This is a genomic window from Ruminococcus sp. Marseille-P328, assembly GCF_964249465.1.
GTDB classification, from domain to species: domain Bacteria; phylum Bacillota; class Clostridia; order Lachnospirales; family Lachnospiraceae; genus Blautia_A; species Blautia_A faecis.
Map to the genome: position 1 here is coordinate 57,672 of NZ_CAXUBQ010000008.1, position 57,671 is coordinate 115,342.

Consider the following 57,671-nt stretch of genomic DNA (forward strand, 5'->3'; position numbering starts at 1 on the left):
AAATTCCGTGGAGACAAAACCATTCTGGATCCTGGGGTGGAAATGCTGGAGGAGAGAAGCGGCATTCCGGTTGTAGGCGTAGCTCCTTATCTGAATATTCAGGTGGAGGATGAGGACAGCCTGACGGAACGTTTTGAGACAAAACGGACAGTAGACATGATTGACATTGCGGTGATCCGAGTGCCCAGAATTTCTAATTTCACAGATTTTAATCCGCTGGAGAGTATTCAGGGAGTTTCCCTTCGCTATGTAAAAAATCCATCAGAGCTTGGCAATCCGGATATGATCATTCTGCCGGGAACCAAAAATACAATGGAAGATCTTCTGTGGATGAGAGAAAATGGCCTGGAAGCGTTGATCCTGAAGGAGGCTGCGAAAGGAAAGCTGATTTTTGGAATCTGCGGCGGCTATCAGATGATGGGCGAAACTTTAAGCGATCCTCATGGAGTGGAAGCTGGCGGAACGATCAAAGGTATGGGACTTCTTCCAATGGATACCGTTTTTGCCAGGAAAAAGACCAGAACCAGAGTGGAAGGCTCCTTTAGCCAGCTGACTGGTGCGTTTGCAAAGCTTAGTGATACTGCTCTGGAAGGATATGAGATCCATATGGGCGAGACTGCCCTGAAAGGAGATGCAAAGCCATCTACAAATATTCAGGATAGCGTAACCGGAGAGAGAAAGGCGGATGGTGCATATCTTGACAATGTGTGCGGAACCTATGTACATGGTGTCTTTGATAAAGAGGCAGTAGCTGAGGCAATCGTACAGATCATTGGAGAAAAGAAAGGACTGGATGTATCTGGAATGACTGGTATGGATTTCCAGGCGTTTAAGGAAACCCAGTATGATATCCTGGCAGCAGAGCTACGGAAACATCTGGATATGAAGAAAATATATGAAATCCTGGAAGAGGGGGTATAAATATGAAGGTAGAACTGGAAAATGTAAAACCAATGGACATAGAGAAAAGAAGCTTTGAGATCATCACAGAGGAGCTTGGTGATACCCCTCTGATTCCGGGAACAGAGCTGGTGGTAAAGAGATGTATTCACACAAGCGCTGATTTCGATTATGCGAAAAATCTTTGTTTTTCCGAAAACGCAGTGGAAAAAGCGATTCAGGCAATTAAAGATGGCGCCTGTATTGTAACCGACACCCAGATGGCAAAAGCAGGAATCAATAAACGCGCCCTTGCAAGGTATGGCGGTGAGGTTTACTGTTTTATGTCAGATGAGGATGTGGCGAAGATTGCGAAAGAAAATGGTTCCACCCGTGCCACAGCCAGCATGGACAAGGCGGCCGGGTTGGATAAAAAGCTGATCTTTGCCATTGGAAATGCACCTACAGCACTGGTTCGCCTTTATGAGCTGATCGAGGAGAAAAAGCTGGATCCGGAGCTGATCATCGGTGTGCCTGTGGGGTTTGTGAATGTGGTGCAGTCCAAGGAACTGATTATGCATACAGAGGTACCGTACATTGTAGCCCGCGGGCGTAAGGGTGGATCAAATATCGCAGCGTGCATCTGTAATGCCTTGCTGTATATGATTGACAACAACCGGGGATAAAAAAACGGCGTATACTCTGTCTGTGGTAAATGGCAAAGTATACGCTGCTTTTACTATAAAAGTCCCGGACGGCAGCTGTGGGAGCGCCATAGGCGCGGAACAGCTGACTTTCATATATGGTGATGTCGCCGAATAGGCGACATATTCGTTTAGTCCAAAACTACAGACTTCAGCAGTTCACAGGCCGGGATGAAATCCTGTACTGGCATGGAAGAACAGGACATAAGTACCGTCACATCTTTTTCACTTTCTTTTAAAATTTGTAAATGCAGGCTTTTTTCAGAAGCCTGTTTTTTTAATTCATCCCCGCTTTTTTCATAAGGCAAAGTAAGAGCCAGACTGGTACCGGCTGCGCCCACCTGAATCTGACAGCCAGTGCCAAATACCTGACGGACTGAGCTGCGAAGCTGTTTTAATTTGGAAGAATAAAGTCGTTTCAGCCTTCTGGTCTGTGCAGCAAGATGACCGTCCCGGATAAATTGACACAGAGCAATCTGTTCTGCCTTGGAAGCAGTCTGGTTATAAAATCCGGCTTTCTTTTTATAAGCATTGAGAAGCTCAGGAGGCAGGATCATAAAGCTGATACGGATAGAAGGCAGCAGCAATCTGGAAAATGAACCAATGTAAACTACGCCCTGTCCTCCGGAGAGTCCGAAAAGGGAGGGTGTAGGCTTCTGGAAATAGACAAATTCGTTTTCGAAATCATCTTCGATTACCAGATGATGGCGTTCATTTGCATATTTCAAAAGCTCCAGACGGCGCTTTACCGGCATGATTTCGCCCCACTTTGTCATGTGTGCAGGAGAAACATAGACCACATCACAGTCTTTGTTACGGTAACAGATCTCATATCCATAGTCCCCGAAAACTGTGCTTCCGTGAACGAAAGAAGGGGTTGGAAAGGATACCCGGTGAAATTCCGGATATACTTCATGGATAAGAGGACAGAGAATCTGCAGCAGGCTTTGGAAACTGGCACCTACTACAATGTCATCCGGTGAACAAAGAATGTTTCGCCTCTCACGGATATAATCGGACAAAGTTTCCCGGAAATCCGCTTCCCCCTGGGGTTCGCCGTAGGTCAGCATGCGTTCATTCTGTCGGAGGGCGCTTTTCATGTAACGGCTCCACAGGTCAAAACGAAAGCTTTCTTTATCCACGCCTGAAGATGCCAGGTCATAGCGGTAATGAGTTTCTTTGTGAGTACCCGGCTGGTTGTTTTTATGCTGGTGGGAGGCAATCTCTGTGACATAATAGCCGCTTTGGGCTTTTGCCATAATGTAGCCGTCTGCGGCAAGCTGAAGATAGGCAGTTTCAATAGTAGTGCGGGAAAGCTTCAGCTCCTGGGAACACTTGCGAAGAGAAGGCATTTTGCTTCCGGGTGTCATTTTCCCATCCAGGATCAGTTTCCGGTAGTATTCGTAAACTTCCATATAAAGATGCGTAGTGCGGTTTTGATTCTTTTCAATGTCTAACATAAAACTGTCCCTTCTAAAAAAGTTGAATTTGGATATTTCTGTACATACACTTAGATGATATTTTATAATATAAACGAAAAATTTACAATAAAAATCAGGAGTGATATATTTGAAAAAAATAGCGGTAATTCAGGATCTGTCAGGGCTTGGAAAATGTTCCCTGACAGCGGCAATTCCGGTGATCTCGGTGATGGGCGTGCAGGCGGTACCGCTGCCAACAGCAGTACTCAGCAACCAGACTGGTTATCCTTCCTATTACTGTGACAATTATACAGAGCACATGGAACAGATCATGGATGAATGGGAGAAACGGGGATTTTCCCCGGATGGAATCTATACAGGATTTCTGGCTGACGAGGAGCAGGCTGATAAGATCCTGGATTTTCTCAGAAGGTTCCGGAAAGAGAAGACCATGGTACTGGTGGATCCGGTTATGGGAGATAATGGCAGTGCTTATGGAATTTATACAGAAGGTCTGCGGGAAAAGATGCTTCAGCTGGTGGGAAACGCCCATGTGATTACGCCCAATCTTACGGAAGCGCTGCTTCTTTTATATGGGAAAGAAGGGATGGAAAAAAGATATGCCAGCCTTTTGGAACTGGATGGAAGGAAAAGGCTGGAACAGATCGGAAAGATTGGGGAGCAGCTGAAAAAAGAATATGGCTTACAGGCAGCTGTGATTACAGGCGTGGAATCCAAGAGGAATGTTTTGGCAGTTCTTCAAGAGGTATCTGTAATTTCAACTCAGAAGTTAAGTAGAACTTCTGAGCAGACAGAAAATCTGGCAGGAAAACCAAATTCAAAGGAAACAAGTCTGCCGCAGATGGGAAACCTTGTGGTGGAAAATGGTCATTTGTCCTGGTGTTTTGCCCCAAAAATAGGCGGCAGTTATTCTGGAACAGGAGACCTGTTTGCCTCGGTGCTTAGTGCCGGTCTGGTGAAAGAGATGTCCATGATGCACTGCGTAGAACTGGCGGTGAATTTTCTGTCCAAGGCAATTGCCCAGACGGTACAGGAAGGAACAGACCGGAATGACGGAGTCTGCTTCGAGGCGTATCTTGGGGAATTATGTAAAAGTTGATAAGAGAATAACAATTGCTGTAAAAGGATAATATCCACTGGCAATGTTACGCAAGGTGCTTTGAGATAGCGAATGATTTCGGAAAAGAAAGTTATAGTGCCGCAAAGTAATGTCTGCGAACCGCAATATAGATGAGAAGGAGAGTGTAATAATGGCAGATATCGTATATTGTTATAATGATGAGGTATATTTTAATCTGACAAATAAGTGTCCTTGCAACTGTACCTTTTGCATCCGCAACAATGGGAATTCGGTAGGAGAGGCAAAAACTTTATGGTTTGACAAGGAACCCACAATGGAGGAGATTTATAAAGCAATTGATGATTTTGATTTTTCAGGATACAAGGAAGCGGTTTTCTGTGGCTATGGAGAGCCTACTATGGCGCTGGATAAGCTGATCGCCGTCAGTGAGTATATGAGAAGCAAATATCCGGCACATTTGGACCGCGATGGGAAGCCCTGTCCGGGAATCAAGCTTCGTCTGAACACCAACGGTCTTGGAGATTTGATCAATAAGCGCTCTATAGCGAAAGAGGTCTGTCAGGCAGTTGATATTGTTTCCATCAGTTTAAATATGCCAGATGCCAAGTCCTACAACGAAGTGGTACGCCCGGCTTACGGCGAGAAAGCCTTTGATGCCATGCTGAAATTTGCGCAGGATTGCAAAAAATATACAGAAAATGTGAAATTCACGGTTGTAGACTGTATCGGGGAAGAAAACGTTGAGAAAAGCCGTAAAGTGGCAGAGAAGCTTGGAATTCCGCTGAGAGTACGGGAGTATACGGCGGAATAAAATTGAGGAAAAAAAGACATCAATGCAGATGCATCATAAAATCAGTTGGAGACACTTTCAAATGTGCGCTGGATTTATCTATGAGATTTTATGAAAAATGGAAAAATCTGCATTGGTGTCTTTTGATATCTGTAGGTTATTTTTCTGCATTTGCAAAGCATTTGAACGCAGATAAGCAAGTAGCGAAGCGGACCTGGAATGTCCGCTTTACATGCCAGACCTGTTTTATATTAGGCGTCGCAAAATTTCCCGGAACTGGGGTACACAGGCCAGTATATCCGAATTCTCAAGATAAGGCGGCTCTTTATTTTCCCAGTCCGTGATGGTACCGCCAGCTTCTCTTAAAATAACGGTAGCCCCGCTGTAATCCCAGGGCTTCAGATTTTGTTCCAGATAAGCGTGCTGCCTGCCGCAGGCTACATAGCAAAGGTCGAGGGCAGCAGAGCCGGTGCGCCTGAAATCTGCACAGTTCATAAAAATATTGTAAAATATCGGGAACAGTTTCTTTGCCCTGTCTTTTTCATAAGGAGAGGAGCCGAAAGACACCACAGCATCTTTGAATTCCGGCTGGTCGGACACATGGATAGGAGTTCCGTTCAGATAGGCACCTTCCCCTTTGGCACCGTAGAAGAGTTCCTCTGTAAAGGGATTATAGACCACTCCGAAAGTGATTTCCCCGTTTTCATAAAGTCCCAGAGAAACTGCACTTAAATGATAATCCCGGATTAAATTGGTGGTTCCGTCAATGGGATCCAGAATCCAGTAAGATTTCCGGGAATTCAGTCCAAGGTTTTCTTTCTCCTCAGCAATCAGTGCAATGTCCGGAAATTCTTTTCCAAGAGCCTCCTTCAGGTAATTTTGTACGGCAACATCTACATTGGTAACGTAATCGGCAGCCCCTTTTTCGGTAACCTTTTCGTGAGCCATTTCCTGGAGAATCAAGGGCTTGGCCTGCTTGACCAGTTCTATGATTCTGGCTTGGTTTTCTTTATTCATATCAGTATACCTCCTAACGTATGTCAAAAAATTTCAACAATTTGTGTGGCCTAGAGAAAATTTACCATAAACGGAAAGAAAGGGCAAATGAAAAATTAAGCTGTAAAAAACGAAGAATAGTTGTTGTTACTGTTCACTGGTAACATTTCGCGAGGTGCTTTTTGTGAACAAAGTTCACAGAAAACCCGAGAGTTGCGGCGCGAAATCATGCAAAGCATGATTTCTGTGCATCGCGAAGCGTGTTACTGTGAACGGAGTGAACAGTAACTAGTTGTCTATCGCTGGTTAAGTATGCCGATAGCTACATAATCTGCTATGGGAAGAAGATATAAGAAAAAATGAAACTGAGAAGTACAAATTTTATAAAAAGGACTAAATAAAAATGGAGAGACGAAATGTCTCTCCTGAATGTCCAATCGATTTGAGCATCGAAGAGAGGCTGGATTGGTTCTATCATTTATAGTATATGCGGATATCTGAAAACTATGAATTGCATTAAAAGTGGCTTTCCCAATCGGATGGGAAATTAAGTCTGCGAATATCACATACATCAGAATAGTTATTCAGAAGCTGTTTGAAATCAGTTATAAAAGCCGTCCACGAATCTTCGGTTGGACGAAGATATTTCATTGAAAGCATAATCTGATATAGCCCATTGTACCGAGGATGCGGATGGATGACATCTGAATAAATAAGCTGTGGTCTTGTACTGATGCTGCGATTATAAATACGGCTGTTGTGAGCACAAATATTTCTCATGATGGAAACAGCCTGAATCCAGGATGTAAACATATCTTTTGATGGATTGATATCACGTCCATTGCTGTTTTTAAACTTATAATTTTTAATCAGCTCAGAAAAAGCAGTGTTGCTGCCGGTTTTCATATTTTTAATAGTTTTTGATATAGTGCCGAAAGACATAACCTCGACAGCAGCCCATATAGGAATGGCTCCATCGTGATTATCAAAGTTATGTTCTATAAAAACATCATTGGAACGGCTGATTTCAGATGCAATGGTGCTCTGATTCTTCCAGAATGTTTTTTTATCTTTAAATACGGAAGGATCATTTAAAACAAGTGCATCGTGAGTAATCTGGAATGCATTGACAAGTTGTGACTTTAATGCAACTTCAATTTGTGATAAATAGCTAAACAGCAGGTCTGACAGCTCTGAATCAAAACGGTACAGTCTTAAAATATCTGATAAGGATATTCCTTCTATGTACTTTTTGGTGGAAGGATCAATAAGATGAAAACTATAACCTTTTAAACGGTAATATCCAATTGTTGTTAACGCTATTTCAGCGGTGTCATTCGAATCGATAGTCATTCCAGTGTCTTTGAGTTTCTGAATTAATTGTGTAATGGATAAAAAATTCTTAGGATATGTATACATGGCTCACCTCTGGATATAAAAAGTCCCGCCGGGTTGCGCATTCTTGCCGAAACAAGACTAAGCGTGGCGGGTTCTGTTACACATATTTTACTTGGAACGAACCAATCTGTCAATACTTTGAGATAGGTTTGCTAAGATATTTTTGGGACTACTATATAGAATGCGAATTAAAAAAAGATTAAATATCGGCTCTTAAAGTCAGAGTTACTTTGCAGAATATTGCAAAAATCACTGAGCCCACATCCGGACTTAAAGCAATGAGTGCGATATGCTAAAACGCATTGAGATTGGAATGTCGGCAAAGTAGTTCAGGCTTGTCAACGGTATTGAAAAGAGAAAAACCATCTGGTCATATCTGAATAAGGAGCAGATTGATATGGTGGAAACACTGCAGAAAGTAGAAGTTGTCTTGGATATTCAGTTTTCTGCGGTAAACTGCAAAAATCTTTTGCTACACAGATTGATTTTATTTGCACTTTAGCGTATGATAAATTTGATTATTTGTGTCCTACTTAGAGAGCAATTTAACATGAAAAATTCAAACACTGTGTTCGACAGAGGGAGTTCCTGATGCTAAAAAGTAGGATATTCATGGGGTATTTCTGAAGATGCAGAAAAGAAGATAAATAAACAGATGGAAACGAATGTAGAGCTGAAAAGAAATCTTTCTATATATTTAACAGGCTTATTTGGAAAGTGATTTTCCTCAACAAATCTGATGTAGATGTGAAAATTCTACCTTGCTTATGCAAATACCCCAATTAGTCAGACACAGTCTGACCAATTTGAAACGCTTCCGACTATCAGCACTGGAAGAAAATACGACTGATTTATAAAAATAACAATCATCAATCAATAGATGGAGGAAAACAAATGGCGGGTAAAACAAATGCCAACATTGGCTTTGAAAAACAGTTGTGGGATGCAGCTTGTGTATTGTGGGGGCATATCCCGGCGGCGGAATATAGAAAGGTTATTATTGGATTGATTTTCCTGCGGTACATTTCTGCTGCGTTTGATAAACGGTATCAGGAACTTATAGCAGAAGGTGACGGTTTCGAGGATGACCGTGATGCTTACGAGATGGACAATGTGTTTTTCGTTCCGGAGGAAGCTCGCTGGAGCAACATTGCATCCAAGGCACACACACCGGAAATCGGCACAATCATTGATAATGCAATGAGAGCCATTGAAGCAGAAAACAAAAAGCTGAAAAATGTACTGCCGAAGAATTATGCGAGTCCAGACTTAGATAAGCGAATCTTGGGTGATGTGGTAGATATTTTTACAAATAACATCGACATGAGCGATACGACTGCAAGTGAAGACTTGCTCGGTCGTACTTATGAATACTGTATTGCACAGTTTGCAGAAAAAGAAGGTGTTGGCGGCGGTGAATTTTATACACCGTCCAGCGTGGTAAAAACTCTGGTTTCTATTTTGCGTCCGTTTGATAACTGCCGAGTGTACGATTGCTGCTGCGGTTCCGGCGGTATGTTTGTACAGAGTGAAAAGTTCATTGAAGCACATGGTCATAAGCGTGGAGCAATTTCAGTGTATGGGCAGGAAGCAAACCCGGATACTTGGAAGATGGCGAAAATGAATATGGCAATCCGAGGTATTGATGCTGATCTGGGACCATACAATGCGGATACATTTACAAGTGACTTGCATCCGACACTGAAAGCAGACTTTATTCTCGCTAATCCCCCATTCAATTATCATCCGTGGGGACAGGAAAAACTGAAAGAAGACAAGCGTTGGAAATACGGTCTGCCGCCTGCAGGTAATGCCAACTACGCATGGATTCAACATATGATTCATCACCTTGCTCCGAATGGGAAAATCGGTCTGGTACTGGCGAATGGTGCGTTGTCTACGCAGAGCAGCGGCGAAGGTGAAATCCGAAAGAAAATCATCGAGGATGATCTGATTGAAGGCATTATCGCAATGCCTACCCAGCTTTTTTATAGCGTGACAATTCCTGTTACTCTGTGGTTCATTACAAAAGGTAAGAAACAGCCCGGCAAAACGCTGTTCATTGATGCCCGCAAGATGGGACATATGGTTGACCGTAAACATCGTGATTTTACAGATGAAGATATTCAGAAACTTGCAGATACCTTTGAAGCATTTCAGAATGGCACTTTGGAAGATGTTCAGGGATTCTGCAGGGAGGCAACACTTGTGGACATTGCAAAGCAGGATTATATTTTGACTCCTGGACGATACGTCGGCATTGAAGAACAGGAAGATGACGGAGAACCGTTTGAGGATAAAATGAATCGTCTGACTTCTGAGTTGTCGGAGATGTTCGCAAAATCCCATGAACTGGAGGATGAAATCAGAAAGAAGCTGGGGGCGATTGGGTATGAAATTTGATACAATAAAATTATCTGAACTTGCAGCAATTCAGACAGGACCATTCGGTAGCCAACTACACAAGGAGGATTACGTAGTTCATGGAACGCCTATCGTTACAGTAGAACATCTCGGAAGCAGAAAGTTTACAGAACAAAATCTTCCTTGTGTTTCAGACAAGGATAAAGAAAGGCTAAAAAAATACGTACTGAAAACAGGAGATATTGTTTTCAGCCGCGTAGGATCAGTTGATCGTTGCTCATATGTTAGTGCAGAATATGAAGGATGGATGTTTTCGGGGCGATGCCTTAGAGTACGACCTTGTGAAAAATTGAATCCAGAATATTTGTATTATTTCTTTTTATTGGAAAAAACAAAACAGTTTGTTCGTAATATTGCTACCGGTGCAACGATGCCATCTATTAATACGAAATTTATGGGAGAGATTCCAATAAGAGTCCCATCTCTGGATGCACAGAATAAGATCGCCAGTATTCTATGGATGATAGACGATAAAATTGAGTTAAATAAAAAGATAAACAAGAATTTAGCGACTTAAAGGTTAATGTCTGAGACATCCAATTCGCCAGACATCAACATAGGTAACAATGCATCTCGGATATCAGAAAGTCGTGAGTTTTCTGCTTCAAGCACTTCCTGCTGTTGGAAAATTGGAGTGCAAAAGGCATTGAACTTTTCGATAGTTTCGTTATCAGGAATTACAACAGGGACAGATTTCATACCTGCACCTGATATTTCCTTAAAAGTTGAACCCGAAGCCATCCCCTCGATGGTCGGCAATAAAAATTTCAGAAGATAATACATAAAGGATGTACCAACATTTTCATTTGGAACTACCGATTTGAATCCCTGATTAGTTGTTACTTCATTGGCAGCAATGGCAATGTATCCAATAGGTGCTCTGGAACTAAACAGAACTGTTCCGGTTGGCATTTTGGTTGCACTGCTCTTGTAAAATCCTAATTCTGAAATATCAATTTCACCGTGAGAGATAAATTTTGACTTATTAAGAGATAAATCCTTTGGAGTGATCCATGCTATGCCTTGCTCGGAGTAATATTCTGGCTTTGTTTTGGATGGGGTTCCACCTGCAACAACAGTTCCAAGGTCCGAAAGCATACCATCTTTCCATGTTGGATTAGCATTCTCAACAAATAATGAATGAAAAAGAGCTTCTGCTTGTTGCTCTAAATTCTTGTTTAACCTAAATACTCCTACCAACGGCAGGAGCTAAAGCCAATGGAACTGCCGTTGAGTCGTTCTCTGGAAAATAAATTTGAAGGAGAATGACCTATGAAACAACAGATTATTTCAGAGGTGGTGCAGCAAATGCTGCCACACCTCGACAACGCACAAATGCAGCAGTTGCAAAAAGTGCTTGAAAACACACTGTTTGGCTGTGAAATTACAGCACAGACAGAAAAGAAAGATATGAACGATAACCAAAAACTGATAGACGCTTTTGTTTCGGCAAAACGAATTGAAGGCTGTTCAGAGAAAACGCTGAAATATTACCGCACAACCATTGAAATGATGGTAGCTTCGACAGATAAAGGTATTCGCCATATACAGACGGAGGATTTGCGTTCCTATCTGACGGATTATCAGAGCAAGAACCAGTCCAGCCGTGTGACGATAGATAATATCCGCAGAATTCTGTCCAGTTTTTTCTCTTGGTTGGAGGATGAGGACTATATTTTGAAAAGCCCTGTTCGCCGCATCCATAAGGTGAAAACGGCAACCAACATCAAAGAAACCTACACAGATGAGGACTTGGAAAAAATGCGCGACAACTGCACAGAACTTCGTGATTTGGCAATGATTGATATGCTGGCCTCTACCGGAATGCGTATCGGTGAAATGGTTTTGCTGAATAAAGCGGACATCAATTTTAATGAGCGTGAATGTGTCGTTTTCGGTAAAGGCGATAAGGAACGCATTGTATACTTTGATGCTCGGACGAAGATTCATCTGCAAAACTACATTGATAGCAGAATGGATGATAATCCGGCATTGTTTGTTACTCTGCGTTCTCCGCATGAGAGAATCAAGATCGGCGGCATAGAATCCCGCCTGCGTGAAATGGGAAAACAGCTGGATATTCCCAAAGTTCATCCGCATAAGTTCCGAAGGACGCTTGCAACGATGGCAATTGACAAAGGAATGCCTATTGAGCAGTTACAGAAACTCTTGGGACATAAAAGAATAGATACGACCTTACAGTATGCAATGGTTAAGCAGAGCAATGTTAAGTTGGCTCATAAGAAATATATAGGCTAGAGGAGAAAAGGTATTGTGATTATTGAATTAGAGGAACTTGTTAAGAATGGAGAAATTGAAATAAAAACAGGACCATTTGGCACCCAACTAAAAGCGGCAGAATATGTTGAAAGTGGAACTCCAGTTCTAAATGTGAAAAATTTAGGATATTCAACAGTTGTAACAACAAAAGTAGATTATGTTGGTGAGAAGACACTTGAACGGTTATCTATGCACATACTTAAAGAGGGAGATATTGTATTTGGAAGAAAGGGGGCTGTTGATCGTCATGCCTACATAGGAGCAAATGAAGCGGGATGGATGCAGGGATCAGATTGTATCAGATTAAGAGTAAAAACAAACAAAATCAATCCACGATATTTATCATATTATTTTCTTACGCCTAAGCATAAAGCTTTCATGATAAGCATGTGCTCACATGGAACGACAATGGCATCCTTAAATCAAGGCATTTTGTCGAAAATAGAGATAGACTTGCCAGAACGGTGCATACAAGACCGTATAGTATCAATTATTGCAGTTTTGGATAAAAAAAGAAAAACAAATGAGAAGTTAAACAAGAATTTAGAGCAACAAGCTCAGGCAATTTACAGCCGTATGTTTATTGAGCACCGACAAGAAAGTTGGAGCACAGGGCAGCTGTCTGACCTAATCTCAGTTAAGTATGGAAAAGATCATAAAAAACTGGCTGACGGAAACTATCCAGTATATGGATCAGGCGGAATAATGCGATATGTAGAAAAGCCTCTCTATACTGGCGAATCTGTTCTAATTCCCCGTAAAGGAACTCTCAACAATATCATGTATGTCAATGAAGCGTTCTGGTCGGTAGACACCATGTTCTATACCGAGATGCTGCGTCCTAATATTGCAAAATTTGTGTACCATTTTGTAAAAAGCAAAGATCTGGCTTCACTGAATGCTGGCTCTGCTGTACCGAGCATGACAACCAATATTCTTAACGCAATGCAACTATATATTCCTGACGAAAAAACATTAGAAAAGTTTGAGAATATAGTTTCGCCAATGTATAGTGCAATGCAGGAAAACACAAAAGAATCCAAGATTCTTGCCAATACTCGTGATGCACTTCTGCCAAAACTTATGTCCGGCGAGCTTGATGTCTCTGACATCGATCTTTAAGCCGCTAAATTCTTGTTTACCACGAAAAATGTAACGAAAAAAGGAGTGATTAACCTATGGCTGGCTTTTATACCGAAGCAGACTATGAAAATTCTGTTATAGAGCTATTTCAGAATATGGGGTATCGGCATGTCTATGCTCCTGATTTGGAGCGGGACTTCAAAAGCCCCCTGTATGAAGATAAATTAGACGAAACACTGCATCGTTTGAATCCGGATATGCCGGAGGACGCAATTCACGATGCTTTGTATAAGCTGAGAAATTTTGAAAATGCGGAAATTGTGCAGAAAAACGCTCTTTTTATGGATTACATTCAGCACGGTGTAGAAGTGCGTTATTTTGTCAAGGGTGAGGAACGCTCCGGCTTGGTATATCTTGTTGATTACAAGAATCCGGACAACAACTCCTTTATTGTGGCGAACCAGTGGACATTTATTGAGAACAGCACCAAACGCCCTGACGTACTGCTATTTTTGAATGGTATGCCGGTAGTCCTTGTGGAACTGAAATCTCCCTCTCGTGAGGAAACGGATGCATCCGAAGCATACACACAGATTCGCAACTATATGCATGAGATTCCTTCCATGTTTATTTATAACTGTATCTGTGTTATGAGTGACCTTATGACATCGAAAGCTGGTACAATTACTTCTGGCGAAGATCGCTTCATGGAATGGAAAACGAAGGACGGCGGCTATGAAAATACACAGTATGCTCAGTTCGATACATTTTTTGAGGGTATTTTTGAAAAAGAACGTTTACTGGATATTATCAAGAACTTTATCTGTTTCTCCAATGAAGGAACCAAACAGTTCAAGATATTAGCAGGTTATCACCAGTATTTTGCTGTCAATAAGGCAGTACTTTCCACGAAACACGCAACGGAGACAGACGGCAAGGGTGGTGTATTCTGGCATACACAAGGCAGCGGCAAATCGCTGTCGATGGTGTTTTATGCCCATTGTCTGCAAGATGCTTTGGATAGCCCGACCATCGTAGTTATCACAGATCGCAACGACCTGGATGACCAGCTTTACAGGCAATTTGCCAAGTGCAAGGATTTTCTGCGTCAAGACCCAGTTCATGCCGAAAGCCGGGTGCATTTGAAAGAATTACTGGACGGTAGAAAAGCAAACGGCATTATTTTTACCACGATGCAGAAATTTGAGGAATCCTTTGATTGCCTTTCTGAGCGCAGAAATATTGTGGTTATGGCGGATGAAGCTCATCGTGGGCAGTACGGTTTGAAAGAAAAGGTCGATGTCAAGACAGGTGAAATCAAAATCGGTTCTGCTCGTATTATCCGCAATGCTCTGCCGAATGCAACTTTTATCGGATTTACCGGAACACCGATTTCTATGAAAGACCGCAATACTCGTGAAGTGTTTGGTGACTACATAGATATTTACGACATGACACAGGCAGTTGAAGATGGTGCTACTCGTCCAGTATATTACGAAAGCCGTGTTATCAAGCTGAAACTGGATGAGCAGACTTTGAAGCTCATTGACCAAGAATATGACATTATGGCAAAAAATGCTGATCCAGAGGTTATCGAAAGGAGCAAAAAAGAACTGGGGAAGATGGAAGCCATTCTTGGCAATGAGAAAACTATCAACTCCCTTGTGGACGATATTTTGAATCATTATGAAAATTATCGTGCGAATCTGCTCACAGGTAAGGCAATGATCGTAGCATACTCACGCCCTATTGCCATGAAGATATATGAGCGTATCTTGCAACTTCGTCCCGGATGGACGGATAAGGTTGCTGTTGTTATGACAGGTAGTAACAAAGATCCAGAAGAATGGAATAAAATCATCGGCAATAAACACCATAAGGATGAGCTGGCAAAGGAGTTTAAGGATAATGATAGTCCGCTGAAGATTGCCATTGTCGTGGATATGTGGCTTACAGGATTTGATGTGCCATCTCTTGCAACCATGTATGTGTACAAGCCGATGCAGGGGTATAATCTGATGCAGGCTATTGCCAGAGTAAACCGTGTATTTGGAGATAAGGAAGGCGGTCTGATTGTCGATTATGTTGGCATTGCGTCTGCATTGAAGCAGGCAATGAATGACTACACTACTCGCGATAGGAAGAATTACGGTGATACCGATGTTGCCAAGGTTGCATATCCGAAGTTCCTTGAGAAACTGTCTATCTGTCGGGATTTGTTCCACGGTTATGATTATTCCAAGTTTATGACAGGTACGGATTTGGAACGTTCCAAGGCAATCAGCGGTGCGGTCAACTTTATTGTCGCTGTGAATAAAGAACAGGAACGAGAGGATTTCCTGAAAGAGGCATTGCTGCTCAGGCAAGCATTGTCGCTGTGTTCCTCTCTGGCAGAAAAAGAGCTGCGTGTGGAAGCGGCATTCTTTGAATCCGTTCGTGTGCTTGTTACAAGATTGATGAATCAGGGAGAGGGGAAGAAAATTTCTCTGCCAGAAATGAATGCTCGCATTAACGAGCTTCTGAAAGCCAGTGTTCAGAGCGAAGGCGTCATTAACCTTTTCTCAGATATAAATCAGGAATTTTCGCTCTTTGATCCAAAGTTCCTTGAGGAAATCTCTAAAATGAAGGAGAAAAACCTTGCTGTAGAGCTGTTAAAAAGGCTGATTGCGGAACAGGTGCAGATTTACCGTCATACAAATGTGGTAAAATCGCAGAAATTCAGTGAAATTATACAGCGTGCTATGAATGCGTATCTGAATGGAATGTTGACCAATGAACAGGTTATTGAAGAATTGCTGAATCTGGCAAAACAGATTGCGACAGCTCATAAAGAGGGAGACAAGCTTGGACTGACTGCTGATGAACTGGCATTTTATGATGCGCTGACAAAGCCGGAGGCCATTAAGGATTTCTATGAAAACGAAGAACTGATTGCCATTACAAAGGAACTGGCAGATACACTGCGTAAGAACAGAACAATAGATTGGCAGAAACGGGATTCTGCCAGAGCGAAAATGCGTATGATGATTAAGCGGTTGCTCAAAAAGCATCGCTATCCGCCGGAAGGAATGGATGATGCAGTGCAGACCGTGATGACACAGTGTGAGCTATGGACAGATAATAATGATATGGAGAATTACGCTGAGAATAGCAAGGTGTATACCTATTCTCCGAAAACGGAATTGGGTATGGTTGCTGAAGACACGGCACCGTATGGGAAATAGATGTATAAGTAAGTAAGGGGATGCCTATATTATATTCAAAATCAAAAACATTGTTAAAGAAATATCTTTACTTTATTTAAGGGGTAAGTTATAATAATTCTGCTTAAAAGAATAAATGTGCCAAGTGCTGAAAAATATATAAAATTTATACTATTTTCAGAAGAGGGAATCAGGTGAGAATCCTGAACGATCCGGTCACTGTATTCAGTTATGCCACATTCATATCCATTGCATTTTTATGTGAGAAGGGAATGGGGATTTAAGCTGTAAGCCAGGAAACCTGCTTGGTTCATAGAAAGAAACTTCCGTGTAAAGTGCTGTCTTTCGTATCATGTTTTTTTGTGATGCCCGCTTTTTCATGGAAGCGGACTTTTTTCTTTTAAAAACAAAAAAACAAAAGAAAAAATAAGGAGAAAAAGCATGAAAAACATGAAAACAGCAGCAGGAATGTTATGTCTGGCAGGAATTCTCAGCCTGGGAATGGGAACAACTGTATTTGCGGAGGATGGAGACAGCCATTATCCCGTAACAATCACAACCTACAATTATGAGAACGAACCGGTTGAAATGACTTTTGAGAAAGCTCCGGAGAAAGTATTTGCATATGCAAACTCCAATATCGAAGAGCTTCTGGCACTTGGTCTCGGTGATAAGATCGTAGCTGCTTACGGTCTGGACGGTGATGTGCGTGAGGATTTAAAAGATGAATTTGACAAGATTCAGTATATGGATACCAAGCCATCCAAAGAGGAAGTTGTTGCAATGGAGCCTGATTTTATTGCGGCATGGTATTCTTCTTTCAGTGATGACTGGCTTTCGGATGTAAGCTTCTGGCAGGAGAGAGATGTAAATACATACATGTCCCTGAACAGTGCTGCAAAGGGACCGGCTTCTGAGTTCCCACGTACAATTGAAGACGAATATGAGGATATCCTGAACCTTGGCAAGATCTTTGATTGCGAAGACAAGGCAGAGGAAATCGTTGATCAGATGAAGGGTGAGATTGATAAAGTAAAAGAGCATGTAGAAGGAACAGACCCGTTATCCGTAGCAGTTCTTGAGGATGAGGGAGATTCCTTCCGCGTATATGGAACAGAGACACTTGGCGGAAATATTCCGGAGACACTTGGTGCAGAGCTGAAGCTTGGTGCAGAGAACTCTGAAAACGTTGGTGCAGAGGATCTGATTGCAGCTGATCCGGATGTATTATTCATGATTAATTATGATGGATTTATGACAGCTGATGAGGCAATCGCTGATATTACAGATAACCCTGCATATGCAAGCCTTTCTGCAGTTAAGAACAACAAAGTATTTTCTGTAAATCTGAACGAGGTATACTGCAGCGGTGTCAGAACCTATGATGGAATTATGACATTTGCAAAAGCATTATATCCGGATCTGTACGAATAAAATGAAAAGAAAACCGGATTTTAAAAATGGAATTTTTCATGGAAAGCCGATCTATGTGCTGGCGGTGATATTACTGACTGTGCTTCTGGTGATATCCATTCTGACTGCAGTTACCATTGGTTCTGTAGATCTTTCTGTGAAAGATGTGTATAGTGTAATTTTGTATAAAGTATTTGGAATCGGGGATCCGGAGATTTATGGTGTAGGAGCCATGTCTGATATTGTGTGGTTTATCCGCCTTCCCCGTATTCTTCTTGCAACAGCCGTTGGCATGGGTCTGGCAGTTGCAGGTGTGGTAATGCAGGCCATTGTGAAAAATCCGATCGCAGATCCGTATATTCTTGGTATTTCCTCTGGTGCATCTCTTGGTGCAACAGTGGCAATCTTTCTTGGAGTTGGAGCCGTATTTGGCTCCAACTCTATTGGAATCTGTGCATTTATCGGAGCCTTCCTTATTTCTGTACTGGTACAGATCACTGCAAATATAGGAGGCCGGGCAAATTCGGTCCGACTTCTGCTTGCAGGTACAGCACTTGGAAGTGTGTGCAGTGCATTTTCAAACTTTGTTGTCTATATTGCGGGCGACAGAGATGGAATCCAGACAGTTACTTTCTGGCTGATGGGAAGTCTGGCAGGCGCGAAATGGGAAAATCTGGCTGTGATTATTCCCTGCGTTTTTATAGCAACCCTGTTTTTCTGCACCCAGAGCCGTATTCTCAATATGATGCTGCTTGGAGATGAGGTATCCATCACATTAGGCACTGACCTGCACAGATATCGTCAGGTGTATCTTGTGGTGACAGCATTGCTGATTGGTTTTGTGGTATATTCCGCAGGTATCATTGGATTTGTAGGACTCATTATTCCTCATGTGGTAAGAATGTTCTTTGGAACAGATCATAAGAAAATGCTTCCACTGTCAGCACTTAGCGGTTCCATTTTCCTGATTTGGGCAGATGTTGCTTCCAGGATCATTATTCCAAAGAGCGAAGTTCCCATCGGAATCCTGGTATCCATGATCGGAGCACCTTGCTTTATTTATCTGCTGGTACGCAGATCTTATGGATTCGGAGGTGAGAAATCATGAAACTGACAGCTTCTGATATCCATGTAGAGCTTGGCGGAAATGAGATCCTTAAGGGAATTGACGCAGCCATAAAGGAAAAGGAATTTGTAGGAATCATAGGACCAAACGGAAGTGGAAAAAGTACACTGCTGAAATGTATTTACCGTGTACTTAAGCCTGATACCGGCGTGATCATGCTGGATGGAAAACCGCTGAACGAATATAAGGTAAAGGATTCTGCAAAAGCACTGGCAGTGGTGTCCCAGCACAACTACTATAATTTTGAATTTTCCGTACAGGAAATTGTAATGATGGGAAGGGCTCCTCATAAGAAAACTATGGAACGGGATAATGCCGAGGATTATAAGATCGTGGAAGAGTGTCTGGAAAAAGTGGGAATGCTTCCCTATCGGCACCGTGTTTTTTCCAGTCTGTCTGGCGGTGAGCAGCAGCGAATCATTCTGGCAAGAGCTCTGGCGCAGAAAACGGACTGTCTGATCCTGGATGAGCCTACCAACCATCTTGACATCAAATACCAGCTTCAGCTTCTGGATATTGTAAAAAGTCTCGGGATTACTGTGATCGGTGCTTTGCATGATCTGAATATTGCAGCAGCATATTGCGACCGGATCTATGCCATGAAGAACGGTCGTCTGGTGGCTTGCGGAACTCCGGAAGAAGTCATTACAGAAGATTTTATACATATGTTGTATGAAGTAGATGCAACTGTAAAAAAGGATGAATACGGCATGCTGAATGTTACATACCATCCTTTGCATGTGAAAAAATAAAGGAAAAGTGGAGGAAATCTGAATGAGCGATACAGCAAAAAAAGGGATCCTTGTAGTCAGCTTTGGCACCAGTCACGAGGACACCAGAGTAGTGACCATTGATGCAATTGAAAAAGAAATTGGAGCTGCTTTTACAGATTGTAAAGTTTATCGCGCATGGACAAGCAAGATGATCCTTGCCAGAATTTCAAAGAGAGATCATATTCACTATGACAATGTGACAGAAGCAATGGAGCGTATGAGAACAGATGGAATCACAGAGGTGATCGTCCAGCCTACGCATGTAATGAACGGTGTGGAAAATGACCTTATGAAAAAGGATGTTCTGGCGTGTGCGGATCATTTCCAATCTGTGAAATTCGGAGCTCCTCTGCTTACAACAGAAGAAGACAATGAGTATGTGGTGAAAGCGGTTGCAGATGAGTTCCCTGTAATTAAGGATAAGGAAACGGCACTTGTGCTTATGGGGCATGGAACCGAGCACTACGCAAATGCCGTTTATGCCGCACTGGATTACAGATTCAAGGATATGGGATATGAAAATGTGATCGTAGGAACTGTGGAAGGTTATCCTGAAATTGACCAGGTCCTGAAACAGCTTGGAAAATGCGGGGTAAAAAAAGTGGTAATCGCACCGTTTATGATCGTTGCCGGTGACCATGCGAAAAATGACATGGCAGGAGAGGAAGAAGACTCCTGGAAAAATATCATCAGCAAAGCTGGCTATGAAGTGCAGACAGTTCTGAAAGGACTGGGGGAATATGAAAGTATTCGAAAACTCTTTGTGGAACATGCGAGGGAAGCGGTATGATTAAAATTGGAACACTGACCTGCCTTCATTCCAATAATGTCTGTGCCAGAGTGGGATGCCTGAAGGCCTTTCAGAATCGCAGTGACTTTTTTGATGGATATTCTCCGGACACACTTCTGGGAGCAATGATGACCTGTAATGGATGCAAAAGTGCAAATCCCAAAGAACCGGATGTAGATGAGGGAATTCTGGAAAAAATAGACAGGCTGGTCAGCGAAGAAATTAAGGTGATGCATGTGGGAGCCTGTCGTCTGGACAGGGAGAAAAAAGAGTGCCCAAGAATTGCCAAAATCTGTGAGATGATAGAATCCAGGGGAATCCAGGTGGTAAGAGGAACTCACAGAGAATCCTGAAACAGGATAGAGAAATCGTATAGGGAAAACTTCCAGGCAGATTGTGGAAAATAGTCCGTCTGGAAGCTTTTTTATTGCTGTGTTTTGCCTGGCTTTATTGACAATATACGCAGGAATTAGTAAAATGAGCGGTGGCAGAAAATGATATTTAAGGAGAATTACATAAGATGAGTATTTCTATGATTGGAATAGACCATAGTATGGCTCCCGTAGATATACGAGCCTTGTTTGCATTTACCAGAAAAAATGCAGGGGAGGCTATGGAAAAATTAAAGGAACAGCGGGGAATAGACGGCTGTATTATTCTTTCTACATGCAATCGCCTGGAGATATGGGCAAGTGTGGATGATGAGGCAGAGCTTTCTTTATATAAAGAGCTTTGTAAACTGAAAAATATTAATGATGATCAGTACGAGATATATTTTACAAAGCGTGAAGGCCATGCTGCTGTGGAACATCTGTTTTACCTTGCATCCGGTCTGAAATCCCAGATACTTGGAGAAGATCAGATTCTTACTCAGGTAAAAGATGCACTGGGAATTGCCAGAGAGCATTTTACAACAGATGGAGCCCTTGAAGTGCTTTTCCGAATGGCTGTAACAGCAGGAAAAAAGATTAAAACGGAGGTACCATTTTCTCATGGAAATCCGTCTGTGATCCATCAGGCGATAGAAATGCTTGACAGACAGGGCTATTACGTACAGGATAAGGTCTGCATGGTGATCGGAAATGGGGAAATGGGAAAGGTTGCAGCCCAGGCTCTTATGGAAGCCGGTGCAGATGTGACTGTAACCGTGCGTCAGTATCGCAGCGGAATGGTGAATATTCCATTTGGATGTAAACGAATTAATTATGGCGAAAGAATGGACTATCTGCCTAAGTGTGATCTTGTAGTCAGTGCTACGGCAAGTCCGAATTTTACTTTGCGTGAGGAACTGTTTGAAAATCTGGAACTGGAAAAAAGTATTGTTCTCATTGATCTGGCAGTTCCAAGGGATATTGAACCGGAGGTTGGAAAATTCGAAGGGATAACCTTGTTTGATATGGATAGCTTCCGCATGGAAGAAACTCCGGCTGAGCTTCAGGAAAATCTTGAGGCGGCAGGACTGATCGTGAGAGATCAGATGGATGAATTTTTTAAATGGTTAGATGGTAAGGAACTGATACCAAGAATTCAGGAAATCAAAGAGAATGCAGTGAATGACTTTAACCTGCGGATCATGAAGCCATTGAAAAACACACAGATGGATGAGCAGGAAAAAGAGAAGTTGATAAATGCAGTGGATACTGCAATGGGGAAGGTTATAAATAAAATGCTGTTTGCATTGAGAGACAGTGTGAATGAGAAAGCATTTCTGGAATGTGTAGCAGGACTGGAGAAAACATATGAAAAATAAGCGCTATTTCCCACTGTATGTGGATCTATCGGATAAGAACATTGTGGTAGTGGGTGGGGGAACCATTGCCACAAGAAGAGTGAAAGCATTATTATTATTTACCAGGAATATTACAGTAATTGCGCCGAAGATGACAGCAGATCTCTGGGAACTGGGCAAGCTGGGAAAAATTCAGATCCAGCCCCGTCCTGTGAAAAAATCGGATTTCTCTATGGCTTATATGGTGCTGGCTGTTACGAATAACAGTGAGCTAAATGAGGAAATTTACCGTACCTGTAAAGAAGAGGGAATTTATGTAAATGTTGCAAGTGATAAGAATTTGTGCGATTTTTACTTTCCCGGAATTTGTCTGAAGGATGATATTGTAGTGGGAATCACGGCCAGCGGTGTCAATCACAAAAAGGCTAAGGCAGTAAGAGAAAAAATGCAGGCACTTCTGGAAGAACTGGAAAAAGATGAGGATAGTTATGAATAAAAAAGTTGTGATCGGAAGCAGGGAAAGCAAGCTTGCCGTACTGCAAAGCCAGATGGTGAAGGATTATATTGTATGCAGGCATCCGCAAATGGATGTGGAAATCCTGACCATGAAGACTACAGGAGACAAAATACTGGACCGTACTCTGGATAAGATTGGAGGAAAAGGCCTTTTTGTAAAGGAACTGGATCGGGCGCTTTTAGAGGGCAGAAGTCAGCTTTCTGTTCATAGCCTGAAGGATATGCCTATGGAAGTCCCGGAAAAGCTCCCCATACTTGCTTTTTCAAAAAGGGAAGACGTAAGAGATGTGCTGGTTCTCCCAAAAGGCTGTGATGTTCTGGATCCTTTGAAGCCTATCGGTTGTTCCAGCCTTCGCAGAAAGCTGCAGCTGAAAGAAATTTACCCGGATATGCAGGTGAAAAGTATTCGTGGAAATCTTCAGACCAGACTGGAAAAGCTGGATAGTGGAGAATATTCTGCGTTAGTTCTTGCAGCCGCCGGTTTGAAACGTCTGGGGCTTGAAAACAGGATCAGCAGGTATTTTGATACAGAAGAAATGATTCCGGCAGCGGGACAGGGAATTCTTGCAGTTCAGGGAATTGATGGTCTGGATTATGAGTTTCTGAAAGGGTATGATGATTTGCAGGCCCATCAGGCTGCAACAGCAGAGAGAGCCTTTGTAAAATATTTAAATGGCGGATGTACCTCTCCGGTAGCTGCCTATGGAGAAATCAAAGATGGTCAGTTGAAACTTACCGGTCTTTACTATGAAGAAAAGACTGGACATTATCTGAAAGGATATAAAACAGGAAATCCTTCAGATGCAGAAAAACTGGGAACTTCTCTTGCAAAAGAACTGCAGGAGCGCTGCAAAGTGGAATACAAAGAGTCTGGCTTGCAGGAAGACAACAAAAAAGAACCGGGAAAAGTCTGGCTGGTGGGAGCTGGTCCTGGAGATGTGGGGCTTTTTACAATGAAAGGTGCCCAGGTTCTGGAACAGGCAGATGTGGTTGTTTATGACAGCCTGGTAGGACAGGGAATCCTGACCAGAATTCCTGCTTCTGCAAAACTGATCAATGTGGGAAAACGTGCTGGCCACCATACTATGTCCCAGGAGAAGATTAACCAGGTTCTTGCTGATGAGGCAAAAAAGGGCAACCGGGTAGTACGTCTGAAAGGCGGCGATCCTTTCCTTTTTGGACGAGGAGGAGAGGAACTGGAGCTTCTCACAAAGGAGGGCATTCCTTATGAAGTAGTTCCTGGTGTGACTTCCCCGATTTCCGTACCTGCATATAACGGAATTCCTGTGACACATCGGGATTTCTGTTCGTCTGTCCATGTTATCACCGGACATAAGCGCAAGGGAATGGAGTATGACATTGATTTTGAGGCGCTGGTACATACGAAAGGAACTCTTGTTTTTCTCATGGGAATCACTGCCATGGAGGATATCTGCAGTGGCCTTATGAAAGCTGGAATGGATCCGGATATGCCGGCTGCTGTTTTATCCAAGGGTACTACGGCTGGTCAGCAAAGAGTCGTGGCAACTGTCGCTACATTAAAGACAGCCTCTGATCAGGCGAAAATCCAGACACCGGCCATTATTGTGGTAGGAAAGGTCTGCACTTTGGCAGATGATTTTGCCTGGTATGAGAAATTACCTCTGGCAGGCTGGAAGATTCTTGTCACCCGGCCAAAGGAGAATATTTCCAGAACTGCGGCCCTTCTTCGGGAGAAAGGTGCAGAAGTACTGGAACTTCCATCCATCAGTATTATCCCTCTGGAGGATCAGAGCAGACTGTACCAGGCCTTTTCTCATATCCGCAGCTATGACTGGCTGGTATTTACAAGTCCTGCAGGCGTGGAAGTTTTCTTCAGGCAAATGGAGAAAAAGAAGATCGACCTGCGTTCTCTTGGAAATGCAAAAATCGCGGTGATCGGTGAGGGCACAAAGAAGAAATTTCTGGAAAGAGGAATCTATCCGGATTTCATGCCTTCTGTTTATGATGGAAATACCCTTGGAAAAGAACTTGGCGCTCTTTTAAATGGAACAGAAAAGATTCTGATTCCAAGAGCCTCCCTTGGAAACAAGGAGCTGGCAGAAGAACTGAAAAAAACAGGTGCACAGGTGGATGATATTCCGACTTACGAGACCGGATATGTAAGCTGTCCTCTTATTAATGAGAAAAGAGAATTTGAAGAGGGCACCATTGACCTGGCTGTATTTACCAGTGCTTCCACAGTGAAAGGCTTTGTGGAGAGTACCAAAGGACTTGATTATTCCAGGGTTCGTGCTGCATGTATTGGAAAACAGACTCGTGCAGCGGCGGATTCTTATGGAATGCAGACATATATGTCAGAAAAAGCAACCATCGACAGTCTGATCGAACTGGTTGAGACACTGAAGAGGAGTGAAGAAAAATGGAACTGATTAAGAGACCTAGAAGATTAAGGGGCAGTGCAAATTTGCGAAAAATGGTGAGAGAGACCAGAATGGACAAATCTTCTCTTATCTATCCGCTGTTTGTAATGGAAGGAAATGGAATCCAGGAAGAGATTCCTTCCATGGAAGGGCAGTACCGTTACAGCCTGGACCGTCTTCCCTATAAGCTGGAGCAGTTGGAAAAAGCAGGGGTAAACAGCATTATGCTTTTTGGAATCCCGGCTCATAAGGATGAAGTCGGAAGCGGCGCTTACGCTCAGGATGGTATTGTACAGAAGGCACTTCGGGAAGCAAAGAGCAGATTTCCAGAGATGTATTATGTGACAGATGTGTGCATGTGTGAATATACCTCTCACGGTCACTGCGGCGTTCTTTGCGGCCATGATGTTGACAACGACAAGACATTGGAGCTTCTGGCAAAAACAGCTCTGTCTCATGCGCAGGCTGGCTCTGATATGATCGCGCCTTCCGATATGATGGACGGACGTGTAGCTGCCATCCGTAAAGAACTGGATCTGGGCGGTTATACCAATATTCCAATCATGTCTTATGCGGTGAAATACGCTTCTGCGTTCTATGGCCCGTTCCGTGATGCAGCCGGAAGTGCTCCTGCTTTTGGAGACCGCAAGAGCTATCAGATGGATTTCCACAATAGAAGAGAGGGAATGAAAGAAGCTCTTATGGATATTGAAGAAGGCGCTGATATTATTATGGTGAAGCCTGCCATGTCTTATCTTGATATGGTATCTGAGATCTCCAAGGCTGTGAATGTTCCGGTAGCTGCCTATAGTGTAAGTGGTGAGTATGCCATGGTGAAGGCGGCGGCAAAGATGGGCTGGATCGACGAAGAGCGGATCATTGGAGAAATGGCGGTGGGAGCTTATCGTGCAGGTGCCCAGATTTATATCACTTATTTTGCAGAAGAAATTGCAAAAATGATGGAGGAAGGGAGAATCGGATAATGACAAAGTCTGAGAAGCTTTTTGAGAGAGCGGTAAAAAGAATCCCCGGCGGTGTAAACAGTCCGGTGCGTGCATATGGCGCTATAGGAGAAGCACCGAGATTTATTGAACGTGCAGATGGCTGCTATATTTATGATGTAGATGGCAACCGCTATATTGATTACATAGATTCCTGGGGACCAATGATCCTGGGACACAATTTTCCTGCAATACGGGAAAGTGTTCTGAAGGCCTGTGAAAAAGGTCTGAGCTTTGGATGCGCTACAGAGATCGAAGTGGAAATGGCTGAATTTATCTGTGACAGAATCCCGCATGTGGATATGATCCGAATGGTCAATTCTGGTACAGAGGCTGTTATGAGTGCAATCCGTGTTGCAAGAGGTTATACGGGGAAAAATAAGATCATCAAATTTGCAGGCTGCTATCATGGACACAGTGATGCCATGCTGGTAAGCGCAGGTTCCGGTGTGATGACAAGTGGTGTGCCGGACAGTGCCGGTGTTCCAAAAGGCTGTACAGAGGATACTATGCTGGCAGTTTACAACGATCTTGGCAGTGTGGAGACTCTTTTTCAGCAGGCAGAGGGTCAGGTGGCAGCAGTGATCGTGGAAGCAGTTGGAGCCAACATGGGTGTAGTTCCGCCAAGGGAAGGATTTCTGCAGGGACTTCGCGCTCTTTGCGACCAATACCATGCCCTTCTTATTTTTGATGAGGTGATTACCGGATTCCGACTTGCATTTGGCGGCGCAGCACAGTATTTTGGTGTAACACCGGATCTGGTTACTTATGGAAAAATCATTGGTGCCGGAATGCCGGTAGGTGCATATGGCGGAAGAAGAGATGTGATGGAATTGGTTGCTCCGGCAGGAAAAGTATATCAGGCAGGTACTTTAAGCGGAAATCCGGTAGCTATGGCTGCCGGGCTTACCCAGCTGAAATATTTGTATGACCATCAGGAAATTTACACGGAACTGGAGAAAAAGGGAGAGCTTCTCTACGGTGGAATGGGAAAAATCGTGAAAGAAAAAGGTCTGAATTACCAGATGAATTATGTGGGCTCTCTTGGAAGCCTGTTCTTTACGGGACAGCCTGTTGTAGATTATGTTTCCGCAAAATCTTCTGACACAGTGGCATTTGCAGAATATTTCAAAAAAATGCTGAATATGGGAATTCATATGGCTCCGTCCCAGTTTGAAGCCATGTTCCTGTCAGCGGCTCATACAGATGAAATTATTATGGAAACTCTGGATGCAGTAAAGCTTGTTCTTTGAAAATGTGTGTGGTATAATTTAGACACAATTACATAAAAGAAACCAGAATACGAGTTGCTGTAATAAAATGCGGCTGTAATAAATGAACCGTGGCAGAGGATTTACTGATATAGAGAATGCAGTAATATTCAGAGCTGCACAGTGACCCGCTACGCTGTAAAAAAGATCGGAAGAACAGCGTGAACGGATGGTTTCCAGAAAGAGACTGTAGGAGGCTAGACAAATGGGTAAGAAATATGTGGCTTATGTAGGAACCTATACTCACGGAACCAGCAAGGGAATTCAGGTTTATGACGTGAACCTGGAAGAAGGTACTCTCACAGAGAGAAGTGAAGTGGAAGTAAGTAATGCGTCTTATACCGCGGTATCCAAGAATGGAAAATACCTTTATTCTATCGAGGATGAGGGCGTTGCGGTATTCAAGCGTGATCATAATGGCGATTTGGCACGTATCAACAGCGTGGATATTGATGGCATGAGAGGTTGTTTCCTTGCTACAGACGTAGATGGCAAATATCTTTACGTAGCAGGTTATCACGATGGAAAGGTAACCGTTGTACACACTCATAAGGATGGACGTCTTGGAAGTGTTATGGACGGTGTTTTCCACACTGGTCTTGGAAGTGTTGCAGAGCGTAACTTCCGTCCTCACGTAAACTGTGTACGTCCTACTCCGGATAATAAATATCTCTGCGCAGTAGATAATGGAATTGACCAGATCAAGGTCTATCGTATTAATAAGCGGACAGATAAGCTGGAGCTGGTGGATATTGTAAGATGCCCGAGAGAGAGCGGACCGCGTATTATCCGTTTCAGCGCAGATGGACGTTATGCATATGTTCTGTTTGAGCTGAGCAATGAGATTAAAGTGTACAGCTACAATGGAGAGGGTGATACTCCGGAGTTTGAGCTGCTTCAAAGTGTTTCCACCCTTGCGAAGAAGGAAGACGGAAGCGTATCTCATAATGCCGCATCAGGTCTTGCTCTTGCACCGGATGGCAAGCATTTATTCTGCACTACAGCAGGTGAGAATACAGTAGGTATGTTTGAGGTAGATGGTGAGACTGGTCTTCTGGATCGTAAATTTGTTCTTCCTGTAAGTGGTGATTATCCGAAAGACCTTGTTATTTTCCCGGATAATCAGCACATTGCCGTTGCCAACCACTCCAGCAACAGCATTACAACCTTCAAGGTTGACTACGAGAAGAACATCATTATGATGAAGGGCAAACCACGTAAGATCGAGACCCCGAACTGTATCAATATCTGGCCGGTACCGGATGGAGAGGATATTGAGGATATAGAGGCCTGATAAATTCTGATTGACAAACAGGAAATGCTGTATTATACTTTTTTGATGTTGTGTTGAGAATTGAATAAAACGACCATTTTGGTGCCTGGTGGAAATTAAAATAAATTCTAGCAGGTCAAACGGGAAACAGGTGAAAATCCTGTGCTATGCCGTAGCTGTAACAGTTGAGTAAGCTTTCGAAACCACTGAATTTTTATCGGGAAGGGAAAGCATTATGATGACACTGGAGCCAGAATACCGGCCAGAATGAAGAACTTTTGCTGCGGGGCACGGTATAGGGGTTGGTTTTATATAACAGGATTATTATGTCATTAAGCCGCTGCGTTAGCAGCGGCTTTTTCACGCTTTTATTACATGAATTCCCTGATTTGGCAGAAGTTTATGCTATTGGAAAGGATAAACACAAATGGCAGAATTGTTAAAGAATATTCAGTCATATTGGGATATGAGAGCTGGAGGATTTTCAGATGCCAGTATGGAAGAAAGAAAAACAGAACCTGGAGAGAGATGGGAAAATATTTTCAAAAATTCTCTCAAAGCGGGATGCCATGTATTAGATGATGGGTGTGGCGCTGGCTTTTTTACCACTTTGCTTGCTTCGATGGGATTTCAGGTGACTGCGGTAGATTATAGCACAAAAATGCTGGAAGAAGTCAGAAGAAATCTGGAGACAGAAGGACTTAAAGCAGAACTTCATCAGATGGATGTGCAAAGCTTAGAATTTGCTGATAATTCCTTCGACGCAGTGGTATCAAGAAATGTATTCTGGAACCTGGAGCATGCAGATAAAGCTTATGAGGAAGCGTACAGGGTTCTAAAAAAAGATGGAATTCTAATTCTGGAAGATGGAAATTATTATCGCCGTTTTTTTAGTGATAAGTATCAGAAAGCCTATGATGAGTTTCAGCGGGGACATCAAAAAGAAGAACAAGGGTGCCATGCGCGACATAATAAAGAAAATGTAGATTTTTCCATTATGGATGAAATTGCAAAGAAATTGCCAATGAGTCAGGTAGATCGACCTGCCTGGGATTTTAATAAACTTGTAGAAACAGGATTTCATAAAATACAGGTGGAAATAGCTGGCAGCCCTTTACCGATGAGTTTTTGTATTGTAGCACAGAAAGGCTGAAAAAGTGAAAAGAGAGATTATAAAACGACTGATTTCACTTGTGATTATTTTGTTTGGGCTGTCTCTGATGACCTTTGGACTTACATATATTTTGCCGTCAAATCCAGCTGAACAGCTGGCAGAATCTATGGGTGCAGGTCATGACCGGGAGGTAATCGCAAAGATTGAAGAAAAATACGGATTAGACAAATCTTTTGGAGAGCAGTATGTGAACTGGCTGAAGGGTGCGTTACATGGCGATTTCGGAATGTCGGTAAAATATGCACAGCCCGTTTCCCAGGTATTAGGAAGAAAACTCCCCAATACGGTTAAACTGGCAGTTGCATCGTTTATTCTGATGATATTAATTTCTTTTCCGTTAGGAATTTTATCAGCAGTATATAAGGATAAAAAGGCTGATTATATTATTCGGTTTATGTCTTTTATTGGAATTTCACTGCCTAGCTTCTGGGTTGGTATGATGATGATCTATTTTTTTGCAGTTAAGATGCACTGGCTGCCTGTGGGGGGATCAGATTCTTTTAAAAGTCTGATCATGCCGTCTGTAACACTTTCGTTAAGCATGAGTGCGTACTACATAAGACGGATCAGGGCGGTAATGGTCGAGCAGATGAATGAGGAATATATAAATGGCTGTCAAGCAAGGGGAATTGGAAGGGTTCGTACAATTTTCTTTCATGTGCTGCCAAATTCCCTGCTTACTGTAGTGACAATGCTCGGCATGTCATTTGGAGGATTACTTGGTGGAACAATGATCGTTGAAACGGTCTTTAGCTGGAATGGAATCGGCAGCGCAGCAGTGGCTGCGATTTCCGGCAGAGATTACCAGCTGATCCAGGGATATGTTATGTGGATGGGATGTATTTATGTACTGGTGAATCTTTTGGTAGATATATCTTACCAGTGGCTTGATCCAAGAATTAGAAGAGGAGCCCTGCAACATGAAGAGTAAGAAAAAATTATGGATTCGTTTTGTGATTATAATGGCATTTGCAGTGCTTTTCTTATTATTTGCATTGTTCGCGGGAAAATTTGCACCTTATGATCCGTTGGAAACACACTATACAGACCTTCTGAAAGCGCCATGCAAACAGTATCTCATGGGAACTGATCAGATGGGAAGGGATATATTTTCGAGAATTCTTTACGGAGGAAAAACATCACTTTTGATCGCATTTGTTGTGACAGCGATCATTTCCGTTGTAGGAATTCTTATCGGGACAATAGCAGGCTTCTGGGGAGGCGCTTTTGATGCTGTTTTAATGCGTTTATCTGACATGCTGATGGCCTTTCCTGGTTCCATTTTTACAATTGCACTTGTAAGCTTTCTTGGTACAGGACTTCCAAATCTGATTTTGGCAATGACCATAACAGGATGGACTTATTATGCAAGAATTAGCCGGTCATTAGTGTTTTCCATAAAAAATAATACATATATAGAGCAGGCAAGACTGGGAGGCGCTAATAATTTCCGGATTATGACAGGTTATATTATTCCAAATGTCATGCCTTCGCTGTTAGTAAATATTACGCAGGATATTGGAAGTAAACTTTTGACCATTGCAGGTCTTTCCCTGCTGGGGCTTGGTTCCCAGCCACCTACACCGGAGTGGGGATATATGCTGTCTGAGGGAAAAGACTATATGTATTCGGCACCCTGGATGCTTATGGCACCTGGTATTGTTATTTTAATAAATGTAATCATATTTAATTTACTTGGAGACAGTATTCAGGATCTGATGAATCCGAAAAGAAAAAATTAAGAATGTTTACTCTTTAAAATAAAGAGTTGAACATAGATTATAGTTTAACAACAGGAGGAGAAATAAAAAATGAGAAAACGGTTAGTATCTTTATTGTTTGCAGGAATTATGGCATGCAGCGTAATAGGAAGCGGTGTTACTACATTTGCAGCCGAAAATGACAGTCACATTAATCTGGCACTTTTCACCTACATCGAAGGCATGGATCCTGCAACAGACTGGTGCGGATGGAATCTTACACGCTGTGGTGTAGGAGAAACTCTTGTGACTGTAAATGAAAATATGGAAATTGTAGGACAGTTAGCTGATGAGTGGGAGCAGGTTGATGATACAACTTATCGTTTTCATATCCGCCAGGGAGTAAAATTCAGCAATGGTACCGAGCTGACACCAGAGATCGTAAAGGATTCTATCCAGAGATCTATTGATAATAACTCTCGTGGAGGAGATCTTAAAATTGCAAACATCGAAGTAGATGGAGAGAATGTAGTATTTACTACAGATGGTGCATACAGTGCTTTTGTTTCACAGCTTACAGAGCCGATGACAGTTATTGTAGACACCACAGCTGATACAAGCAATTATGATACTATGCCAATCTGTACAGGACCTTATGCAGTGTCTGAGTATGTATCTGAAGAGAAGATTGAGCTTGTGGCAAATGAGAACTACTGGGATGGAGCACCGGAAATCAAGAGCATTACTGTAAAGAATATCGGAAGTGATACAAAGGTAGATGCAATGCTTTCCGGAGATATTGACCTTGCACAGGGACCGGATGCAACAGCTCTTAATCGTGTGGAAAATAATGACGATATCAACATTGTAAAAGTAACCGGAACAAGAGAGAATGATTTCGAATTAAACTGCCGCGAGGGAAATCCCCTTTCTGATAAGAACCTTCGTCTTGCACTGTCCTATGCAGTAGATCGTGATGTTGTAGCACAGGTAGCAGGAAATGGTTATTCTTCTCCAATCAGCACAGCATTCCCGTCATCTGTAGGATACGATTCTGAAGATGTAAACGGACAGGTTTATGATCTGGATAAGGCAAAAGAATGCCTTGAGGCAGCAGGCTACAGCGATTCTGACGGAGATGGAATTGTGGATAAGGATGGAGAGAATCTGTCCCTTACAATTTCTATTGCCAATGGTTCTTCAACAGCAGTAAGTGAGACTTTACAGGATATGTGGAAGCAGATCGGAGTTGATGTACAGATTGAAATGCTGGAGAATGTAAGTGACAAACGTGCTTCTGGTGATTTCGATATGCTGGTATCTCCAAACTGGCAGACTGTAAATGCTGGTGATGGTCAGAAATATCTTATGAACCGCTGGTCTGATGGAGGAAGTGACAATTACAGCGGATATCACAGTGATGAATTCCAGTCTGTTCTGGATAAACTGGATGCTGCATTTACTCAGGAGGACCGTGTAAGCGCATTTGTAGAAGCCCAGCAGATCCTGGCAGATGATGCCCCGGCAATCTGGATGTATGCAAATGATAACGTGACTCTTGTAAACAGTAAACTTGAGAATGTAACAGTATTCCCAATTGACTATTATCTTGTAACAAACAAGTGGACATTAGCTGAATAATTATGGATATTCTGAATATTGAGAACTGTACGATTCGCTATCAGGAGCAGGAAGCGGCAGTAGAGCATGTTTCTCTTTCTGTAGGAGAGCAGGAAATCGTCAGTATCGTAGGTGAAAGTGGAAGTGGAAAAACAACTTTAATTCGTGCTATTCTCGGAATTTTACCTCCTGGCGGGATAGTGACAGAGGGGAAAATCTTATTTCAGGGAAAAAATATTTTGGAATTAGATGAGACGTCTTTACAAAAGCTCCGGGGAACGGAAATTGCAATGATCTTTCAGGATGTTGGAGCATCATTGGATCCCATACGGATTGTAGAGTCTCAATATCGGGAATCTATTCTGGCGCACAGGAAAATGGCAAAGGCTGACTGTCGGTCACTGGAAAAAGAAATGCTGGCAAAAATGCATCTGACAGATCCGGAACGTGTAATGGTATCTTATCCTTTTGAGCTTTCCGGCGGGATGAAACAGCGTGTTGGAATTGCAATGTCAATGACTGCAAGACCAAGACTTCTTCTTGCAGATGAGCCTACTTCTGCATTGGATGTGACAATTCAGGCAGAAGTGGTACGAGAAATGAAGAAGCTTCGGGAGCAGTATGAAACTGCAATTATTCTTGTGACACATAACATGGGAGTTGCTTCTTACATTTCAGATAAGATCGGTGTGATGTGCAAGGGTGAGCTGGTGGAATTTGGAAAAAGAGATGATGTGATCTTTCATCCGAAGCACGAATACACCAAAAAACTTCTGGCGGCAGTGCCAAGGCTGGAGGGAAAACGATTTGCAAAATGATACGATTCTCCTGGAAGTGAAAAATCTGAATAAGACATTTCCAGTGAAAAAAGAAAAATTATATGCAGTAAGTGATGTTAGTTTTTCCCTCAAAAAAGGTGAATGCCTGGGGATTGTGGGTGAAAGTGGATGCGGGAAAAGTACAGTGGCGAGAATGATTGCCGGTATCATACCTGTTTCGGGTGGAGAAGTACTGCTGGAAGGGGAAGCTTACATGAACCTAAAGGGCAGTGAAAAAAGACGTTTCCGCCGAAACATTCAGATGGTTTTCCAGGATCCTTTAAGTTCATTCAGTCCAAGAATGAAAGTTGGCACTTATCTTATGGAATCCAGGAGAAACTTTGATGGGATCAGTAAAGAAAATGGTCTTAAGGAAGCGCGCAAACTGCTTCTGGAAGTAGGTCTTCCGGAAGATTTTGTGAATCGTTATCCACATGAGCTTTCGGGTGGTCAGCTGCAGCGTGTGGCTATTGCCAGGGCCATTTCTATTCAGCCTAAACTACTGATCTGTGATGAAGCGACAGGTGCACTGGATGTTTCCATACAGAACCAGATTGCGAAGCTGCTGGTAAAGCTGGTGGAAGAAAAGCAGATCAGCTGTCTGTTTATTGGGCATGACCTGGCACTGGTAAGGAGTGTAAGTCAGAGAATCGCAGTTATGTATCTGGGAAGAATTGTGGAAATTCTGGAGAGTGAGACGCTTGCTGCAAAAGCAGTACATCCATATACGAAAATGCTGCTTGGTTCTGTTTTTGATGTATATTGCGATCAGAATGAGAAAATTGCAGCTGCAAAGGGAGAGCCTCCAAGTCCTCTTGAAGTGCAAAAGGGCTGTGCTTTTGCCGGGCGCTGCAACTGGTGCAGGGAGAAATGTAAAGAAGAACTGCCTCTTTTGCAGGAGATTGAGCCAGGACATAAGGTTGCCTGTTTTCAATTTATGAAATAAAATACTGCTCTGAGCAGCAAAAGCTGTCTGGTAGATGCCAGGCAGCTTTTTTGAGGTGGAATAAAGTTAATTCCATGCTCGAAGCAGTTTTGTACCATTTAAGATTTGTTCCAGAAGATATAGAGCACCTGTACATCCAACGTAAGTTTTGGGAATGACATGGATATATCCGGAACCTGGATTGGCAGTTTCAATGCCAAAAATGTTGTCGCTGTAAGTGTTCAATTCTACGATTGTGTTTGCACCAGCAAGAAGGATAACATTATTTACAGAGGCAATATCCTGTTCCAGTGCGTCTTCACAATGAAGCTCATGAAGCTTTTCCTGAATCAGATTTTCCGTGTGGCATTGTAAATAAAGTGGATGGATGACTTTGGGCTTAATGCCTAAATAACCGGAAAGATAATCCACATATCCTCTTAGAACGGATGGTTCGCCTTCCGCGGCATAGCGAAGATCCTTTGGGAAGCCTTTATTTCCCATATTATGTGCAATGAAATAGAAAGCGCGCGAACGGCTTTCTTCAATATAATCTAATGCAGGTTCACAATTTGTTCCGAGCAAAGAGGAAATCCCCCGGACAAATTCTTCGGTGAGGTCAAAACCGATTGGCATTCCTCCGGTCTCGTAAACTGGTATGGGAAAATGGCTGCGGAGATATTCGGCTGTTTTTTTACAACGCTCCGGGCAGAGTATAATATTGGCGTCTGCCTGAGCAATTGTACGAAAATCAGTTATGGGACAATTCATACCAGCTGCTACATGAACAGAGATTCCGCAAAGCTTCAGTAATTTGGTGATTTCCTTTAAACCGCCTTCCGGGAATTTCTCATGTGCATCAAAACCAAAAAGGTTAATAGATGGAATTTTGGAGGCTTTTTTATTGGTGCAAGGTTTATCACATAACAATTCCATCAGGCGAACGGTTGCTTCGTCGTATCCGATCATAGAATTTTCTGATAAGCCAGGGGATTCGATAAAAAGGTGTGGAATTCCAAATTCTTTGCTGATGGCATCCAGTTCCGGCTCCAGTGCTTCGCCGAGGAGAGAAGTACCGGGAGTCTGGATTACTGTGAATAAGTCATAACTTCTTTCTGAAAACAGATCGTTTAATGCGCGATGAAGTTGTTCGGCGGTCCCGAAAATATAATCAGAATAGCGGAGATTGGTAGCTGGTATGCGAGGACTGCCGATGCAAAACTGGCTGCGAAGCAACCGGTCATCCATAGCATCTTCCAGTCGAAGCTCATCACCAAGAGTCCATAGATTGGATCTTCGAATCAAAGAATCAACACCACTAAAGGTATAGTAGGTTTTACAGCCAATAGGACCATTTAGGAGAACCAGGTTGTTTTGGATCCCTTCGCATGCAGAGATAACACCCGCAATGTGATCAGGGACAGCGTTTCTCAAATAATGATTTGTCATTTTTCCATCGTCCTTCCAAAGTGTTTTCAAATAAACGGATCCATTTTGCAGCACAATCTGTTCCAGTAAAGAAACCTGTGCTGATATCCCGTGCAAGATTTACGGTGCAGATTTCATCAGGTATGAAAGCCTGTCCCATAAAATCATTCAGGATAATAAGATCTGGCTTTTGTTTTGCAATAGAAGTAAATAATTTATTTTGTGCATTTTCCCAGTCCGCTGAGAATTGATGCTTCCAATCTGCAACGCTGTCTTCTTTACTTCCGATAAGGATAGAATCCAATACATCCAAATCCAGATCATGAGCCAATTCAAGAATCCAATCAATGCTATTGTTCTTTAAGAATAAAATTACTTTTTTCCCTTTATACAAAAGTTTGAGGTTGTTAATAGTTTGGGTGTATTGAATGCGGTTTTCTAAAATTACCTGTTCTGTTTCTTTTTCTTTTCCATAAAGTTTTCCTATTTTGCGAAGCCAGGAGGCTGTTTGGGAAAATCCCCTGGGAAGCTCGTTGCAAAGAAAACGGCAACCATATTTTTCTTCAAATATTTTTTGCAGTTCATGTCCTAGTTTATCATAGCGTGCCATGATCGAATAAGGCGCTTTTAAAAAATTATGGATGTTCTCCATTGATTCTGCGCAGATAAAGCGACAGTTGATTCGGATTCCTATTCTTTTAAATATTTCCTGCAGATTCATAAAAGTACGATCTGTCTGAGAAGAAATTGTATGTTCATAGACAAGATTGATGCAATCAGGTTCTGGCTTTACGTTCGGATCAACAGCTTGAAGAGCAAGCGTTTTGTAGCAAAGTGCCATTCCTTCGTTATAGTCACCGGCTTCGATTCCGTCAGTATGAATAATATACATATCGACACCAAGACTTTTTAATTCTTTTTGAAGTGGAACCAGGTCATCGCCACTCATGCCTGGAATACAGGAAGTGACAGTGATAATATTGCGGATTCCGCGTTTCACCATTTGAAAAGCTTTACGCCGTGTCTGTTCTACACCACCGTATACGGCTTCGTTTATGGTGATATCAGTATTCTCAAACTGTCTTGGAACAAAGGCCGGGTAAAGGATTCCGCGTTCATACAATCCTCTTCGTCCGTAGCTGGTAAAACCGTTAATGGCATACCAGGTGCAGCTTTTGGGAGCATGTCCGAGAATTGCGGCATCTTTGATATGAACCGCCAGATCGATAGCACCACGATAAGCACAGCCATATAGCGGAACTCTGCTAAAAGGATCAGATAAAGCTCTCTTTTTCGTGGCAGAAGGTTGTGCGGGAACAGCAGGAATCACGGGAGCAGATGTATGTTTGGAAATTGTAGTGGTAGTGTGGGATAGTCTTTCCCCACGCATAAAAAGCTCCATCTGCTCTTCAGATAAAGGGGCAGCGGCATAAAGAACAGGCTGCGTTTGTAATTTTTGTGCAAGCTCCAGAAAAATATTAGCTTCGGCACTTTTGGGGGATTTTTCAACCAGAGTCATTGCTTCTTTTTCTGCCTGGGTAAAAAGATTACTTCTGGGAATTTCTGCAAGAATTGGAAGATTGACAGCATTGGTAAAGTCTTCTACATATTTGCGATCATCACCGACTCCGCGGCTGTTATAGATGATCCCGGCAATCTGTCTGCCCTGGGGATTAAGATTCTTTATTCCGCACAGAATGTTATTTGCAGCATAAATAGACATAGATTCCCCACTTGTTACAAGAACTACTGCATCGGCATATTGTTTGCGGACAGGAACCGCAAAACCGCCACAGACAACATCTCCTAATACATCATATATGACCTGGTCATATTTTTCTATGGCGTGGTATTTGTTTAAAAAATCAAATGCAGTCAGAATTCCCCGGCCTGCACAGCCCATTCCTGGTCTGGGACCGCCTGCTTCTATGCAACCAGTGTCAAGAAAACCTGGTATTAATACATCTGCCAGGTTTTGTTCATCTTCAGGAGTGTTTAGAAGATAATCGAGGATAGTTGTGATTTTTTGCCCATGGTGTAGAAGACGGGTTGAGTCGTGCTTGGGATCACATCCTATTTGAAGTACTTTACTGTTGCAGACTGCTAAGGCTGCGGTCAGATTCGCACTTATTGTGGATTTCCCAATCCCTCCCTTTCCATAAACTGCAATTTGCATATTGGTCCTCCTCATTATGAAATTCCAAATTACCTTTGATAATGGCATTGGAGACTGTTATTACTTGCTGGAAAAATTTTTAACGACGTTTTTTTCGTAATCTACAGATAAAAATCCTTCACATAATCCATCCGTGCGCTCATATTAGAAAACATAGCATCTACCAGTGTGATGGCGGCCATGGATTCTACTACTACAACGGCACGGGGGACGATTACCGGATCATGGCGGCCTTTGATCTCAATAGAGATATCTTCTCCGGTTGTAGTAACTGTCTGCTGTGGCTGTGCGATAGATGGAGTTGGCTTAACGTGGGCGCGGAGAAGGATTTCACTGCCGTCGCTGATCCCGCCTAAAATTCCACCGGAATGATTGGTGTTTTTTACGATTCTGCCGTTTTCCATATGGAAGCCATCGTTATTCTCGGAACCCCTCATAGTGGAAACCTTGGCACCGTCACCAATCTCTACTGCCTTTACGGCTCCAATAGACATCAGTGCCTGAGCAAAGGCTGCATCAAGCTTACCGAAAACAGGATCTCCGATTCCGGCAGGAACACCGTTTATACGACACTCAATGACACCACCTGCACTGTCATTCTTTCGCATACAGCTCTCTAGATATTTGATTGCATTTTTGGCAGCAACCATATCCGGCATATAGAAGGAGTTTTCTTTGATTACCTCTGGGTGGTAGGTCTGACAGGAAACAGGTCCGATGGAGCTGGTATAAGCCTGCAGAGTGATGCCAAGCTCCTTCAAGATTTTTGCTGCAATAGCACCTGCAGCAACTCTGCCGATGGTTTCACGTCCGGAGGAACGTCCGCCGCCTCTGTAGTCCCGGATACCATATTTGCTGTCAAAGCCAAAATCAGCATGTCCCGGCCGGTATGTATTTGCAATATTTCCATAATCATGGGAACGCTGATCTTTATTGCGTACGATCATGGAGATCGGGGTTCCGGTGGTCTGTCCTTCAAACACTCCGGAGAGGATTTCTACTTCGTCACCTTCATTACGGGCAGTAGTATAGCGGCTTTGTCCGGGTTTTCTCCGGTCAAGATAAGCCTGTATATCTGTTTCTGTAAGGAAAAGACCTGCGGGAACACCATCCACTACAGCTCCAAGCGCTTTTCCATGGGATTCTCCCCAGGTAGTAACCGTGAATTTTTTTCCAAATGTTGACTGACTCATAGGCATAAATCCTTTCTGCTGCTGATCATGGTGCTCAATATGTTTTTTAGCAGCTTAACTGTATCGAATTAAAGTATAAATGTGTCTTTAAAGACATTATAGCGAAATGCAAAAAATTTGTAAACCGAATCTATTAGAATTGACAAAATTTCCTGTACAAATTATAATGGAAAATGTATTTTTTGAGAAACAAGAGATGGAAGGAGTGCAGTTTGTGGTAAGGATTTTTAAGACGATAGAGGGTGCGATCCATCAGATCCAGGAACCACAGGAGGATTGCTGGATTGCGATGACCAATCCCACTGCCACTGAGATCTTTGAAATGTCCGAAAGGTTCGGGATAGAAGTAGATGATCTTCGGGCACCTCTGGATGAGGAGGAACGTTCCCGTATCGAGGTAGAAGATAATTACACTCTGATCCTTGTAGATGTTCCTATGATCGAGGAACGCAATGACAAAGACTGGTATGGCACTATTCCCCTTGGTATTATCGTTACCAAGAAGATGATCTTTACGGTATGTCTGGAAGATACTCAGGTACTCACCAGATTTATGGAGGGAAGGGTACGTAACTTTTTTACCTATATGAAAACCAGATTCATTTTGCAGATCCTGTACCGCAATGCCACTATGTACCTGCATTATCTGCGTATTATAGATAAGAAAAGTGAACAGGTGGAGGAGAAGCTCCACATGTCCACCCGTAATCAGGAACTGATGGAACTGTTGGAACTGGAGAAATCCCTGGTTTATTTTACTACATCTCTTCGGTCGAACGAGGTAGTACTGGAGAAGCTTCTGAAGGTAGAGAGCATTAAGCAGTACCCGGAGGATACGGATCTTCTGGAAGATGTTATCATTGAGAATAAACAGGCAATCGAGATGGCCAATATATACAGCGGTATCTTAAGCAGCATGATGGGTACTTTTGCCTCGGTTATTTCCAATAACCTGAATGTGGTTATGAAGGTTTTGTCCGTTATCACGATTGTAATGAGTATTCCCACTATTGTGTTCAGTGCATATGGAATGAACCTGAGCCCTTCGGGAATGCCGTTTTCTGCTGACAAATGGGGATTTTTAGTGGTGATATTGCTGTCCATACTGGTGAGTATTGTGGCAGCTGTGATTCTGTCCAAGAAGAAATTTTTCTGAGTAGGAGGATTACATGAAATTTATTGATAAGCTGGAACGAAAATTTGGAAGATTTGGTATTCCCAATCTCACAATTTACATGATTGTATGCTATGTGATCGGTTATGCACTGATGATCGTGAATCCAGGCATACTGAACTGGCTGAGCCTGGAACCAGCGTATATTCTGCGGGGACAGGTATGGAGACTGGTAACCTGGGTACTGTATCCACCGAGCACTTCCGGAGTATTATGGTTTGCAATTGCAGTTCTGTTCTTTTATTATCCAATTGGAACTTCTCTGGAGCGGACGATTGGAACTTTTAAATATACGTTGTATATTCTTTCGGGCGTGATATTTACAATTTTGGGAGCGTTTATTCTGTATTTCCTTCTCGGAGGAAATGTTCTGGTAGGAAACGTATTTTCTACTTATTATATCAGTCTGTCCACATTCCTTGCATATGCAATGTGTTATCCGGATATGCAGGTTCTGCTTATGTTTATCATTCCGGTGAAGATGAAGTGGATGGCAATTTTTTATGTGGTGATTGTTGTATATGAAATGATTCAGTATGTTATGGCAGGTGCATGGTATCTGGTGATCCCGATTGTGGCTTCACTGTTGAATTTCATTATTTTTTACTTTGGAACAAAGGATTTCAGCCGGTATAACCCGAAGGAGATCCACAGAAGAAATGAATTCCGCAGAGCAATGGAACCCCAGGGACGTATGAAATCAGGCAGCGGCAGTGTGACCAAGCACAAATGCGCGATTTGCGGACGTACTGAGCTTGATGATCCTAATCTGGAATTTCGTTTTTGTTCCAGATGCAATGGAAATTATGAGTATTGCCAGGATCATCTTTTTACACATACACATGTGAAATGAAATTAATGTAATTGTTAACCGGTAACATCGCATGGCTGCTGTGAACGATGTGGGCAGCAGCCAGCAAATGACTGAAAAGACAGAGGGAAAGACTGCTTATGAAGAGAACAAAAATTATCTGTACTATGGGACCAGCATCCAGTAAGAAAAATACTTTAAGAGCTATGATGCGTGCCGGAATGGATATTGCACGTTTTAATTTTTCCCATGGTTCTCATGAAGAACACAGGGGAAGAGTAGACATGGTCAAAAACCTACGGGAAGAACTGAATATTCCGGTTGCCCTGCTTCTTGATACAAAGGGACCGGAGATCCGTACCAAGCTTCTTAAGGATCATAAGAAGATTACATTGGAGGCTGGAAGCGAATTTACACTTACTACCGGTGATATAGAGGGAGATGAGACCAGAGTCGCCATCACATATGAAAATCTTTACAAAGATGTGAAAAAAGGCGGTAAAATCCTGATTGATGATGGTCTGATCGAACTGGAGATTGAGAATATTAAGAATGGGGATATTGTCTGCCGTGTCTTAAACGGCGGCGAGCTTGGAGAGCGCAAAGGAATCAATGTTCCTTATGTGAAAGTGAAGCTTCCGGGAATTACAGAGCAGGATAAAGATGATATTCTGTTTGGAATTACACAGGAGTTTGACTATATTGCAGCTTCTTTTGTCCGTGATGCAAAAGCGATTAAAGAAATCCGTCAGCTTTTGGATGAAAATGGCGGACATGATATTGGAATCGTTGCCAAAATCGAGAATGCCGAAGGTGTTGAAAATATTGATGAGATCATCAAGGCTGCAGATGGTATTATGGTTGCCAGAGGTGATCTTGGTGTGGAGATTCCTCCTAGTGAGGTTCCTTATATCCAGAAAATGATCATCCGCAAGTGCAATGAGAACTATGTTCCGGTTATTACTGCTACCCAGATGTTGGATTCCATGATTCGCAATCCACGTCCTACAAGAGCAGAGGTGGCAGACGTTGCCAATGCTATTTACGACGGTACAGATGCTATTATGCTTTCCGGTGAGACTGCAGCTGGTAAATATCCGCTGGAAGCACTGAAGATGATGGTGGAGATTGCACAGACCACAGAGCCTCACCTGAATTATGAGGATTATACCCATAACCGCAATATGTGTGGTGAGAGCAGAGTGTCCAGCGCTGTGGGACTGGCAGCAGTGCAGACTGCAAGAGATCTGAAGGCCAAGGCCATTGTGACTCCTACCTTTGGAGGAAGAACAGCCAGACTGATTTCCAATTTCCGGCCGGAAGCTCCTATTTATGCTGTTACTCCCAATGATACGATTCTGCATAGACTTCAGCTTGTATGGGGCGTTACACCGTTGAAAGGATACGAGAAGGATTCCACAGAGCATATTATTTCCCAGGCCATGAGCGTTGTCCGCAGAAAGCGGCTTGCAAAGAAAGGAGACCTGATCGTATTTACGGTTGGAGATCCTGCTACCAATATGACCCGGGAAGGTGCTGTAACAAATATGCTGCATGTGATTGAAGCCAAATAAAGCTGTCACAGGCTCTGACTTGTGACAACAGAAAAATTACTTTTTAAGAGCAGCGAGTGCTGTATTTTACAAACGAGGAGAAACTATTATGAAAAAGACACCTTTTGTAACACTGGAGAAGGTACAGGAAATTGCCGGAAAATATCCTACCCCATTTCATCTTTATGATGAGAAAGGAATCCGGGAGAATGCACAGGCTTTGAAGGAAGCTTTTGCATGGAACAAAGGCTTTAAGGAGTTTTTTGCAGTAAAGGCAACCCCGAACCCATTCCTGATCAAGATTCTGCAGGAATATGGCTGCGGATGTGACTGCTCATCCATGACAGAACTGATGCTTTCCAAAGCTATCGGATGTAAGAAGGGAGACATTATGTTTTCCTCCAACGACACTCCGGATAAAGAGTTTAAATATGCAGATGAGATTGGTGGAATTATCAATCTTGATGACATCACTCATATTGAGAGTGTAGAGAAAGCTGTTGGAAAGATTCCGGAGATTATCAGCTGCCGTTATAATCCTGGCGGAGTGTTCAAAATCAGCAACGATATTATGGATAATCCCGGGGATGCAAAATATGGCATGACTACGGAGCAGATTTTTGATGCATTCCGTATCCTGAAGAGTAAGGGCGCCAGGGAGTTTGGAATTCATGCATTTCTTGCCAGCAATACAGTGACGAATGATTACTACCCGATGCTTGCGAAGGTTATGTTTGAACTTGCTGTGAAGCTTCAGAAGGAGACTGGGGCGCATATTAAATTCATCAATCTTTCCGGTGGTATTGGTATTCCTTATCGCCCGGAGCAGACTCCAAACGATATTCGTGCAATTGGAGAGGGTGTACGCAAGGTATATGAAGAAGTTCTGGTTCCGGAAGGAATGGGAGATGTAGCTATTTATACAGAACTTGGACGATTCATGATGGGACCTTATGGCTGCCTGGTAACAAAAGCGATTCATGAGAAGCACACTCACAAAGAGTATATCGGTGTGGATTCCTGCGCAGTAAACCTTATGAGGCCAGCTATGTACGGTGCTTATCATCATATTACTGTTCTTGGAAAAGAGGATCAGGTTTGCGATCACCTGTATGATATCACAGGATCTCTTTGCGAGAATAATGATAAGTTTGCAATTGATCGTTATCTTCCGAAGATTGATATGGGAGATTATCTGGTGATTCATGATACTGGCGCACATGGTTTTTCCATGGGATATAATTACAATGGCAAATTGAAATCTGCGGAGATCCTTCTTCACGAAGATGGAAGCTTCGATATGATCCGTCGCGCCGAGACTCCAAGAGATTACTTTGCAACTTTCGACTGCTTCCCGATTTTTGAGAAAATGCTGGAGGATGAAGACCGGGCGTAATTACTTATGAGTAAAATAAAAACAGTTTGATGCGTTTGGCTTGCAGACTGTGTAAATGAAAAGAGGAACCGCTGAGATGCTGGCGGATCCTCTTTTGCTATATAGAAAAAATTTCTTTGGAACAGTTTGGGATAGATGATCAAAAGTATGAACCCGCGAGGTAAATGCGGGGCAGATTTTTGACAACCCTTGACATTTTTTGAAATTCTGAGCAACAAAAAATCCCGCAAAATCAAGGACTTGACGGGATTTATATAACATATGAAATATGAAAAAGTGCCGGCAGTGGGACTTGAACCCACACGTAGTTGCCTACAACAGATTTTGAGTCTGCCTCGTCTGCCATTCCGACATGCCGGCGGTTGAACAATTGATATAATAGCACATTATAAAAATAAAGTAAAGATGAAATTATGAAAAGTTTATAAATTTTTGAGGCAGAATATTGATATTCATACATGGAAATGCTAAAGTATTTAACAGTTGACAGAAAATGGAGGAAATGCCAATGAATATTGACCATAAAAAACCAGAGAACCGGCCATTGTACATTTTTGCGTTGATAGCGGTTGTGGTGATCCTTTTCCTGAACATATTTGCCATTCCTGCCATGCAGGAGCGCTCTGTGGAGAAGACCGACTACAGCACATTCCTCAGCAATGTAGAGCGTGGAAATGTATCCAAGGCAGAGGTGCAGGACGATTATATTTATTATGTAGTTAGAAAGAACGGCGAGGACGTGGTGTGCAAGACTGTACGCATGGATGATCCAGACCTTGTGAGCCGTCTTTATGAAGCCGGAACCAGTATGGAAGCAGTGGAGCCTCAAAAGCAGTCCATCTTTCTCAGTCTGGTGATCGGATATGTGATCCCAATCGTAATCTTTGTTTTCCTTGGAAGATGGCTGAGTAAGAAGATGATGAGCTCTATGGGCGGTGGCCCTGGCGGAGCAATGTCCTTTGGAAAAAGCAATGCCAAAGTATATGTGAAGTCTTCTACAGGAATTAAATTTACAGATGTGGCAGGTGAGGACGAGGCGAAAGAGCTTCTTACAGAAATTGTAGATTATCTTCACAATCCGCAGAAATACACGGAGATTGGAGCATCCATGCCCAAAGGCGCCCTTCTTGTAGGCCCTCCGGGTACAGGTAAGACACTACTTGCCAAGGCAGTTGCAGGAGAAGCAGAAGTACCGTTTTTCTCTATTTCCGGTTCAGAATTTGTGGAAATGTTTGTGGGCATGGGTGCTGCCAAGGTTCGTGATCTGTTTAAGCAGGCAAATGAGAAGGCACCTTGTATTGTATTTATTGATGAGATTGATACCATTGGTAAGAAACGTGACAGCGGAAGTTTCACAGGTGGAAACGATGAACGTGAGCAGACATTAAACCAGCTGCTTACAGAGATGGATGGATTTGACGGCTCCAAGGGAGTTGTGATCCTGGCTGCTACCAACCGTCCGGATTCCCTGGATCCGGCCCTTCTGCGTCCAGGTCGTTTTGACAGACGTATTCCGGTAGAACTTCCGGATCTGAAAGGACGTGAGGAAATCCTGAAAGTCCATGCCAGAAAGATCAAAATCGCAGACAGTGTCCGTTTCGATGAAATTGCCAAGGCAGCAGCCGGCGCTTCCGGTGCAGAGCTTGCCAATGTTGTAAACGAGGCAGCTCTTCGTGCTGTCCGTGACGGCAGGAAGTTTGCTACCCAGGCTGACTTTGAGGAGAGTATTGAGGTAGTTATCGCTGGTTATCAGAAGAAAAACCGGGTGCTTTCCAATAAGGAGAAGTTGATCGTATCCTATCATGAGGTGGGACATGCACTTGTGGCGGCGAAACAGACGGATTCTGCTCCGGTTCACAAGATTACCATTATTCCCCGTACCTCAGGCGCTCTTGGATACACCATGCAGGTGGATGAGCAGGAGCACTTCCTGATGTCAAAGGAAGAATTGGAGAATAAAATTGCTACATTTACTGGTGGACGTGCTGCTGAAGAACTGATTTTCCACAGTATTACAACTGGCGCGTCGAATGATATCGAGCAGGCTACCAAGATTGCCCGAGGCATGATTTCACGCTATGGCATGAGCGATGAGTTCGATATGGTTGCGATGGAAAGTATGAGCAATCAGTATCTGGGTGGTGATTCAAGTCTTAGCTGCTCCTTTGAAACACAGACACTTCTGGACAAAAAGGTAGTAGAGCTGGTACGAAGACAGCATGAGAAGGCCTATAAGATTCTTGAGGATAATATTGAGAAGCTTCATGAACTGGCGAAATATCTGTATGAGCATGAAACAATCACAGGCGAGGAATTTATGAAGATTTTAAATGATCCGCCGAAGTCTCTTACGGCCAGTGCAGAGTAAAAAAGCATTTTTGTATTATTTGACTGGATTTTGCGGCAATAAAGAGAACCGCATTGCCGGATATATAAAATAAGGGACAGCAGAAAATGATCGGATACCTCTTAAGCAGATTTTTGTTATTTACATTGTCTGTTTAAAGAGTAACCGTATCCGATCAAACATCTGCTGTCTCTTGTGTTTTGAGGGAGATTCGGATATAATAACAAATATGGGCTGCAAAAGGGAGGTGTGTTTCCATGAATTGTCAGACAGCAGAGAGTATGGTAAACCGATACATTGAGCATGATTTATCTGTAGATGAACTGGAGGATTTTCTGGAACATGTGGAGAATTGTCCGTCCTGTTACGACGAACTGGAAACTTATTTTATTGTTCATGCTGCCATGCAGCAGCTGGATGAGCAGAGCAGAGATTCCACATTGGATCTTCGGGAGCTTCTGGAAGAAGATATTCGTAAATCCAAGCATTATATACTGAAGATGAGATTCCGCCGCGCGCTGAGTGGAATGGGATTCTGCGCGTTGATTGCCGGACTGGGTGGATTTTTGATTTATATTATTATGCAGGTATTATAGGAAACACGGTACAGGAGGCTTATATGTGTGAGAAAATTTTACTGATAGATGGTCACAGTATTTTAAACAGGGCATTTTACGGACTTCCGGATCTGACTAATTCAGAAGGTCTGCATACAGGTGCTGTTTATGGCTTTTTAAATATCCTGTTTAAAGTGCTGGGAGAAGAGAAACCGGAATATCTGGCAGTGGCATTTGACAGAAGTGAGCCGACTTTTCGCCATGCGAAATATCCGGAATACAAAGGTAAACGTAAGCCCATGCCGCAGGAACTAAAGGAACAGATTCCGCTTTTGAGAGAGATGCTTGAAAAGATGGGAATCGCCACAGTTTCCCTTGCTGGTTTCGAAGCAGACGATATTCTTGGTACGCTGGCGAAAAAGGGTGAAGAAAAAGGCCTGGATGTAATCATTCTTTCCGGTGACCGTGATCTTTTACAGCTGGCGACTAAAAAAACTATGATCCGTCTGCCCAGGACTGCAAAAGGGCAGACTGTTATAGAAGACTATAAGGAAGACCAGGTGCAGGAACGTTATCTGGTTTCCCCTGCCCAGATCATAGAATTGAAGGCTCTTATGGGTGATCCTGCCGACAATATTCCTGGAATTCCAGGTGTCGGAGAGAAGACAGCTATCAGGCTGCTTGTAGAATATGGCTCCATAGAAAATGCTTTTTCCCATGTGGAAGAGATTTCACAAAAGCGGGCCAGAGAATCTTTGAGGGAAAATTACCAGATGGCCCAGCTGAGTAAGGAGCTTGCAACCATTTGTACAAACAGCCCCATAGAATTTGAACAGGAGAAATTCCAGTTAGGAAATATTTTTACAAAGGAAGCCTATGAGCTATGCAGAAAATTGGATTTTCGGAATTTTCTGATGAAATTTGATCCGGCTGAAGTGAATGAAAATACAATGGAACAGGATTTTTTCATCTGCAATGATCTGGAGGGCTGTGAGGCACTTTTTGAAAAAGCGGGACAGGCAGAAGCTGTGGGAATAGCGCTTCTCTGGGATAAAGAAGGTGTCTATGGAGCTGGTCTGGCATTAGGGGAAAATGAAATGTATTATGTTCCTGTGGAGGGAATGGTAACAGCAGCTTATTTAAGTGATAAGATCGGGAGACTGGGAAAGTCTACCACAGTTTGTTCCATGGACGTAAAAACCATGCTCAAGCGTGCTGATCTAACACCCGATGCAAACGTATTTGACTGTAGCATTGCAGCTTATCTTCTGAATCCTTTGAAAAGTACTTATACTTATGAAGAGCTTGCAAAAGATTATCTGGATGGGAAGCTTCTTCCGGGAAAAGAAGAGCTTCTGGGAAAAATATCCCTGAAAAAGGCCTGGGAGGAGGATATGCCGGAACTGGAACATCTGGCATGTTATACGGCGTATACCGCTTTTGCCACCAGAGCTCCCCTGAAAGCGAAGCTTCAGGAAACAGGTATGTGGAAGGTATATACAGAGATTGAACTTCCTCTTGTATTTACGTTAGATTCCATGGAAAAATGGGGAATCGAAGTAAAAGGAGAAGAATTGAAAAATTATGGCGAAAAGCTGACTGTCCGCATTCATGAACTGGAAAAACTGATCTGGCAGCAGGCAGGAGAAGAATTTAATATCAATTCTCCGAAACAGCTGGGTGTGATCCTTTTTGAAAAAATGGCTATTCCAGGAGGAAAGAAAACGAAGACCGGCTACTCTACATCCGCAGATATATTAGAGAAACTGGCATCAGAGAATCCAATCGTAAATGATATTTTGGAATATCGTCAGCTTACAAAGTTGAAATCCACTTATGCAGACGGCCTTGGAGCCGTGATCGAGAAGGATGGAAGGATCCATTCCACTTTTAACCAGACCATAACTGCCACTGGCAGAATCAGCAGTACAGAGCCAAACCTTCAGAATATTCCGGTCCGCATGGAACTTGGAAGACTGATCCGCAAAGTGTTTGTACCGGAAGCTGGATTTGTATTCCTGGATGCTGATTACTCACAGATTGAGCTGCGTGTTCTTGCTCACATGTCCGGGGATGAGAAGCTGATCAAGGCTTACAGGGAGGCGGAAGATATTCACCGACTGACAGCGTCTCAGGTCTTTCATATTCCGCTTGAGGAGGTCACTCCTCTGCAAAGACGAAATGCCAAGGCGGTGAATTTTGGTATTGTATATGGCATCAGCTCTTTTGGCCTTAGCCAGGATCTTAGTATTACAAGAAAAGAGGCTGCTGCTTATATCCAGAAATATTTTGAGACCTATCCAAGCATAAAGGGATTTCTGGATGGACTTGTGGAGCAGGGAAAAGAAAAAGGCTATGTTTCCACTATGTTTGGCAGAAAAAGGCCGGTTCCGGAACTGAAATCCAGCAATTTTATGCAGAGATCCTTTGGCGAGCGTGTTGCCATGAACTCGCCAATTCAGGGAACTGCTGCAGATATAATCAAAATTGCCATGAATCGTGTGTATAAACGTCTTTTGGATGAGAAACTGAGATCCAGACTGGTGCTTCAGGTCCACGATGAATTGCTGATCGAGACCTGGAAAGATGAAATCTCTCAAGTATCAAGAATTCTGGAAGAGGAAATGAAGGGGGCAGCCAATCTGGCAGTGGAGCTGGAAGTAGATATGCATCAGGGGAATAACTGGTACGAGGCAAAGTAGAAGCAGAACTATGTCTGGAATAAGATTGAGGAAGAAAATAGTTTGTACCTTATAATTATCAGGTGAAATCGAAGCAGTAAGGAATAGGAAAAATGAAGACAATTGGTATTACAGGAGGAGTTGGTGCCGGAAAAAGCACGGTGCTTGCTTATCTTGAGGAAAAATATAATGCTTTTGTTATACAGGCTGACGAAGTGGGACATATTGTGATGGCTCCGGGACAGGAATGTTATCAGCCAGTGATCGATCTGTTTGGGAAAGATGTGATAAAAAACGATAAAACTATTGACCGGAAGAGGGTTTCCGATGTAGTATTTGAGCAACCGGATTTTTTGAGCCGTCTAAATGGGATAATTCATCCGGCTGTAAAAAGATATATCCTGAAAAGCCTGGAGGAACAGAAGAAGGAGGGACGGAAGCTATGCGTTGTGGAAGCCGCACTTTTTCTGGAAGAACATTACCAGGAGTTTTGTGATGAAGTATGGTATATTCATACAGATGAGGAAATCCGCATTCAGCGCCTGATGAAAAACCGAGGCTATACCAGGGAGAAATCTCTTGGAATTATCGGAAATCAGGCCAGCGAAGATTATTTTCGAGCCCATACAGATTTCGTTGTAGAAAATAACGGAAATGTGGAAAAAACCTGGAAGCAGATAGATGAAGGAGTAAGAAGAAATGAGACTTTGTAGCATTGCCAGTGGAAGCAGCGGAAACTGTATTTATGTGGGATCAGAAGAGACCCATGTTCTTGTAGATACAGGAATAAGCGGCAAAAGGATCGAGCAGGGACTGAACCAGCTGGAGCTTACTGGCAGGGACATTGATGCGATTCTGGTCACGCATGAGCATTCTGATCATATCAGCGGTCTGGGGGTGATGGCACGCAGATACCACATTCCGGTTTATACTACAGGTGGAACTGCAGATGCGATCAGCAGAATGAAGAATATGAAGAATCTTCCGGAAGACACTTTTCATGAGATTGTGGAGGATCAGGATTTTCATATCAGGGATCTGACCATTCATCCTTTTTCCATTCCACATGACGCGGCACAGCCGGTAGGATACCGGGTTGAGTGTGAAGATAAGGCAGTTGGAATCGCCACAGATCTTGGGAAATATAACGATTACATAGTAGATAATTTACAAAATCTGGATGCTCTTTTGCTGGAGGCAAATCATGATATCCGTATGCTTCAGGTGGGAAGTTATCCCTATTATCTGAAACAGCGTATCTTAGGCGACAGGGGACACCTTTCCAATGAAAATGCAGGAAGGCTGCTTTGCAGGCTTTTGCATGATAACATGAAAGCTGTTTTTCTTGGACATTTAAGCAAAGAAAACAACTATGAGGCTCTTGCCTATGAGACCGTGTGCTCAGAGGTAACCCTTGGAGATAATCCATATAGATCAAAAGATTTTCAGATTCAGGTTGCGAAACGGGACAGTATTTCAGATGTGGTTGTATTGTAGAAGAGATAATTTACAGTAAAGAAACAAAACTATATTTGAAATACAGGTTCAGTTTTTATATACAGTTCAGGGAAAACTAAAAGCTGTATTTTCCCTGGGACAGTCAAAATGGGCAGCAGACCCAAATACAGGAGGAGTATCATGAAAAAAACAATTATCACAGTAGTAGGAAATGACACCGTTGGTATTATTGCAAAGGTATGTACTTATCTTGCCCAGAATCAGGTTAACATTCTGGATATCTCCCAGACGATTGTACAGGGATATTTTAACATGATGATGGTCGCAGATACCAGCGCTTCAGACAAGGAAATTGCAACTCTTTCCAAAGAACTGGCTGCTCTCGGGGATGAAATCGGCGTAGTGATCCATTGCCAGCATGAGGATATTTTCAACGTAATGCATCGAATTTGAAATGAAAGTCCCTTCCATCGGACTTTCATTTAACAAAAATGTCGCCTGTAGGTGATATATCCATAGAAAGGAATACGAATGCTATGATTAATATATTTGAGGTAAATGAGACCAACAAAATGATCGAGCAGGAGAATCTGGATGTACGTACCATTACTCTTGGAATCAGCCTGCTGGATTGTATTGACAGCGATCTTGAGAAATTAAACGAAAAAATTTATAACAAAATTACCACATATGCCAAAGATCTGGTGGCAACTGGTGAGAAAATATCAGCACAGTACGGAATTCCGATTGTAAACAAACGAATTTCTGTTACACCAATCGGTCTGGTTGGGGGTGCTGCATGTAAAACTACAGATGATTTTGTAACAATAGCCAGGACCCTGGACAAAGCAGCAAAGCAGGTGGGGGTGAACTTTATCGGTGGATATACAGCTCTTGTAAGTAAGGGAATGACACCGGCAGAGGAGCTTCTGATCCGTTCTATTCCGCAGGCACTTGCCAGTACGGAGCGGGTATGCAGTTCTGTGAATGTTGGTTCCACAAAGACTGGAATTAATATGGATGCCGTGAAGCTTATGGGAGAGATTATTCTGGAAACAGCTCAGGCAACCAAAGAACAGGATTCCCTTGGCTGTGCCAAGCTGGTAGTATTCTGCAATGCGCCGGATGACAACCCCTTTATGGCAGGTGCTTTCCACGGTGTTACAGAAGCTGACAGTATTATTAATGTTGGCGTCAGCGGTCCAGGTGTTGTAAAAACCGCTCTGGAGAAAGTAAGAGGAGAGGATTTCGAAACTCTCTGCGAGATGATCAAACGAACTGCATTTAAGGTAACACGTGTAGGTCAGCTGGTTGCCCGGGAGGCTTCCAAGATGCTTGGCGTTCCATTTGGAATTGTGGATCTTTCCCTTGCGCCTACTCCTGCAATCGGTGACAGTGTGGCTGAGATCCTGGAAGAAATCGGTCTTGAAAGAGCCGGCGCACCTGGAACTACAGCAGCTCTTGCCCTGCTAAATGACCAGGTGAAAAAAGGTGGTGTAATGGCTTCCACAGCAGTTGGAGGCTTGAGTGGTGCATTTATTCCGGTCAGCGAGGATCAGGGAATGATCGATGCGGTAACAGCAGGTGCACTTACCATTGAGAAATTAGAGGCTATGACCTGCGTATGCTCTGTGGGACTTGATATGATCGCAGTACCAGGTGATACGAAGGCATCCACCATTTCCGGCATTATTGCAGATGAAGCAGCAATTGGAATGGTGAACCAGAAGACAACAGCAGTCCGTCTGATCCCTGTTATCGGAAAAGGAGTAGGAGAGACAGTAGAATTCGGCGGTCTTCTTGGCTATGCACCAATTATGCCGGTAAACAATTTCTCCTGTGATGCGTTTGTGGCAAGAGGCGGAAGAATTCCGGCTCCGATCCATAGCTTTAAAAATTAAGGTTACTGGATGAATTTGCACTTGACATTCTTACATCACTGTGCTAAAGTATAAACCAGTTAAACCGATGAGAAAGAGTAGTAAATCAGATGTGACATTTAGTCATTATGAATGGACTGAATAATGACTTACCAGAGAGCGGAGGATGGTGTGATCTTCGTATGAAGCGACTGATGGAATGGACTTTCGAGGGCGGTCCGAAATTATATTTCAGGAGAGTAGGCGCCGACGGGAACCGAACCCGTTATCAATCAGGAGTGTATGTTTGTACATGAGAAAGTGGACGATTTGTCAATTTGAGTGGCACCGCGATAATAAGATTTTATTACCGTCTCAAAGAACAACAGGGAATGTTGTTTTTTGAAGACGGTTTTTTGATATCCATTTTACCACTCATTCTTTCTCGCAGACAAGATGTAGAAGATCGGCTTAGTTATCTTCTGGAGCCTGTTTGAAAATCATTTCCGTAAAGTGTGACACATATTATGCGGAAAGCCTTTTTTAACATGCTCCCGCCAATTTTAAGAGAGAGAGGAAAAACACTATGAAAAAAAGAATGATCGCAATCGCAGCAGCAACAATGGCAACTATGATGATGGCAACACCTGTTCTTGCAGAGGACTACAAGATTGGTATCTGCAATTATGTAGATGACGCATCTCTGAACCAGATTGTAGACAATCTGGAAAGCCGCCTGAAAGAAATCGGCGATGAGAAGGGTGTAAACTTCGATATTTCCTATGACAACTGTAATGCAGATGCCAATGTTATGGAGCAGATTATTTCTGATTTCCAGGCAGACGGTGTAGACCTTATGGTTGGTGTTGCAACACCGGTAGCTATGCGTATGCAGGCAAGCACAGAAGGAACCGACACGCCGGTTGTATTTTCCGCAGTATCGGATCCGGTTGGTGCAGGTCTTGTAGAATCCCTGGAGGCACCTGGCGCAAACCTTACCGGAACAAGCGATTATCTGGATACCGCTTCCATTATGAAACTGATCGAAGCTGTTAATCCGGATACCAAGAAGATCGGACTTTTATATGATATCGGACAGGATTCCTCTACAGCAGCCATCGAGGCAGCAAAAGCTTACATGGATGAGAACGGAATCGAATATGTTGAGCGTACCGGAACCACTACTGATGAAGTTCAGCTTGCAGCAGATGCACTGGTTGCAGATGGTGTTGACGCAGTGTTTACCCCAACTGATAATACCATTATGACAGCAGAGCTTTCCATTTATGAGAAATTTATTGATGCAGGAATTCCGCATTACACAGGAGCTGATTCCTTTGCGTTAAATGGTGCTTTCGCAGGGTATGGTGTTGATTACGCAAATCTTGGAGCAAAAACAGCAGATATGGTTGCCGATATTCTTCTGAATGGTGCTGATCCGGCAACCACTCCTGTAGAAACCTTTGATAATGGTACTGCTACTGTAAACACAGAAACATGCGAAGCTCTCGGTCTTGATTTTGAAACTGTCAAAGCTGCTATGGAGCCGCTCTGTACACAGGTAAATGAGATCGTGACAGCAGAGAGCTTTGACGAACTGGAAGCAAATTAACGATTAACCGGAGGAAATGATTGTGACACTGGCTACTGCACTCTCCTTAGGAGAAACTGCCCTGAAACTTGGACTGATCTGTTCCCTGACTGTCCTTGCATTGTTTTTAAGTTATTCCATGCTGAATGTCTGCGACCTTTCTACAGACGGCTGCTTTACATTAGGAGCCGCTGTAGGAGCCGCCGTGGCGGTCAGCGGACATCCTTTTTTATCAATAATAGCAGCAATGCTTGCCGGAATCTGTTCTGGTTTTGTAACCGGATTTTTGCAGACAAAAATGGGAGTAGACAGTCTGCTTGCGGGAATTATTGTGAATACAGGATTGTATTCGATTAACATAGCAGTGATGGGAGGCTCTTCCCTGATCAACATGAACCGTACAGATACGGTGTTTTCCATGATGAAGGATGTTCTGGCAGATACCCCTCTGAAGGGAAGAACAGATATAATTGTTGCGCTGATCGCGGTAGCAGCAGTGGTTGCTTTTCTGGTGGTATTTTTAAAGACACGACTTGGCCTTGCAATCCGTGCTACAGGAAATAATGCAGATATGGTGAAGTCGTCGTCTATCAACCCGGTATTTACAACGATTATCGGACTTTGTATTGCAAACTCTTTTACAGCACTGTCCGGATGCCTTCTTTCCCAGTCCCAGAAATCTGTGGACATTAACATCGGTCAGGGAATGGTTACCATTGCGCTTGCATCCCTTCTGATCGGAGGAACAATTCTTGGAAAAGGCGGAATTTTTGTAAGAGCTGTGGGAATGGTATTGGGTTCTTTTGTTTTCCGACTGGTTTATACGGTGGCTTTAAGATTTAATATGCCAGCGTTTATGCTGAAACTGGTATCTTCTGTGATTGTTATTCTGGCAATTTCCGGCCCTTATCTGAAACGACAGTGGCCGCAGCTGAAAAGAAGAATGACGCACAAGAAGGGAGGAATCTGATCCATGTTAAAGCTTTCACATATTTCCAAAACCTTTAATCCGGGAACAGTAAATGAAAAAGTGGCAATCAGAGATCTGTCTCTGCATCTTGAAAAAGGCGATTTTGCAACAATTATCGGTTCCAACGGAGCTGGTAAATCTACTATGTTTAATGCCATCTGTGGAGATTTTCTCACAGATTCCGGATCTGTTGTTCTGGATGGAGAGGATATTACATTTCTGCCACAGCATGCCAGAGCAAAAAATATTGGAAGACTGTATCAGGATCCGATGCGGGGAACTGCTCCTGGAATGACGATTCTGGAGAACCTTGCGCTTGCTGCAGGTCAGGGAGGCTGGCTTTCCCGTATTTCCAAAAGTGATAAACAGCGTTTTCGTGAACAGCTTGCACTTCTGGATATTGGCCTTGAAGACCGCATGAACCATCCGGTTGGACTTCTTTCAGGAGGTCAGAGACAGGCACTTACTCTTTTGATGGCAACTATGAATCCACCGAAGCTGCTTCTTCTGGATGAGCATACAGCAGCTCTTGATCCGGGAACAGCCGAGAAGGTGCTGAACCTGACCAGCAGGATCGTGAAAGAACATCATCTGACCTGTCTGATGATCACCCACAATATGCAGTCTGCACTGGAACTTGGAAATCGTATTCTGATGATGGATTCCGGTGATATTGTTCTGGATATCAAGGAAGAGGAGAAAAAAGGTCTTACTGTGGAAGGGCTGCTTGACAAGTTTAAAGTTGGAGCAGGAAAGAAACTGGATAATGACCGCATTCTTCTTTCTAATGAGTAAGACGAAATGGATAAAAGTGAGCCCTGGCTATTGCACGGAACTGCAGTAGCCGGGGCTCTTTATGCGGTTGAGAATATTATACAATAATAATCTGTTGTCTGTACTCATGAACATAAGAAGCGCTGTTTTTTTGTGCCAGAATGCTTTCGTAAAGATTGGATGCGAAAGTTGTTTTATTTAGTAAATCCATAGCTTGCGGTGCGTTTTCAAGCACTGCGGAAGCATCCGGCAGTTTGGTAAGCAGGGGAATGCTGCCACATTTTTTTATTTTGCCCAGAAGCGCAGAACTGTTTTTTCGAAATCCCAGAACCCGGGCGTAGGGAATCTGCGCTGGCACACTCTGAATATGAAGAAGCATGTGAAGCAGTGCTCTCTGGATCCTGGCTTGTGTGATCTCTTTGGTTTTCAGAAGGCTGGCAAACTGGGAAAAGGTTTCATACTGATCCCGGCAGGAGAGAATCCTTCTGGCAAGAGCGTGGGACATGTCCAGGTATGTGCACAGGCTTTCTTCTGTTTCCTGAAGAAGACAGTAACGATAAAGCGTGTCCAGATCGTTTTCCAGAAGAAAACGATTTCCGGAAATTGCCTGTAAAAATAGTTCCAGGGAATTTGCTGGTAAAAATTTTTTTGCCATATCAGCAAGAAACGCAAAATTCTGTATTGAGGTTTCTGATAATTCAGATAAAAAGCAGTGGGAATGCTCGATATCGGACGAATCCCTTATGGGTGGAGCATTGAAATCCAAAATAGCATTTCGAATAGCAGAAGCAGAAGGAAAGTGATTTTCAGACAGAGTATTTTCGTGATAATCATTTCCTTCCCGCTTAATGGAAACCGGTGAAATAGAGCTGTTTTCCCGTAGAATAGCTTT

At 43.0% G+C, this 57,671-nt stretch carries 47 protein-coding genes, 1 tRNA gene, 2 pseudogenes and 2 riboswitches (2 of these 52 cut by a window edge); of the genes and pseudogenes, 41 read left to right on the top strand and 9 right to left on the bottom strand.

Annotation, left to right across the window (positions count from 1 at the left end):
• Nucleotides 1–921 carry the 3' portion of a cobyric acid synthase gene (locus ACESTK_RS07555; RefSeq protein ID WP_187565981.1) on the top strand. 588 nt of this gene lie to the left of the window's left edge, so the window shows 921 of its 1,509 coding nt (coding positions 589–1,509); its start codon lies beyond the left edge, outside the window; its stop codon occupies nt 919–921.
• A gap of 2 nt (nt 922–923) precedes the next feature.
• Entirely contained in the window at nt 924–1,565 is a 642-nt protein-coding gene (locus tag ACESTK_RS07560; RefSeq protein ID WP_173771998.1) for a precorrin-8X methylmutase, read from the top strand.
• A 149-nt stretch (nt 1,566–1,714) separates the two neighbouring features.
• Here the strand turns inward: ACESTK_RS07560 and ACESTK_RS07565 are convergent, their stop codons facing one another.
• Nucleotides 1,715–3,043: a PLP-dependent aminotransferase family protein gene (locus ACESTK_RS07565; protein ID WP_226855001.1), complete on the bottom strand. Its 1,329-nt coding sequence runs from the start codon at nt 3,041–3,043 to the stop codon at nt 1,715–1,717.
• 109 nt (nt 3,044–3,152) lie between these two features.
• Here ACESTK_RS07565 and ACESTK_RS07570 point away from each other — a divergent pair, with 109 nt between their 5' ends.
• Nucleotides 3,153–4,124, top strand: a complete 972-nt coding sequence (locus ACESTK_RS07570) for a bifunctional hydroxymethylpyrimidine kinase/phosphomethylpyrimidine kinase (protein WP_195991676.1) — start codon at nt 3,153–3,155, stop codon at nt 4,122–4,124.
• Nucleotides 4,125–4,275: 151 nt separating this feature from the next.
• Nucleotides 4,276–4,917, top strand: coding sequence for a TIGR04100 family radical SAM protein (locus tag ACESTK_RS07575; protein WP_373119359.1), 642 nt, complete (start codon nt 4,276–4,278; stop codon nt 4,915–4,917).
• Between the two features lie 225 nt (nt 4,918–5,142).
• Here the strand turns inward: ACESTK_RS07575 and ACESTK_RS07580 are convergent, their stop codons facing one another.
• Complete coding sequence (locus tag ACESTK_RS07580; protein WP_294431796.1) at nt 5,143–5,913, bottom strand: inositol monophosphatase family protein; 771 nt, start codon at nt 5,911–5,913, stop codon at nt 5,143–5,145.
• Between the two features lie 495 nt (nt 5,914–6,408).
• Nucleotides 6,409–7,311, bottom strand: a complete 903-nt coding sequence (locus ACESTK_RS07585; RefSeq protein ID WP_373119360.1) for an Abi family protein — start codon at nt 7,309–7,311, stop codon at nt 6,409–6,411.
• Nucleotides 7,312–8,184: 873 nt separating this feature from the next.
• Here ACESTK_RS07585 and ACESTK_RS07590 point away from each other — a divergent pair.
• Entirely contained in the window at nt 8,185–9,693 is a 1,509-nt protein-coding gene (locus ACESTK_RS07590; RefSeq protein ID WP_148462856.1) for a class I SAM-dependent DNA methyltransferase, read from the top strand.
• A complete protein-coding gene (locus ACESTK_RS07595; RefSeq protein WP_178090684.1) occupies nt 9,683–10,231 on the top strand; it encodes a restriction endonuclease subunit S in 549 nt (182 codons plus the stop codon). The genes ACESTK_RS07590 and ACESTK_RS07595 overlap by 11 nt, the downstream gene beginning before the upstream one ends.
• Here ACESTK_RS07595 and ACESTK_RS07600 read toward each other — a convergent pair.
• Complete coding sequence (locus tag ACESTK_RS07600; RefSeq protein ID WP_148462854.1) at nt 10,228–10,914, bottom strand: restriction endonuclease subunit S; 687 nt, start codon at nt 10,912–10,914, stop codon at nt 10,228–10,230. The two genes, ACESTK_RS07595 and ACESTK_RS07600, sit on opposite strands and share 4 nt — an antisense overlap.
• Nucleotides 10,915–10,986: 72 nt before the next feature.
• Here ACESTK_RS07600 and xerA point away from each other — a divergent pair, with 72 nt between their 5' ends.
• The 21 genes and pseudogenes from xerA (at nt 10,987) to ACESTK_RS07705 (ending at nt 34,832) form a co-directional block, all read left to right on the top strand.
• Nucleotides 10,987–11,973 carry a site-specific tyrosine recombinase/integron integrase gene (xerA, locus tag ACESTK_RS07605; RefSeq protein ID WP_148462853.1) on the top strand — a complete coding sequence of 329 codons (987 nt, stop codon included), beginning with the start codon at nt 10,987–10,989 and terminating at the stop codon, nt 11,971–11,973.
• A gap of 15 nt (nt 11,974–11,988) precedes the next feature.
• The gene (locus ACESTK_RS07610; protein WP_272067038.1) at nt 11,989–13,116 is read left to right on the top strand and encodes a restriction endonuclease subunit S; all 1,128 of its coding nucleotides are present in this window, start codon (nt 11,989–11,991) and stop codon (nt 13,114–13,116) included.
• A 56-nt stretch (nt 13,117–13,172) separates the two neighbouring features.
• Nucleotides 13,173–16,301 carry a type I restriction endonuclease subunit R gene (locus ACESTK_RS07615; protein WP_173716565.1) on the top strand — a complete coding sequence of 1,043 codons (3,129 nt, stop codon included), beginning with the start codon at nt 13,173–13,175 and terminating at the stop codon, nt 16,299–16,301.
• A gap of 105 nt (nt 16,302–16,406) precedes the next feature.
• Nucleotides 16,407–16,604, top strand: a riboswitch (cobalamin riboswitch).
• Nucleotides 16,605–16,721: 117 nt separating this feature from the next.
• Complete coding sequence (locus ACESTK_RS07620; RefSeq protein WP_204452285.1) at nt 16,722–17,714, top strand: ABC transporter substrate-binding protein; 993 nt, start codon at nt 16,722–16,724, stop codon at nt 17,712–17,714.
• Between the two features lies 1 nt (nt 17,715).
• The gene (locus ACESTK_RS07625; RefSeq protein ID WP_204452283.1) at nt 17,716–18,801 is read left to right on the top strand and encodes an iron ABC transporter permease; all 1,086 of its coding nucleotides are present in this window, start codon (nt 17,716–17,718) and stop codon (nt 18,799–18,801) included.
• Nucleotides 18,798–19,571 (top strand): ABC transporter ATP-binding protein, encoded by a 774-nt coding sequence (locus ACESTK_RS07630; RefSeq protein WP_118579961.1) that lies wholly within the window; start codon nt 18,798–18,800, stop codon nt 19,569–19,571. The genes ACESTK_RS07625 and ACESTK_RS07630 overlap by 4 nt, the downstream gene beginning before the upstream one ends.
• Nucleotides 19,572–19,593: 22 nt before the next feature.
• On the top strand, nt 19,594–20,382 hold the full coding sequence (locus tag ACESTK_RS07635; RefSeq protein WP_148462849.1) for a sirohydrochlorin cobaltochelatase: 789 nt from the start codon (nt 19,594–19,596) through the stop codon (nt 20,380–20,382).
• Entirely contained in the window at nt 20,379–20,735 is a 357-nt protein-coding gene (locus ACESTK_RS07640) for a CGGC domain-containing protein (protein WP_270431473.1), read from the top strand. Before ACESTK_RS07635 ends, ACESTK_RS07640 begins: the two co-directional genes overlap by 4 nt.
• 167 nt (nt 20,736–20,902) lie before the next feature.
• On the top strand, nt 20,903–22,132 hold the full coding sequence (gene hemA, locus ACESTK_RS07645) for a glutamyl-tRNA reductase (protein ID WP_270431475.1): 1,230 nt from the start codon (nt 20,903–20,905) through the stop codon (nt 22,130–22,132).
• Entirely contained in the window at nt 22,122–22,607 is a 486-nt protein-coding gene (locus tag ACESTK_RS07650; RefSeq protein WP_118579973.1) for a bifunctional precorrin-2 dehydrogenase/sirohydrochlorin ferrochelatase, read from the top strand. The genes hemA and ACESTK_RS07650 overlap by 11 nt, the downstream gene beginning before the upstream one ends.
• Nucleotides 22,600–23,466: pseudogene (hemC, locus tag ACESTK_RS07655) on the top strand (hydroxymethylbilane synthase); the annotation flags it as partial. The gene ACESTK_RS07650 and the pseudogene hemC, both read left to right, overlap by 8 nt.
• A 72-nt stretch (nt 23,467–23,538) precedes the next feature.
• Nucleotides 23,539–25,038 (top strand): annotated as a pseudogene (cobA, locus tag ACESTK_RS07660) (uroporphyrinogen-III C-methyltransferase); the annotation flags it as partial.
• Nucleotides 25,029–26,012, top strand: coding sequence for a porphobilinogen synthase (gene hemB / locus ACESTK_RS07665; RefSeq protein ID WP_173718125.1), 984 nt, complete (start codon nt 25,029–25,031; stop codon nt 26,010–26,012). The pseudogene cobA and the gene hemB, both read left to right, overlap by 10 nt.
• Nucleotides 26,012–27,283: a glutamate-1-semialdehyde 2,1-aminomutase gene (gene hemL, locus ACESTK_RS07670; protein ID WP_195409281.1), complete on the top strand. Its 1,272-nt coding sequence runs from the start codon at nt 26,012–26,014 to the stop codon at nt 27,281–27,283. The genes hemB and hemL overlap by 1 nt, the downstream gene beginning before the upstream one ends.
• 223 nt (nt 27,284–27,506) lie before the next feature.
• Nucleotides 27,507–28,595 carry a lactonase family protein gene (locus tag ACESTK_RS07675; RefSeq protein WP_118579985.1) on the top strand — a complete coding sequence of 363 codons (1,089 nt, stop codon included), beginning with the start codon at nt 27,507–27,509 and terminating at the stop codon, nt 28,593–28,595.
• Between the two features lie 62 nt (nt 28,596–28,657).
• A riboswitch (cobalamin riboswitch) is annotated at nt 28,658–28,856 on the top strand.
• Between the two features lie 145 nt (nt 28,857–29,001).
• Nucleotides 29,002–29,727, top strand: coding sequence for a class I SAM-dependent methyltransferase (locus ACESTK_RS07680; RefSeq protein ID WP_373119367.1), 726 nt, complete (start codon nt 29,002–29,004; stop codon nt 29,725–29,727).
• 4 nt (nt 29,728–29,731) lie between these two features.
• The gene (nikB, locus tag ACESTK_RS07685) at nt 29,732–30,679 is read left to right on the top strand and encodes a nickel ABC transporter permease (protein ID WP_373119369.1); all 948 of its coding nucleotides are present in this window, start codon (nt 29,732–29,734) and stop codon (nt 30,677–30,679) included.
• Nucleotides 30,669–31,490: an ABC transporter permease gene (locus ACESTK_RS07690; RefSeq protein WP_373119371.1), complete on the top strand. Its 822-nt coding sequence runs from the start codon at nt 30,669–30,671 to the stop codon at nt 31,488–31,490. Before nikB ends, ACESTK_RS07690 begins: the two co-directional genes overlap by 11 nt.
• A 69-nt stretch (nt 31,491–31,559) precedes the next feature.
• A complete protein-coding gene (locus ACESTK_RS07695; RefSeq protein WP_373119372.1) occupies nt 31,560–33,089 on the top strand; it encodes an ABC transporter substrate-binding protein in 1,530 nt (509 codons plus the stop codon).
• Nucleotides 33,090–33,091: 2 nt separating this feature from the next.
• Nucleotides 33,092–33,886: an ABC transporter ATP-binding protein gene (locus ACESTK_RS07700; protein WP_373119374.1), complete on the top strand. Its 795-nt coding sequence runs from the start codon at nt 33,092–33,094 to the stop codon at nt 33,884–33,886.
• Nucleotides 33,876–34,832 (top strand): ABC transporter ATP-binding protein, encoded by a 957-nt coding sequence (locus ACESTK_RS07705; RefSeq protein WP_195478235.1) that lies wholly within the window; start codon nt 33,876–33,878, stop codon nt 34,830–34,832. The genes ACESTK_RS07700 and ACESTK_RS07705 overlap by 11 nt, the downstream gene beginning before the upstream one ends.
• A 66-nt stretch (nt 34,833–34,898) precedes the next feature.
• On the opposite strand, the gene ACESTK_RS07710 is transcribed toward ACESTK_RS07705, so the two are convergent.
• From ACESTK_RS07710 to aroC, 3 genes are read right to left on the bottom strand one after another with little or no spacing between them, the layout of a single operon-like run.
• A complete protein-coding gene (locus tag ACESTK_RS07710) occupies nt 34,899–36,260 on the bottom strand; it encodes a nitrogenase component 1 (RefSeq protein WP_173772430.1) in 1,362 nt (453 codons plus the stop codon).
• Nucleotides 36,226–38,463 (bottom strand): nitrogenase component 1, encoded by a 2,238-nt coding sequence (locus ACESTK_RS07715; protein ID WP_373119377.1) that lies wholly within the window; start codon nt 38,461–38,463, stop codon nt 36,226–36,228. The genes ACESTK_RS07710 and ACESTK_RS07715 overlap by 35 nt, the downstream gene beginning before the upstream one ends.
• Nucleotides 38,464–38,516: 53 nt before the next feature.
• Nucleotides 38,517–39,608: a chorismate synthase gene (aroC, locus tag ACESTK_RS07720; RefSeq protein WP_118580116.1), complete on the bottom strand. Its 1,092-nt coding sequence runs from the start codon at nt 39,606–39,608 to the stop codon at nt 38,517–38,519.
• Between the two features lie 214 nt (nt 39,609–39,822).
• Between aroC and ACESTK_RS07725 the strand changes: the two genes are divergently transcribed.
• The 4 genes from ACESTK_RS07725 (at nt 39,823) to ACESTK_RS07740 (ending at nt 44,542) form a co-directional block, all read left to right on the top strand.
• Complete coding sequence (locus tag ACESTK_RS07725; protein ID WP_118580119.1) at nt 39,823–40,764, top strand: magnesium transporter CorA family protein; 942 nt, start codon at nt 39,823–39,825, stop codon at nt 40,762–40,764.
• Between the two features lie 13 nt (nt 40,765–40,777).
• Nucleotides 40,778–41,635: a rhomboid family intramembrane serine protease gene (locus tag ACESTK_RS07730; protein ID WP_118580009.1), complete on the top strand. Its 858-nt coding sequence runs from the start codon at nt 40,778–40,780 to the stop codon at nt 41,633–41,635.
• A 98-nt stretch (nt 41,636–41,733) separates the two neighbouring features.
• The gene (gene pyk, locus ACESTK_RS07735) at nt 41,734–43,167 is read left to right on the top strand and encodes a pyruvate kinase (protein ID WP_195699741.1); all 1,434 of its coding nucleotides are present in this window, start codon (nt 41,734–41,736) and stop codon (nt 43,165–43,167) included.
• Between the two features lie 88 nt (nt 43,168–43,255).
• Nucleotides 43,256–44,542, top strand: coding sequence for a diaminopimelate decarboxylase (locus ACESTK_RS07740; RefSeq protein WP_195699742.1), 1,287 nt, complete (start codon nt 43,256–43,258; stop codon nt 44,540–44,542).
• Between the two features lie 277 nt (nt 44,543–44,819).
• On the opposite strand, the gene ACESTK_RS07745 is transcribed toward ACESTK_RS07740, so the two are convergent.
• Nucleotides 44,820–44,902, bottom strand: a tRNA-Leu gene (locus ACESTK_RS07745).
• A 148-nt stretch (nt 44,903–45,050) separates the two neighbouring features.
• On the opposite strand from ACESTK_RS07745, the gene ftsH reads away from it, so the two are divergent.
• The 10 genes from ftsH to ACESTK_RS07795 all read left to right on the top strand — a co-directional run bounded on the left by ftsH (nt 45,051) and on the right by ACESTK_RS07795 (nt 56,800).
• A complete protein-coding gene (gene ftsH, locus ACESTK_RS07750) occupies nt 45,051–46,910 on the top strand; it encodes an ATP-dependent zinc metalloprotease FtsH (RefSeq protein ID WP_373119380.1) in 1,860 nt (619 codons plus the stop codon).
• Between the two features lie 236 nt (nt 46,911–47,146).
• Complete coding sequence (locus tag ACESTK_RS07755; protein WP_173735330.1) at nt 47,147–47,485, top strand: anti-sigma factor; 339 nt, start codon at nt 47,147–47,149, stop codon at nt 47,483–47,485.
• 23 nt (nt 47,486–47,508) lie between these two features.
• Nucleotides 47,509–50,148 carry a DNA polymerase I gene (gene polA / locus ACESTK_RS07760; RefSeq protein ID WP_373119382.1) on the top strand — a complete coding sequence of 880 codons (2,640 nt, stop codon included), beginning with the start codon at nt 47,509–47,511 and terminating at the stop codon, nt 50,146–50,148.
• A 92-nt stretch (nt 50,149–50,240) separates the two neighbouring features.
• Nucleotides 50,241–50,840, top strand: coding sequence for a dephospho-CoA kinase (coaE, locus tag ACESTK_RS07765; RefSeq protein ID WP_118580027.1), 600 nt, complete (start codon nt 50,241–50,243; stop codon nt 50,838–50,840).
• Nucleotides 50,827–51,624: an MBL fold metallo-hydrolase gene (locus tag ACESTK_RS07770; protein ID WP_373119384.1), complete on the top strand. Its 798-nt coding sequence runs from the start codon at nt 50,827–50,829 to the stop codon at nt 51,622–51,624. Before coaE ends, ACESTK_RS07770 begins: the two co-directional genes overlap by 14 nt.
• A gap of 141 nt (nt 51,625–51,765) precedes the next feature.
• Nucleotides 51,766–52,038 (top strand): ACT domain-containing protein, encoded by a 273-nt coding sequence (locus ACESTK_RS07775; protein WP_021925040.1) that lies wholly within the window; start codon nt 51,766–51,768, stop codon nt 52,036–52,038.
• An 83-nt stretch (nt 52,039–52,121) separates the two neighbouring features.
• Entirely contained in the window at nt 52,122–53,486 is a 1,365-nt protein-coding gene (locus tag ACESTK_RS07780) for a PFL family protein (protein ID WP_118580033.1), read from the top strand.
• Nucleotides 53,487–54,030: 544 nt separating this feature from the next.
• Nucleotides 54,031–55,056 carry an ABC transporter substrate-binding protein gene (locus tag ACESTK_RS07785; protein WP_173718134.1) on the top strand — a complete coding sequence of 342 codons (1,026 nt, stop codon included), beginning with the start codon at nt 54,031–54,033 and terminating at the stop codon, nt 55,054–55,056.
• A 16-nt stretch (nt 55,057–55,072) separates the two neighbouring features.
• The gene (locus ACESTK_RS07790) at nt 55,073–56,005 is read left to right on the top strand and encodes an ABC transporter permease (RefSeq protein ID WP_118580039.1); all 933 of its coding nucleotides are present in this window, start codon (nt 55,073–55,075) and stop codon (nt 56,003–56,005) included.
• A 3-nt stretch (nt 56,006–56,008) separates the two neighbouring features.
• A complete protein-coding gene (locus ACESTK_RS07795) occupies nt 56,009–56,800 on the top strand; it encodes an ABC transporter ATP-binding protein (protein WP_373119387.1) in 792 nt (263 codons plus the stop codon).
• A gap of 76 nt (nt 56,801–56,876) precedes the next feature.
• On the opposite strand, the gene ACESTK_RS07800 is transcribed toward ACESTK_RS07795, so the two are convergent.
• Nucleotides 56,877–57,671: the 3' portion of a nucleotidyltransferase family protein gene (locus ACESTK_RS07800; protein WP_373119389.1), read on the bottom strand. It continues 519 nt past the right edge of the window; only the last 795 of its 1,314 coding nucleotides appear in the window; its start codon lies beyond the right edge, outside the window; the stop codon is at nt 56,877–56,879.

Bases quoted from the DNA above. Each gene is read 5' to 3' on its own strand.
- ACESTK_RS07590 (WP_148462856.1), top strand. From the start codon at position 8,185: ATGGCGGGTAAAACAAATGCCAACATTGGCTTTGAAAAACAGTTGTGG.
- ACESTK_RS07755 (WP_173735330.1), top strand. From the start codon at position 47,147: ATGAATTGTCAGACAGCAGAGAGTATGGTAAACCGATACATTGAGCAT.
- ACESTK_RS07780 (WP_118580033.1), top strand. From the start codon at position 52,122: ATGATTAATATATTTGAGGTAAATGAGACCAACAAAATGATCGAGCAG.
- ACESTK_RS07625 (WP_204452283.1), top strand. From the start codon at position 17,716: ATGAAAAGAAAACCGGATTTTAAAAATGGAATTTTTCATGGAAAGCCG.
- pyk (WP_195699741.1), top strand. From the start codon at position 41,734: ATGAAGAGAACAAAAATTATCTGTACTATGGGACCAGCATCCAGTAAG.
- hemB (WP_173718125.1), top strand. From the start codon at position 25,029: ATGGAACTGATTAAGAGACCTAGAAGATTAAGGGGCAGTGCAAATTTG.
- ACESTK_RS07585 (WP_373119360.1), bottom strand. From the start codon at position 7,311: ATGTATACATATCCTAAGAATTTTTTATCCATTACACAATTAATTCAG.
- polA (WP_373119382.1), top strand. From the start codon at position 47,509: ATGTGTGAGAAAATTTTACTGATAGATGGTCACAGTATTTTAAACAGG.
- ACESTK_RS07740 (WP_195699742.1), top strand. From the start codon at position 43,256: ATGAAAAAGACACCTTTTGTAACACTGGAGAAGGTACAGGAAATTGCC.
- xerA (WP_148462853.1), top strand. From the start codon at position 10,987: ATGAAACAACAGATTATTTCAGAGGTGGTGCAGCAAATGCTGCCACAC.
- ACESTK_RS07770 (WP_373119384.1), top strand. From the start codon at position 50,827: ATGAGACTTTGTAGCATTGCCAGTGGAAGCAGCGGAAACTGTATTTAT.
- ACESTK_RS07560 (WP_173771998.1), top strand. From the start codon at position 924: ATGAAGGTAGAACTGGAAAATGTAAAACCAATGGACATAGAGAAAAGA.
- ACESTK_RS07730 (WP_118580009.1), top strand. From the start codon at position 40,778: ATGAAATTTATTGATAAGCTGGAACGAAAATTTGGAAGATTTGGTATT.
- aroC (WP_118580116.1), bottom strand. From the start codon at position 39,608: ATGAGTCAGTCAACATTTGGAAAAAAATTCACGGTTACTACCTGGGGA.
- ACESTK_RS07615 (WP_173716565.1), top strand. From the start codon at position 13,173: ATGGCTGGCTTTTATACCGAAGCAGACTATGAAAATTCTGTTATAGAG.
- ftsH (WP_373119380.1), top strand. From the start codon at position 45,051: ATGAATATTGACCATAAAAAACCAGAGAACCGGCCATTGTACATTTTT.
- ACESTK_RS07680 (WP_373119367.1), top strand. From the start codon at position 29,002: ATGGCAGAATTGTTAAAGAATATTCAGTCATATTGGGATATGAGAGCT.
- ACESTK_RS07565 (WP_226855001.1), bottom strand. From the start codon at position 3,043: ATGTTAGACATTGAAAAGAATCAAAACCGCACTACGCATCTTTATATG.
- ACESTK_RS07675 (WP_118579985.1), top strand. From the start codon at position 27,507: ATGGGTAAGAAATATGTGGCTTATGTAGGAACCTATACTCACGGAACC.
- ACESTK_RS07635 (WP_148462849.1), top strand. From the start codon at position 19,594: ATGAGCGATACAGCAAAAAAAGGGATCCTTGTAGTCAGCTTTGGCACC.
- ACESTK_RS07650 (WP_118579973.1), top strand. From the start codon at position 22,122: ATGAAAAATAAGCGCTATTTCCCACTGTATGTGGATCTATCGGATAAG.
- ACESTK_RS07790 (WP_118580039.1), top strand. From the start codon at position 55,073: ATGATTGTGACACTGGCTACTGCACTCTCCTTAGGAGAAACTGCCCTG.
- ACESTK_RS07575 (WP_373119359.1), top strand. From the start codon at position 4,276: ATGGCAGATATCGTATATTGTTATAATGATGAGGTATATTTTAATCTG.
- ACESTK_RS07595 (WP_178090684.1), top strand. From the start codon at position 9,683: ATGAAATTTGATACAATAAAATTATCTGAACTTGCAGCAATTCAGACA.
- ACESTK_RS07620 (WP_204452285.1), top strand. From the start codon at position 16,722: ATGAAAAACATGAAAACAGCAGCAGGAATGTTATGTCTGGCAGGAATT.
- ACESTK_RS07580 (WP_294431796.1), bottom strand. From the start codon at position 5,913: ATGAATAAAGAAAACCAAGCCAGAATCATAGAACTGGTCAAGCAGGCC.
- ACESTK_RS07710 (WP_173772430.1), bottom strand. From the start codon at position 36,260: ATGACAAATCATTATTTGAGAAACGCTGTCCCTGATCACATTGCGGGT.
- ACESTK_RS07700 (WP_373119374.1), top strand. From the start codon at position 33,092: ATGGATATTCTGAATATTGAGAACTGTACGATTCGCTATCAGGAGCAG.
- coaE (WP_118580027.1), top strand. From the start codon at position 50,241: ATGAAGACAATTGGTATTACAGGAGGAGTTGGTGCCGGAAAAAGCACG.
- ACESTK_RS07785 (WP_173718134.1), top strand. From the start codon at position 54,031: ATGAAAAAAAGAATGATCGCAATCGCAGCAGCAACAATGGCAACTATG.
- ACESTK_RS07695 (WP_373119372.1), top strand. From the start codon at position 31,560: ATGAGAAAACGGTTAGTATCTTTATTGTTTGCAGGAATTATGGCATGC.
- hemL (WP_195409281.1), top strand. From the start codon at position 26,012: ATGACAAAGTCTGAGAAGCTTTTTGAGAGAGCGGTAAAAAGAATCCCC.
- ACESTK_RS07690 (WP_373119371.1), top strand. From the start codon at position 30,669: ATGAAGAGTAAGAAAAAATTATGGATTCGTTTTGTGATTATAATGGCA.
- ACESTK_RS07795 (WP_373119387.1), top strand. From the start codon at position 56,009: ATGTTAAAGCTTTCACATATTTCCAAAACCTTTAATCCGGGAACAGTA.
- ACESTK_RS07715 (WP_373119377.1), bottom strand. From the start codon at position 38,463: ATGCCATTATCAAAGGTAATTTGGAATTTCATAATGAGGAGGACCAAT.
- ACESTK_RS07640 (WP_270431473.1), top strand. From the start codon at position 20,379: ATGATTAAAATTGGAACACTGACCTGCCTTCATTCCAATAATGTCTGT.
- ACESTK_RS07775 (WP_021925040.1), top strand. From the start codon at position 51,766: ATGAAAAAAACAATTATCACAGTAGTAGGAAATGACACCGTTGGTATT.
- hemA (WP_270431475.1), top strand. From the start codon at position 20,903: ATGAGTATTTCTATGATTGGAATAGACCATAGTATGGCTCCCGTAGAT.
- ACESTK_RS07630 (WP_118579961.1), top strand. From the start codon at position 18,798: ATGAAACTGACAGCTTCTGATATCCATGTAGAGCTTGGCGGAAATGAG.